Annotated in this window: 49 protein-coding genes and 1 pseudogene (1 of these 50 running past the window's edge); 25 read left to right on the forward strand and 25 right to left on the reverse strand. The window is 45.3% G+C overall.

The genetic code is table 11. The features are described from left to right. Positions 1-493 (forward strand): type 2 periplasmic-binding domain-containing protein (locus tag L9Q40_RS06455; RefSeq protein WP_498792775.1); only part of this gene is annotated, 493 nt, incomplete at its 5' end. A gap of 44 nt (positions 494-537) precedes the next feature. Here L9Q40_RS06455 and L9Q40_RS06460 read toward each other — a convergent pair. Further along, a complete protein-coding gene (locus L9Q40_RS06460) occupies positions 538-666 on the reverse strand; it encodes a hypothetical protein (RefSeq protein ID WP_498792777.1) in 129 nt (42 codons plus the stop codon). A gap of 53 nt (positions 667-719) precedes the next feature. Here L9Q40_RS06460 and L9Q40_RS06465 point away from each other — a divergent pair, with 53 nt between their 5' ends. The 4 genes from L9Q40_RS06465 (at position 720) to L9Q40_RS06480 (ending at position 4,713) form a co-directional block, all read left to right on the forward strand. Continuing rightward, positions 720-1,925, forward strand: coding sequence for an amino acid ABC transporter permease (locus L9Q40_RS06465; RefSeq protein WP_014231907.1), 1,206 nt, complete (start codon positions 720-722; stop codon positions 1,923-1,925). Position 1,926: 1 nt separating this feature from the next. Further along, complete coding sequence (locus L9Q40_RS06470) at positions 1,927-3,024, forward strand: amino acid ABC transporter permease (protein WP_498792779.1); 1,098 nt, start codon at positions 1,927-1,929, stop codon at positions 3,022-3,024. Positions 3,025-3,047: 23 nt separating this feature from the next. Then, positions 3,048-3,797 (forward strand): amino acid ABC transporter ATP-binding protein, encoded by a 750-nt coding sequence (locus tag L9Q40_RS06475; RefSeq protein ID WP_498792781.1) that lies wholly within the window; start codon positions 3,048-3,050, stop codon positions 3,795-3,797. Between the two features lie 253 nt (positions 3,798-4,050). Then, positions 4,051-4,713 carry a Bax inhibitor-1/YccA family protein gene (locus tag L9Q40_RS06480; protein WP_014231910.1) on the forward strand — a complete coding sequence of 221 codons (663 nt, stop codon included), beginning with the start codon at positions 4,051-4,053 and terminating at the stop codon, positions 4,711-4,713. 74 nt (positions 4,714-4,787) lie between these two features. Here L9Q40_RS06480 and L9Q40_RS06485 read toward each other — a convergent pair whose 3' ends face one another. Beyond that, a complete protein-coding gene (locus L9Q40_RS06485; protein WP_020333317.1) occupies positions 4,788-5,162 on the reverse strand; it encodes a hypothetical protein in 375 nt (124 codons plus the stop codon). A gap of 369 nt (positions 5,163-5,531) precedes the next feature. Here L9Q40_RS06485 and L9Q40_RS06490 point away from each other — a divergent pair, with 369 nt between their 5' ends. Continuing rightward, on the forward strand, positions 5,532-5,861 hold the full coding sequence (locus tag L9Q40_RS06490; protein ID WP_014231912.1) for a TusE/DsrC/DsvC family sulfur relay protein: 330 nt from the start codon (positions 5,532-5,534) through the stop codon (positions 5,859-5,861). Here L9Q40_RS06490 and yccX read toward each other — a convergent pair whose 3' ends face one another. Then, on the reverse strand, positions 5,862-6,134 hold the full coding sequence (gene yccX / locus L9Q40_RS06495; protein WP_498792831.1) for an acylphosphatase: 273 nt from the start codon (positions 6,132-6,134) through the stop codon (positions 5,862-5,864). A 276-nt stretch (positions 6,135-6,410) separates the two neighbouring features. On the opposite strand from yccX, the gene L9Q40_RS06500 reads away from it, so the two are divergent. Beyond that, the gene (locus L9Q40_RS06500; protein ID WP_498792783.1) at positions 6,411-7,604 is read left to right on the forward strand and encodes a class I SAM-dependent methyltransferase; all 1,194 of its coding nucleotides are present in this window, start codon (positions 6,411-6,413) and stop codon (positions 7,602-7,604) included. 31 nt (positions 7,605-7,635) lie between these two features. Continuing rightward, positions 7,636-7,851, forward strand: coding sequence for an SAM-dependent methyltransferase (locus L9Q40_RS06505; RefSeq protein ID WP_373272452.1), 216 nt, complete (start codon positions 7,636-7,638; stop codon positions 7,849-7,851). A 66-nt stretch (positions 7,852-7,917) separates the two neighbouring features. Here the strand turns inward: L9Q40_RS06505 and L9Q40_RS06510 are convergent, their stop codons facing one another. After that, a complete protein-coding gene (locus tag L9Q40_RS06510) occupies positions 7,918-13,842 on the reverse strand; it encodes a Calx-beta domain-containing protein (RefSeq protein ID WP_498792785.1) in 5,925 nt (1,974 codons plus the stop codon). A 401-nt stretch (positions 13,843-14,243) separates the two neighbouring features. Between L9Q40_RS06510 and L9Q40_RS06515 the strand changes: the two genes are divergently transcribed. The 4 genes from L9Q40_RS06515 to L9Q40_RS06530 all read left to right on the forward strand — a co-directional run bounded on the left by L9Q40_RS06515 (position 14,244) and on the right by L9Q40_RS06530 (position 18,823). Continuing rightward, positions 14,244-15,560: a TolC family outer membrane protein gene (locus L9Q40_RS06515; RefSeq protein ID WP_498792787.1), complete on the forward strand. Its 1,317-nt coding sequence runs from the start codon at positions 14,244-14,246 to the stop codon at positions 15,558-15,560. A 2-nt stretch (positions 15,561-15,562) separates the two neighbouring features. Then, on the forward strand, positions 15,563-16,183 hold the full coding sequence (locus L9Q40_RS06520; RefSeq protein WP_498792788.1) for an OmpA family protein: 621 nt from the start codon (positions 15,563-15,565) through the stop codon (positions 16,181-16,183). Positions 16,184-16,320: 137 nt separating this feature from the next. Continuing rightward, positions 16,321-16,674, forward strand: coding sequence for a DUF2750 domain-containing protein (locus tag L9Q40_RS06525; RefSeq protein ID WP_014231917.1), 354 nt, complete (start codon positions 16,321-16,323; stop codon positions 16,672-16,674). A gap of 187 nt (positions 16,675-16,861) precedes the next feature. Further along, positions 16,862-18,823 carry a tetratricopeptide repeat-containing diguanylate cyclase gene (locus L9Q40_RS06530; RefSeq protein ID WP_498792791.1) on the forward strand — a complete coding sequence of 654 codons (1,962 nt, stop codon included), beginning with the start codon at positions 16,862-16,864 and terminating at the stop codon, positions 18,821-18,823. Positions 18,824-18,854: 31 nt separating this feature from the next. Here L9Q40_RS06530 and queC read toward each other — a convergent pair whose 3' ends face one another. Both queC and queE read right to left on the reverse strand, forming a co-directional pair. Beyond that, the gene (gene queC / locus L9Q40_RS06535; RefSeq protein ID WP_014231919.1) at positions 18,855-19,550 is read right to left on the reverse strand and encodes a 7-cyano-7-deazaguanine synthase QueC; all 696 of its coding nucleotides are present in this window, start codon (positions 19,548-19,550) and stop codon (positions 18,855-18,857) included. A 14-nt stretch (positions 19,551-19,564) separates the two neighbouring features. Continuing rightward, a complete protein-coding gene (queE, locus tag L9Q40_RS06540; RefSeq protein ID WP_237316934.1) occupies positions 19,565-20,215 on the reverse strand; it encodes a 7-carboxy-7-deazaguanine synthase QueE in 651 nt (216 codons plus the stop codon). A gap of 198 nt (positions 20,216-20,413) precedes the next feature. On the opposite strand from queE, the gene L9Q40_RS06545 reads away from it, so the two are divergent. Then, positions 20,414-21,223, forward strand: a complete 810-nt coding sequence (locus L9Q40_RS06545) for a Cof-type HAD-IIB family hydrolase (RefSeq protein ID WP_498792794.1) — start codon at positions 20,414-20,416, stop codon at positions 21,221-21,223. A 119-nt stretch (positions 21,224-21,342) separates the two neighbouring features. Here L9Q40_RS06545 and L9Q40_RS06550 read toward each other — a convergent pair whose 3' ends face one another. After that, on the reverse strand, positions 21,343-21,825 hold the full coding sequence (locus L9Q40_RS06550) for a cytochrome C (protein WP_498792796.1): 483 nt from the start codon (positions 21,823-21,825) through the stop codon (positions 21,343-21,345). A gap of 238 nt (positions 21,826-22,063) precedes the next feature. On the opposite strand from L9Q40_RS06550, the gene L9Q40_RS06555 reads away from it, so the two are divergent. The 4 genes and pseudogenes from L9Q40_RS06555 to L9Q40_RS06570 form a co-directional block, all read left to right on the forward strand. Beyond that, entirely contained in the window at positions 22,064-22,435 is a 372-nt protein-coding gene (locus L9Q40_RS06555; RefSeq protein ID WP_498792798.1) for a maltose acetyltransferase domain-containing protein, read from the forward strand. An 80-nt stretch (positions 22,436-22,515) separates the two neighbouring features. Continuing rightward, complete coding sequence (istA, locus tag L9Q40_RS06560; protein WP_050935650.1) at positions 22,516-23,535, forward strand: IS21 family transposase; 1,020 nt, start codon at positions 22,516-22,518, stop codon at positions 23,533-23,535. Continuing rightward, positions 23,532-24,326, forward strand: a complete 795-nt coding sequence (gene istB / locus L9Q40_RS06565) for an IS21-like element helper ATPase IstB (protein WP_050935648.1) — start codon at positions 23,532-23,534, stop codon at positions 24,324-24,326. The genes istA and istB overlap by 4 nt, the downstream gene beginning before the upstream one ends. A 104-nt stretch (positions 24,327-24,430) precedes the next feature. Next, positions 24,431-24,607 (forward strand): annotated as a pseudogene (locus L9Q40_RS06570) (DapH/DapD/GlmU-related protein); the annotation flags it as partial. A gap of 136 nt (positions 24,608-24,743) precedes the next feature. Here L9Q40_RS06570 and L9Q40_RS06575 read toward each other — a convergent pair. The 5 genes from L9Q40_RS06575 to L9Q40_RS06595 form a co-directional block, all read right to left on the reverse strand. Next, positions 24,744-25,220 carry a GNAT family N-acetyltransferase gene (locus tag L9Q40_RS06575; RefSeq protein WP_243974025.1) on the reverse strand — a complete coding sequence of 159 codons (477 nt, stop codon included), beginning with the start codon at positions 25,218-25,220 and terminating at the stop codon, positions 24,744-24,746. 15 nt (positions 25,221-25,235) lie between these two features. Then, positions 25,236-25,721, reverse strand: coding sequence for a GNAT family N-acetyltransferase (locus L9Q40_RS06580; RefSeq protein ID WP_498792800.1), 486 nt, complete (start codon positions 25,719-25,721; stop codon positions 25,236-25,238). 541 nt (positions 25,722-26,262) lie between these two features. Then, positions 26,263-26,619 carry a DUF6404 family protein gene (locus L9Q40_RS06585; protein ID WP_014231926.1) on the reverse strand — a complete coding sequence of 119 codons (357 nt, stop codon included), beginning with the start codon at positions 26,617-26,619 and terminating at the stop codon, positions 26,263-26,265. A 218-nt stretch (positions 26,620-26,837) separates the two neighbouring features. Beyond that, positions 26,838-28,775 (reverse strand): putative bifunctional diguanylate cyclase/phosphodiesterase, encoded by a 1,938-nt coding sequence (locus L9Q40_RS06590; RefSeq protein ID WP_498792802.1) that lies wholly within the window; start codon positions 28,773-28,775, stop codon positions 26,838-26,840. A 297-nt stretch (positions 28,776-29,072) separates the two neighbouring features. After that, positions 29,073-30,203, reverse strand: coding sequence for an amidohydrolase (locus L9Q40_RS06595; protein WP_498792833.1), 1,131 nt, complete (start codon positions 30,201-30,203; stop codon positions 29,073-29,075). A gap of 276 nt (positions 30,204-30,479) precedes the next feature. On the opposite strand from L9Q40_RS06595, the gene L9Q40_RS06600 reads away from it, so the two are divergent. Continuing rightward, positions 30,480-31,436, forward strand: coding sequence for an FCD domain-containing protein (locus tag L9Q40_RS06600; protein WP_498792835.1), 957 nt, complete (start codon positions 30,480-30,482; stop codon positions 31,434-31,436). A 462-nt stretch (positions 31,437-31,898) separates the two neighbouring features. After that, the gene (locus L9Q40_RS06605; protein WP_498792804.1) at positions 31,899-34,055 is read left to right on the forward strand and encodes a TonB-dependent receptor; all 2,157 of its coding nucleotides are present in this window, start codon (positions 31,899-31,901) and stop codon (positions 34,053-34,055) included. 89 nt (positions 34,056-34,144) lie between these two features. Here the strand turns inward: L9Q40_RS06605 and L9Q40_RS06610 are convergent, their stop codons facing one another. The 9 genes from L9Q40_RS06610 to L9Q40_RS06650 form a co-directional block, all read right to left on the reverse strand. After that, positions 34,145-35,593: a bifunctional NUDIX hydrolase/phosphatase PAP2 family protein gene (locus L9Q40_RS06610; protein WP_498792805.1), complete on the reverse strand. Its 1,449-nt coding sequence runs from the start codon at positions 35,591-35,593 to the stop codon at positions 34,145-34,147. 403 nt (positions 35,594-35,996) lie between these two features. After that, positions 35,997-36,473, reverse strand: a complete 477-nt coding sequence (locus tag L9Q40_RS06615) for a GNAT family N-acetyltransferase (RefSeq protein WP_020336336.1) — start codon at positions 36,471-36,473, stop codon at positions 35,997-35,999. Between the two features lie 191 nt (positions 36,474-36,664). Continuing rightward, a complete protein-coding gene (locus tag L9Q40_RS06620; RefSeq protein ID WP_498792808.1) occupies positions 36,665-38,542 on the reverse strand; it encodes a propionyl-CoA synthetase in 1,878 nt (625 codons plus the stop codon). Between the two features lie 34 nt (positions 38,543-38,576). Next, complete coding sequence (gene prpF / locus L9Q40_RS06625) at positions 38,577-39,773, reverse strand: 2-methylaconitate cis-trans isomerase PrpF (RefSeq protein WP_498792810.1); 1,197 nt, start codon at positions 39,771-39,773, stop codon at positions 38,577-38,579. Between the two features lie 9 nt (positions 39,774-39,782). Further along, on the reverse strand, positions 39,783-42,374 hold the full coding sequence (gene acnD / locus L9Q40_RS06630; RefSeq protein WP_498792812.1) for a Fe/S-dependent 2-methylisocitrate dehydratase AcnD: 2,592 nt from the start codon (positions 42,372-42,374) through the stop codon (positions 39,783-39,785). A gap of 191 nt (positions 42,375-42,565) precedes the next feature. Then, entirely contained in the window at positions 42,566-43,708 is a 1,143-nt protein-coding gene (gene prpC, locus L9Q40_RS06635) for a bifunctional 2-methylcitrate synthase/citrate synthase (protein ID WP_498792814.1), read from the reverse strand. A 132-nt stretch (positions 43,709-43,840) separates the two neighbouring features. After that, entirely contained in the window at positions 43,841-44,737 is an 897-nt protein-coding gene (gene prpB / locus L9Q40_RS06640) for a methylisocitrate lyase (RefSeq protein WP_498792816.1), read from the reverse strand. A 12-nt stretch (positions 44,738-44,749) separates the two neighbouring features. Further along, positions 44,750-45,469, reverse strand: coding sequence for a GntR family transcriptional regulator (locus L9Q40_RS06645; protein ID WP_014231938.1), 720 nt, complete (start codon positions 45,467-45,469; stop codon positions 44,750-44,752). A 267-nt stretch (positions 45,470-45,736) separates the two neighbouring features. Continuing rightward, positions 45,737-46,135 (reverse strand): GFA family protein, encoded by a 399-nt coding sequence (locus tag L9Q40_RS06650; RefSeq protein ID WP_020336342.1) that lies wholly within the window; start codon positions 46,133-46,135, stop codon positions 45,737-45,739. Between the two features lie 235 nt (positions 46,136-46,370). Between L9Q40_RS06650 and L9Q40_RS06655 the strand changes: the two genes are divergently transcribed. The 4 genes from L9Q40_RS06655 to L9Q40_RS06670 all read left to right on the forward strand — a co-directional run bounded on the left by L9Q40_RS06655 (position 46,371) and on the right by L9Q40_RS06670 (position 50,544). After that, positions 46,371-47,342 carry a tripartite tricarboxylate transporter substrate binding protein gene (locus tag L9Q40_RS06655; protein ID WP_014231940.1) on the forward strand — a complete coding sequence of 324 codons (972 nt, stop codon included), beginning with the start codon at positions 46,371-46,373 and terminating at the stop codon, positions 47,340-47,342. A gap of 247 nt (positions 47,343-47,589) precedes the next feature. Beyond that, positions 47,590-48,084: a tripartite tricarboxylate transporter TctB family protein gene (locus tag L9Q40_RS06660; protein WP_020336343.1), complete on the forward strand. Its 495-nt coding sequence runs from the start codon at positions 47,590-47,592 to the stop codon at positions 48,082-48,084. Between the two features lie 19 nt (positions 48,085-48,103). Next, complete coding sequence (locus L9Q40_RS06665; protein WP_014231942.1) at positions 48,104-49,630, forward strand: tripartite tricarboxylate transporter permease; 1,527 nt, start codon at positions 48,104-48,106, stop codon at positions 49,628-49,630. Positions 49,631-49,773: 143 nt separating this feature from the next. Continuing rightward, positions 49,774-50,544: a sulfite exporter TauE/SafE family protein gene (locus L9Q40_RS06670; protein WP_330470294.1), complete on the forward strand. Its 771-nt coding sequence runs from the start codon at positions 49,774-49,776 to the stop codon at positions 50,542-50,544. A gap of 66 nt (positions 50,545-50,610) precedes the next feature. Here L9Q40_RS06670 and L9Q40_RS06675 read toward each other — a convergent pair whose 3' ends face one another. Both L9Q40_RS06675 and exaC read right to left on the reverse strand, forming a co-directional pair. Further along, positions 50,611-51,582 (reverse strand): TAXI family TRAP transporter solute-binding subunit, encoded by a 972-nt coding sequence (locus tag L9Q40_RS06675; protein ID WP_498792820.1) that lies wholly within the window; start codon positions 51,580-51,582, stop codon positions 50,611-50,613. A 211-nt stretch (positions 51,583-51,793) separates the two neighbouring features. Further along, on the reverse strand, positions 51,794-53,314 hold the full coding sequence (exaC, locus tag L9Q40_RS06680; RefSeq protein WP_014231945.1) for an acetaldehyde dehydrogenase ExaC: 1,521 nt from the start codon (positions 53,312-53,314) through the stop codon (positions 51,794-51,796). 257 nt (positions 53,315-53,571) lie between these two features. Between exaC and L9Q40_RS06685 the strand changes: the two genes are divergently transcribed. Further along, positions 53,572-55,329, forward strand: coding sequence for a sigma-54-dependent Fis family transcriptional regulator (locus tag L9Q40_RS06685; protein WP_498792822.1), 1,758 nt, complete (start codon positions 53,572-53,574; stop codon positions 55,327-55,329). A gap of 79 nt (positions 55,330-55,408) precedes the next feature. Here the strand turns inward: L9Q40_RS06685 and L9Q40_RS06690 are convergent, their stop codons facing one another. Further along, the gene (locus L9Q40_RS06690; RefSeq protein ID WP_014231947.1) at positions 55,409-55,546 is read right to left on the reverse strand and encodes a hypothetical protein; all 138 of its coding nucleotides are present in this window, start codon (positions 55,544-55,546) and stop codon (positions 55,409-55,411) included. Positions 55,547-56,035: 489 nt separating this feature from the next. Here L9Q40_RS06690 and L9Q40_RS06695 point away from each other — a divergent pair, with 489 nt between their 5' ends. Beyond that, complete coding sequence (locus tag L9Q40_RS06695) at positions 56,036-56,239, forward strand: hypothetical protein (protein ID WP_498792824.1); 204 nt, start codon at positions 56,036-56,038, stop codon at positions 56,237-56,239. A gap of 82 nt (positions 56,240-56,321) precedes the next feature. On the opposite strand, the gene gnd is transcribed toward L9Q40_RS06695, so the two are convergent. Then, positions 56,322-57,671, reverse strand: partial view of a decarboxylating NADP(+)-dependent phosphogluconate dehydrogenase gene (gene gnd / locus L9Q40_RS06700; RefSeq protein WP_014231949.1) — the 3' portion only. Its footprint extends 99 nt past the window's final position; only the last 1,350 of its 1,449 coding nucleotides appear in the window; its start codon lies beyond the right edge, outside the window — the gene reads right to left on this strand; the stop codon is at positions 56,322-56,324.

The raw sequence follows: 57,671 nt of genomic DNA on the forward strand, positions 1-57,671 counted from the left end.
TGATACAGCAGCTCAAACGTCGAAAGGTTTCGATTCTGGTCGATGTGACGTGTTAACAACGGACCAATCTGGTCTATACGCGCTGCGTTTAAACCTTCAAGACCCTTCATCAGCAGCAGTTCTTCCTGAAATCATTTCAAAAGAGCCTCTAGGTCCTGTTGTACGTCAGGGTGATGACCAGTGGTTTAATATTGCCAAGTGGACCCTATCTGCGATGATTAACGCGGAAGAGTACGGCATCACTTCTAAGAATGCGGATGAGATGTTGAAATCTGAAGATCCAAACGTCAAGCGTATCCTTGGTGTAGACGGTCCTCAGGGTAAAGGTCTGGGTATCCGTGACGACTGGGGCTACCAAATCGTTAAGCAAGTAGGTAACTATGGTGAGAGCTTCGAGCGCACTGTTGGTAAAGGTTCACCTCTTGATATTTCTCGTGGTGTGAACGCACTATGGAACGAAGGTGGCTTCATGTACGCATCACCTATCCGATAGAAACGATTATTTAGGGCGGTTAATCCGCCCTTTTTCGTTGTCTATTAATCTGGATGAGTAAGGAAACTCACCACTGGTGATAGCTGAGCCCAGTAATAAATAGGATTGATAGCGTTAAACCAACGCTTACGGTCTGTCATTGCCGGTGCACCAGATTTAACGGCCAGTAACAACCCCTTACTCCTGCAGAGTGATATCTATAACTAAGGTTTGAGGTTAACGCTGTATGGAACCGACTAAAGATGCATCGCTAAGTACGATGTCCAAACCAAGTGGAAATAAAAGCCTATTTTATAATCCCGCTTTTCGTTCCGCTCTTTTTCAGATCATTGCTGTAGCTGCATTGGTATTTTTCTTTTATACCATCATCAACAACGCGCTAAATAACTTAGATGCTCGAGGCATAGCTACGGGTTTTGATTTTCTAAATCAGGAAGCAGGCTTCGGTATTGGCCTTACGCTGATTGAATATAACGAAACCTATTCTTATGGCAGAACTTTTGTCATTGGTTTACTAAACACCGCGCTGGTTTCAGTGTTGGGTATTATCCTGGCAACTGTGATTGGTTTTACCATGGGTATTGCTCGTCTTTCTTCTAACTGGTTAGTTAGCCGCTTAGCAGCGGTATATATTGAGACATTTCGAAATATCCCTCTTCTTCTACAAATCTTCTTTTGGTATTTCGCCGTTTTGCAGGCATTGCCTTCAGCAAGACAAAGTATCAGCCTTGGCGAAGCTATCTTCTTAAACGTTCGAGGGCTCTACCTCCCTGCTCCAATATTGGAAAACGGCAGTAGTGTTGTTATCGCCGCGTTTATTATCGGGCTGGTTGCGACTATCTCCATCTCTATTTGGGCGAAGAACAAACAGCGCCTGACTGGCCAGCAAACTCCGATGGGACGAATTGCTTTAGGATTAGTCGTTGGCTTACCTTTGGTCGTTTATTTCCTTGTTGGTATGCCTATCTCTCTGGAATACCCAGCCCTAAAAGGCTTTAACTTCCAAGGCGGCATCAGCATTATTCCTGAGCTTGCGGCTCTGTTGGTCGCGCTGAGTGTTTATACCGCAACATTTATCGCAGAAATCGTGCGTTCTGGTATTAACGCTGTGAGCCATGGTCAAACTGAAGCGGCGATGTCTCTTGGCCTACCACGAACCAAAACGCTAAAACTTGTGGTCATTCCTCAAGCGCTGCGAATCATTATTCCTCCATTAACCAGTCAATATTTGAACTTAACCAAAAACTCGTCATTGGCAATGGCTATCGGCTATCCGGATCTTGTGTCTGTGTTTGCGGGCACGACCCTAAACCAGACAGGCCAAGCCATTGAGATCATCGCGATGACAATGGGCGTTTACTTAGCGTTAAGTTTGATTACTTCCGCGTTAATGAACCTGTACAACCGTAAAGTAGCACTGGTGGAGAGATAATATGAGTACACATCAATTTCAGCCTGATCTCCCACCGCCATCAAACACGGTCGGTGCGGTAGGTTGGATGCGTAAAAACCTGTTTAATGGACCAGTAAACTCTATTGTTACCATTATTCTCGCCTACTTAGCATTTAATGCTTTGTGGAACATCGTCGATTGGGCGTTCATCAACGCGGATTGGGTAGGAACAACACGTGATGCATGTAGCCGAGAAGGCGCGTGCTGGGTATTCATCAGCGTACGCTGGGATCAGTTCATGTACGGCTTCTATCCAGAGGCTGAACTGTGGCGCCCTCGCCTGTTTTATATCTCGCTAGCTATCCTGACTGCGCTTGTTGCTTATGAAAAAACACCAAAGCGTATGTGGATTTGGCTATTTTTAGTCAATGTTTATCCATTCCTGGTTGCCGGCCTACTGTACGGCGGTGTGTTTGGACTCGAGGTGGTCGACACTCATAAATGGGGTGGATTACTTGTTACCTTAATCATCGCGCTGGTGGGTATCGTTGTCTCGTTACCGATTGGTATTGTCTTAGCTCTGGGCCGTCGCTCTGATATGCCAATTATTCGCAGCATGTGTACTGTCTACATCGAAGTATGGCGTGGTGTGCCGCTAATCACTGTCTTGTTCATGGCGTCGGTAATGTTGCCACTGTTTATGTCGGAAGGTTCAGAGACAGATAAACTCATCCGTGCACTTATCGGTGTGGTGATGTTTGCCGCAGCCTATATGGCAGAGGTGATTCGAGGTGGTTTACAAGCGATTCCAAAAGGGCAATACGAAGCAGCAGATGCGCTTGGTTTAAGCTACTGGAAGAAAACAGGGTTAATTATTTTACCTCAGGCTCTGAAGATCACGATTCCTTCTATCGTGAATACCTTCATCGGTCTGTTTAAAGATACCAGTCTGGTACTGATCATCGGTATGTTTGACGTACTGGGCATTGGGCAAGCAGCAAACACCGACCCTGAGTGGCTCGGCTTTGCGACGGAAAGTTATGTATTTGTCGCGTTAGTGTTTTGGGTATTTTGTTTCGGCATGTCTCGTTATTCGATATGGCTTGAAAACAAACTTCATACCGGTCACAAACGATAACTCATTAAGATCAAGGACGTATTATGACGCAACAACAAAACTATATGATCCAGTTGAAGGACATGAACAAGTGGTACGGTGAGTTTCACGTACTGAAAAACATCAACTTAAACGTGAAAAAAGGTGAAAAGATCGTTATCTGTGGGCCTTCGGGTTCAGGAAAATCGACCATGATTCGCTGTATTAACCGATTGGAAGAGCATCAGGCAGGTGAAATCTTTGTTTCGGTAACCGAACTGACGGAAGACTTGAAAAACATCGAAGCGGTTCGTCGTGAAGTTGGCATGTGTTTTCAGCACTTCAACCTCTTCCCTCACCTAACCGTGTTGGAAAACTGCACGCTTGCGCCTATTTGGGTTAAAAAAATGCCGAAAGACGAAGCTGAAGCCATTGCGATGAAGTATCTTCAGCGCGTTAAGATCCCTGACCAAGCGGATAAGTACCCGGGTCAGCTCTCTGGTGGCCAGCAACAACGTGTGGCAATCGCTCGTTCTTTGTGTATGAATCCAAAAGTGATGTTGTTTGATGAACCAACATCTGCACTCGACCCAGAAATGGTGCGTGAGGTGCTGGATGTTATGGTTGAGCTGGCAGAAGAAGGCATGACCATGTTGTGTGTAACGCACGAGATGGGTTTTGCGAAAGAAGTGGCTGACCGAGTGATCTTTATGGATGCCGGTGAAATCATCGAAGAAAATAATCCGAAAGATTTCTTCGAGAACCCGCAATCTGATCGTACTCAAAACTTCCTATCGCAAATTTTACACCATTAATATTTTGCGCTAGAGACACTCTAAAAAGGCACTGATTTCAATAGGAACAGTGCCTTTTTCAATACGTCGTCAGTTATGGTAACGTTATCTACGTTCGCTATATCTGGCAGTAATATTGTGTTACAAGTTATCACATACATAACGTCTTATTTCTATTATTATTTTGTCATAGCGATACATGGTTAGGGCTTGATTTTTTGAACTTTCAACCCCATAAATGTACTTATAAGAAAGTCTCTTATCGAGGAAGAATATGAACAGTCCAATGTTTACCCGTACTTCAACACAAGAAAGTGCTCTACAAACGAACAAAGTATTGCGTAATACTTACGCCCTACTGTCGATGACGCTTCTATGGTCAGCTGTGGTTGCTGGCGTATCAATGGCGTTTAACCTACCACGTCCGGGCATCATCCTTATGTTGGTTGGTTTCTATGGTCTGCTTTTCCTAACAGAAAAGAACCGTAACAACAGCCTTGGATTGGTTTTCACCTTCCTGTTCACAGGTTTCTTGGGTTACACGATTGGCCCAATCCTAAACATGTACATCGGTGCAGGTATGGGTGACGTTGTACTGACCGCTCTAGGTGGTACGGCTATATCGTTTATGGCAGCCTCAGCATACGCGCTAACAACTAAGCGTGACCTATCTATGATGGGCGGCCTGATGTTGTCTCTGTTTGTGGTACTTGTGGTTGGTATGATTGCAAGCATCTTCATTCAGTCAACGATTCTACACTTGGCAATGAGCAGCTTGTTCATCGTGTTCTCAACCATGGCGATTCTGATGACGACTCAAGGCATCATCCGTGGCGGTGAAACGAACTACATCTCTGCGACAGTGACGCTATACGTATCAATCTACAACATCTTCATCAGCCTACTAAGCATTCTAGGCATCATGAACGACGACTAATCAGTCAGATTGAATAGAATTAAAAAAGCCCGAGGGTACACACCTCGGGCTTTTTGTTTGTTCATATATTGCTTTTACACTTGCTCTAGTTCGAGATCGACGACTTCATCCGCTTCAGGGTTCTGCCTAAAGCGCCTTACTTGAATAGTCTGCTCACCCATCATGATCTTTTTAGCGATTCGGTGCATACCATCAAACACTCTATAATCGCTGGTCAATATGACTGGATACGACAAATCCGCTTCGTTTATGCGCTTACAATGCAAGGCAATTTCACGACACGTTGGTAGTGGCCCGTTAACATTGAACCATGTCACTTCATCTGGACCATTGATTTGGTCGATTGGAATCTCTTCTATTGGCAATGATTCTGCTAGCTGCCAAATTCTTTCTATAAACCAAGTTGATTTCACGCTGTCATTAATTTCAACGTACCTTTGTTTCGACATGACTGACTCCCTGTCATCATTATTCAATTAAGCTCATCAAAGATAATACTCAATCAGAGTCAGTACAACGCTATAACTCACTCAATTAAAAAAGAAACCGCTAGTCTCCTCGTCTTCACAAATGTAAGAGTAGATGTAAAAACGATCAATTAACGCATGTTTATGCAAAGTCAGCTGTATTTACCCCGAGGATTTTCTAACACAGTGAATGAATAGCTAAATTTTTGAATAAACAAATAAAAAGCAACCTACGCCATAATTTGGTTGCTTTTACTGCGCTTGAACGCATGGTGTGATTATTTAGTTGAGAAGTTCCACACCTGTACGCTAATCTATAAACATCAAAGATTACTTAACGGATAGAACGTGATGTTCGTTTACAACGGCAAAGAAATTGAAACCGATGCTCAGGGTTACTTGTTGGACCATACTCAATGGGAAGAAGGTATGATTGAGTTATTGGCGGAAGAAGAAGGCATTGAGCTAACCGAAGCGCACTTAGAAGTCGTCCACTTTGTTCGCGACTTTTATGAAGAGTTCAATACCTCCCCAGCAGTAAGAATGTTGGTTAAGGCGATGGAAAAAGCGCACGGACCAGAAAAAGGCAACAGCAAATACCTGTTTAAGCTATTCAAAAAAGGCCCTGCAAAGCAGGCAACCAAACTGGCTGGACTCCCGAAACCAGCGAAATGCCTTTAATCATAAAATTTTGAAGCCGCGGTATGGTTTATATGAAGCGTTTTCATGCGATACGCTTTCGACAGTTGCCGTCCGTGGCCCCTCTTTCAACCACTCAGTAAACTCATCAATTTGCGGTTCAGTGCCGCAGGCAACCACTTCCACATCGCCATTGTTTAGGTTTTTAGCGTAGCCAGTCAAACCCAGCTTCAATCCCTGATGTGAGGTTTGATACCGAAACCCCACTCCTTGAACAAGACCTTTTACTACATACTTTTCACACTTCAGATTCATCGTTATTTCGCTTCTTATAATGGTTATTGCAGACCCATCGAGCCCTTCAATAAGCGTAGCGGGTTCTAAATCAATTATGGAAGAAAATCCGACAGGCGGGATTGATAAGTCTCTCATTCACCTAAATTTCAAATAAAGTTGGCTATAAATTTAGTAACACACCATCAAGTGACAGCGTAACCCAATGCAAAACCAACTGATTCCCAATGGTTATTGCTTTTACCAGCAACATCCCGGACAATACGCCCCTTTCAAAATTCAACAAGAGCTAAAGAAATGACAGCTGCTATCTATTTGGTTAAAGGTCGTGAGAAATCGGTTAAGCGTAAGCACCCATGGATCTTCTCTCGAGGCATCAATAAAGTTGAGGGCGAACCCGCGCTTGGCGAAACGGTTGATGTATTCACTCACGACGGTAAATGGTTAGCAAAAGCGGCATATTCACCGGAATCTCAAATCCGTGCTCGTATTTGGAGCTTTGAAAAAGAGGACATCAACAAAGCGTTTTTCGTCAAACGTTTTAAAGATGCGCAGCTTCTACGTGAAGACGTTATCGAGCGTGATGGACTAAGCGGCTACCGCTTAGTTGCGGCAGAGTCTGACGGCTTACCAGGCGTGACTATCGACCGTTACCAGAACTTCTTCGTCTGTCAGTTATTAAGTGCTGGCGCAGAGTACAACAAACAGGCAATCGTAGACGCGCTTGTTGAGTGCTTCCCAGGCTGTAACGTTTACGAACGTTCTGATGTGGCGGTACGTAAAAAAGAAGGCTTGAAAGAAACCACAGGCGTTTTACATGGTGAAGAGCCACCAAAATCTGTGGTAATCGAAGAGAACGGCGTCAAAATCAGTGTCGATATCGTTGGTGGCCATAAAACCGGTTTCTACCTGGACCAACGTGACAGTCGTCAACAAGCGATGAAATACATGAAGGATAAAGAAGTCCTAAACTGCTTCTCTTATACCGGCGGCTTTGGTCTTTATGCACTTAAAGGCGGAGCAAAGCGTGTTATCAACGCGGACGTTTCTCAACCAGCTCTGGACACGGCAAAATTTAACGCCGAACTGAACGAGTTCGACATTTCTAAGAAGCGTGCTGTTTTCCTAAACGCAGACGTGTTTAAGTTGCTACGCGAGTACCGCGATCAAGGCACTCAATTTGATGTGGTGATTATGGACCCACCAAAGTTTGCCGAGAGCAAAGCGCAACTGAATGGTGCATGTCGCGGTTATAAAGACATCAACATGCTAGCACTCCAAATCATAAAATCAGGGGGCACGTTATTAACTTATTCTTGTTCTGGGTTGATGGACTTAGCGTTATTTCAGAAGATTATTGCAGATGCGGCTATTGATGCAGGTCGGACGGTTAAGTTTGTTGAACGATTTGAACAGGCTGCTGACCACCCTGTTGATACTTCATACCCTGAAGGGTTTTACTTGAAAGGGTTCGCTTGCAAAGTTTTGTAGGCACAACGTTGCCAACATCAACATGCTAGCGATGCAAATCCTAAAGCCTGGTGGCACTCTGCTTACTTACTCTTGCTCTGGCTTAATGGACCAAGTCCTATTCCAAAAAATCATCGCGGATGCGGCAGTTGATGCGAATCGCCAAGTTAAGTTTGTTGAGCGTTTTGAACAAGCGGCAGACCACCCAACTGATACGGCCTACCCAGAAGGTTTCTATCTGAAAGGCTTTGCTTGTAAGGTGCTTTAGACCTCATCATATAAGTATCGAATTAAAAACGGAGCTTTCGCTCCGTTTTTTAAGGCTTAACTCCATCTACTCTCTGAACTGCTCGAGATTACTAATCAAGCTATTTGCGATATCTGCAGCAGATGCGCCATCAAAATTGACCTCTAATTGCTGCCCACCTTTGTTGATAGTCAGTGTAGAGTTTCCGTTTAGCTCAGTTACGGAGAGCGTAACATCATCAACTTGGCCATTGTAATCACCCGATTCGAAATCATCCAAAAGTGTGGAGATATCAGAGCCGGACATGTCATCAAACAGATCTCTGAACTCGAGTTTATCGCCTTCAGCAGCGTTAAAGTCCGTGACAGTATCGATAGCAGTGTCCATTTGAGTCCAAACAAAAACATCGCTGTCTGCTCCGCCAGTGAGAATATCAGAGCCAAGACCGCCAACAATGATATCGTCGCCTGCATATCCAGATAGCGTATCGTCTCCTACTCCACCAAGTAATATATCAGCATTTGCAGTACCAACGAGTACATCATCAGAATCACTACCGACACCTGTGGCATTACCCGTACTCGCCGTAATTGACACGTTAAGCGCACCGATATCGAAATCACCATTCGATGATTCAGTTCGATAAGAGATTCGCACACTATCCCCATCATCTAGGTTGTTAGACGGGACGAACACAATTTGGTTATCGACTATCAAAACCTGTCCTTGACTTGGGTCGACCACTGCGTCAGCAAGCATTAAGGTCTCACCATTACCGCCACTCGTATCATTGGATAATACGTCAACAAGAACTGGAGTTCCTTCAGGCGTAGACGCGATATCATCAATTGCCTGAACAGAGTTCGGTTCGAGCTCAAACGTGACGGTTTCTGCCACTTTATCCCCATCTAAATCGGTTAACACATAATCAAAATCAAACTGTGTTTCGGTTGTGATAGAAGAGGCAAAGAACGTATATTCACCGGTGTTGAGATCAAGAACCAAAGAGTTTTTCTCATCCATGACAAATGTTACGCGATTCTCAACATTGTCGACTATCGTGGTGACACCTGTACTGTTTGAGGAGTCATCTACGGTAATAGTCGTACCATCAAATGTAACTGTGATACCAGTAGAGCCTCCATAGTTAACCGAAGCCACATAACCACCATCCGCGCCAAATAATGACGAACTAGCACCGACCGCATCGGTGCCTAGCACACCAGTGATTGGAGCGACAATCGATTGGATCAGTACCGCTGGCAAGGTACTAATATCCTCTACAACAACAGGGTCTATTTGTTTTCCTACCTCTCTGGTGGCATCGTAAGCGACGGGTTCCAAGTATTCGGTAGATGTGCCGGTACCAACGCCATACGCCAGTGCTGTTACATCATGTTTTTCGAGCTGTGATTCCCACTCTTCTTGTTCCACTGAGTTAATTTGTCCAGTACTTGGGTTAGGCGCACCATCAGATAAGAAATAGCTGACATTATTGGCGTTTTCAATCACCTCAGCATTCCCCCAGATTGCATCATCCCCAGCCAAACGTACCGCATCATCGTAGTCAGTATTGCCGTCAGCAGTTAAACCGTTAATCAGTGCTATAGCTTGATCAATGTCCATCCATATCGAGGCCAAATCACTTGGTAACGAATTATCTGCCGATAAAATGCCGTTTTCTGTGAGTATATTGGCGTTACTATCAAAGAGCGTGATTTGCACTTTGGTTTCACCGAGTAGTTGATATTCAAGTAACAAGGCAATCGCAGCACTTTTCAGTACATCTAACCGTGAAGTCTCGACATTATTATAAGAACCCGTGACAGAATCTCGGTTCATTGAGCCGGATACGTCTAGCACAAGCTGTACATTTGTCCCGTTGGTTTGCGTTGCGTTGACATTTTCAACGACTGCTTCTGCATAAGGTGAGTCATCTTCAATGATGATGTTGAGGCTTTCAGTTGTGGTTGTTTGACCATCACTAACAGAAATACCCAGATCGAAGCTAATGATGTCTTCCTGATCATTTTGCGGATGATCCAGTGGTTTATGCAAAGTTACTGTGTAATCCCATGTACCTTGCCCGGAGTTTGATGGCTCAGTTAACACAACGGTAGCAACAACATCCGATGCTTCTGGCCCTGTTGAACCCGTAAGCGTTTGTGTACTGTTATCCCATACCCAACTCACCACTTCTCCTCCTGAGGTAAGCGTGCTTGGGGCAGAAAGAACAACGGAGACGTCGGCCGTATCTGGATCTGCAACAGTAAATGAACCGGTAAAGCTAGCTGAATTTGTCGTATCAGTGGCTGGAACCGTATTCGGTTTATTATCAGGGTTCGCGAACGAAAGCCCTTCTTCTGAAACAACCGCATCGATAATATTAGAAATTGAAGGCGGAGTGTCGTCGTCGTAAATAATACCAATTGCGCTGTCGCTGCCCTGTGCACCAGTATCGCCTTCCACCATTACGGTGAAGGTTTCATTACCTTCGTAATCATTGTCAGGTATTGTTGGCACCGTGACTTTTAGATCGGTCTGACCCGCAGGGATGGTGTACGTACCGTCACTGTTGGCATCCACTACGGTGACACCATCGGCCAAAGTGACCACAATGCTGCCAATATCATCCGACTCAGCGGTGTTACTGCCATCTGTCAAAATAGTTAAATCCACGGTGACATCAAGTTCGGCTGCTGCCGATAACCGAACTGTAAACGTGGCGTCATTGCCTTCGTCTACATTGACGCTGTCTTCGACGATATAAACATTTGGACGGTCATCATCCGGATCGGGATCCGGGCCGTTACCACCGTCATAAATAATGCCCTGCGCACTGTCGCTGCCGAGCACACCGGTATCGCCTTCCACCATCACGGTGAAGGTTTCATCGCCTTCGTAGACGTCATCATCCGTGGTTGGCACCGTCACTTTCAGCTCGGTCTGACCCGCTGGAATGGTGTACGTGCCGTCACTGTTGGCATTCACCACGGTAACCCCATCGGCTAAAGTCACCACAATGCTGCCAATGTCGTCGGACTCGGCGGTGTTGCTGCCGTCGGTGGAGGTGGTGAGTTTTACCGTCACATCGATATCAGCCGCCGCCGATAACTTCACGGTATATTCCGCGCCGGTGCCTTCATTGACGCCGACACTGTCTTCGACGATATAAACATTTGGACGGTCATCATCCGGATCGGGACCCGGGCCGTTACCACCGTCATAAATAATGCCCTGCGCACTGTCGCTGCCGAGCACACCGGTGTCACCTTCCACCATCACGGTGAAGGTTTCATCGCCTTCGTACACGTCATCATCCGTGGTTGGCACCGTCACTTTCAGCTCGGTCTGACCCGCTGGAATGGTGTACGTGCCGTCACTGTTGGCATTCACCACGGTAACCCCATCGGCTAAGGTCACCACAATGCTGCCAATGTCGTCGGACTCGGCGGTGTTACTGCCGTCGGTGGAGGTGGTGAGTTTTACCGTCACATCGATATCAGCCGCCGCCGATAACTTCACGGTATATTCCGCGCCGGTGCCTTCATTGACGCCGACACTGTCTTCGACGATATAAACATTTGGACGGTCATCATCTGGATCGGGATCCGGGCCGTTACCACCGTCATAAATAATGCCCTGCGCACTGTCGCTGCCGAGCACACCGGTGTCACCTTCCACCATCACGGTGAAGGTTTCATCGCCTTCGTAGACGTCATCATCCGTGGTTGGCACCGTCACTTTCAGCTCGGTCTGACCCGCTGGAATGGTGTACGTGCCGTCACTGTTGGCATTCACCACGGTAACCCCATCGGCTAAGGTCACCACAATGCTGCCAATGTCGTCGGACTCGGCGGTGTTGCTGCCGTCGGTGGAGGTGGTGAGTTTTACCGTCACATCAATATCGGCCGCCGCCGATAACTTCACGGTATATTCCGCGCCGGTGCCTTCATTGACGCCGACGCTGTCTTCGACGATATAGACATTTGGACGGTCATCATCCGGATCGGGATCCGGGCCGTTACCACCGTCATAAATAATGCCCTGCGCACTGTCGCTGCCGAGCACACCGGTGTCGCCTTCCACCATCACGGTGAAGGTTTCATCGCCTTCGTACACGTCATCATCCGTGGTTGGCACCGTCACTTTCAGCTCGGTCTGACCCGCTGGAATGGTGTACGTGCCGTCACTGTTGACATTCACCACGGTAACCCCATCGGCTAAGGTCACCACAATGCTGCCAATGTCGTCGGACTCGGCGGTGTTACTGCCGTCGGTGGAGGTGGTGAGTTTTACCGTCACATCGATATCGGCCGCCGCCGATAACTTCACGGTATATTCCGCGCCGGTGCCTTCATTGACGCCAACACTGTCTTCGACGATATAGACATTTGGACGGTCATCATCTGGATCAGGACCCGGGCCACTGCCATCGTCCACGATGGTTGCTTGTCCCGTATCTTCACCCTGAACTGCGTCTAAACCAGTGACGGTAACGCTGAAATCTTCCGGTCCCTCGTACACATCATCAGGCGTGGTTTCAACACGTACATCAAACTCAGTCATGCCCGCAGGCACGGTAACAATGCCATCCTCTGGTACACTCACCCAGCCTGAACCGGTGTTGTATTCCAAGGTGCCGAGATCATCCGCTTCAGTGTCTCCTGGATTTAATGCCAGTTGCACCTGTACGGTGTCTTCCGACGCATTGCTTAACGTGACGGTAAAAGTGGCCGTACTGCCTTCATCAACGTTGCCCACATCGGAAATCGACACAATTGGACGGTCATCATCTGTAAGGGTTCCATCGTCCACGATGGTTGCTTGTCCCGTATCTTCACCCTGAACTGCGTCTAAACCAGTGACGGTAACGCTGAAATCTTCCGGTCCCTCGTACACATCATCAGGCGTGGTTTCAACACGTACATCAAACTCAGTCATGCCCGCAGGCACGGTAACAATGCCATCCTCTGGTACACTCACCCAGCCTGAACCGGTGTTGTATTCCAAGGTGCCGAGATCATCCGCTTCAGTGTCTCCTGGATTTAATGCCAGTTGCACCTGTACGGTGTCTTCCGACGCATTGCTTAACGTGACGGTAAAAGTGGCCGTACTGCCTTCATCAACGTTGCCCACATCGGAAATCGAAACAATTGGACGGTCATCTAAAACAGTCGCAGTGCCCGAAACTGGCGTTGATTGGTTTTTGGTAGTACCGGTCAAGGTAAAGGTTTCTGGGCCTTCATAAACATCATTACTTAGCGTATCCAAGCTCACGGTGAATGACTGCTCTCCGATTGGGAGAGAAATGGTAAACGTGCCGTCGTCATTGACCTCAACTTCCCGAGTCGTTCCATCTGACAAAGTGACCAGTACCGTTGAATTAACGTAGTCAGTGCCCTCTTCTCCAGCAGAACCACCGACTGCGGATCCATCGCCCAATGATAATTCAATGTCAGTTATTTCTTCGGTTGGCTGATCTAAAGTGACTTCAAAATTGACCTGCTCACCTTCGTTAACGGTAGGGCTAGAAATACCTTGAGCGACCACCTGCGCCGGGATTGGAATATCGGTTGGTTGTGGCGTTTGAGGTTGGAAAATATCAAACAGAGTCTGAAGCTGTGTACTAGAGAATCCAGTTCCGCTTATTCCAACTGTCTCAAAGTTAGTGCTGGCTAATGACTCAGCGCCAGTTCGGCTAATCGCCCCGGTGTTTTGAGGACTAGAACCACTCACTTCACCAGCTGCGGTATCAAATTCTTCTCCGAGTTGAGTCGGGTCCTGCCCTTGTGCTACAGCTTCTATCAGATCGGTAATGTCATCCGTTACATTTATCGAGCTACCTTGCGGGGTAACTTGCTCAACAACCAGCTCAGAAGTATCTGAAAGCTCTTCGATTATCAATTCACCAGGCTTTGGGGACTCTCCTTCTGCAAGGGTCCTTACATTTCCATCAAGCCCGATCACCACTATGTTGCCCATTAAAGCGCTCAAAGTTACTCGATCCATACCTACCTCGCCCCAATTCAAACTATTCCAAAAGTTTGTCACCTTTTAATTTACGACTATAGTTTAGTCAAAATCAGCATATTTTCGTTATAACTTTAATGCTTATGGTGCTTTCGTGATCTATTTCGTAGTTTGAAAGTCGAGGTTTTTAAAAGCGGGCAACTACAAAGCCAACCTATTGATAAATAATGCATTTTATTTACCTTGGCATAGTGACTAGTCAAGCAAAACCAAACCCATGTGCTAAAGTTTATACAAGTGCATCCGTGGATTTTTTAAGTAAAAGCCTCGGTTTAACAGAAGGTTGATCTATTCCCAACTCAAACCCTGTTAATTGTGGCGACCTGTCTCATAACTGAGATATAACAACAAAAAGCAACACGATTTTTAGGAGAACTACCGTGAAATGGAACCGACTCACATACGCCTGTTGTTGCAGCTTAATCGTGTCTATACCCGTTTTCGGTCAAACGCTAGAGCAAGCAGTGACATTGACGTTACAAAATAACCCAGATATAAAAAGTGCATTCAACGAGTTTACGAGTAAGCGCTACATAAATGACGCATCTACGGGCGCTTATCTTCCATCCATTGACTTAGATGCTGGGATTGGTTACGAAGGCCTAGACCCGTCAGATGAGGTATCTCGAGGAGATACAGATTACACCAGGAAAGAAGCGTCGATCACGTTGACTCAATTGATATGGGACGGTAGTGCTACGCTGAATGATATTGATAGAACGGCTGCTGATGCAGAGTCGGTACGATTCCAACTATTAGCTGATGCGTCAGACAAAGCGTTAGAGGTCACAAAAGTATATTTAGATTCCGTGAAAGCTTACGAGGTGTTGAAACTCTCAGAGGACAACCTCGCGGTTCACAAAGACATCTATTCAGACATTTCAAAGCGTGTAAAATCTGGCATCGGTTCAACAGCAGATTTAACTCAGGTTGAAGCTCGTATTGCGAAAGCTCACGGTAACCTCGCTGCCGCACAAAACAACCTCTACGACACCCATACGATGTTTACCCGCCTAGTTGGCCAAACACCACAAGGGCTAATTTTTCCACGAGCAGACGAAAACTTTCTCCCTTACACTGTGGGAGAGGCAATAGATACAGCGTATGAATTCCATCCTGTTATTCAAGTTGCTCTCGCGGATGTCGACTCAGCCAAGTTCCAGTACAAGCAATCAAAAGGCGTATTCTACCCAACGATTTCGATAGAAGCATCGCAAGCTTGGAGAGATGACGCTGATGGTCTTAAAGGACGAAGTGACGAAACCTTAGCTATGCTTCGACTTCGTTATAACTTGTTTAATGGTGGTAGTGATTCCGCAAACGCAGATAGTTTCGCCTACCAACTTAATAAGGCTAAGGATTTACGTGAAAGTGCGTACAAAAATGTGGAAGAAGGCTTAAAACTGTCTTGGACAGCGCTGGATTTAACACTCCAACAAAAAGAGTTCTTGTCGGATCACGTCGATTCTGCGTCTGAAACCGTGATTGCTTACGAAAAGCAATACAAAATCGGTCAACGAACTCTGCTCGATGTATTGAACACACAAAACGAGCTGTTTGAAGCGCGCAAAGACTACCTAGACGCGAAATATGCTGAGCAGTTCGCAAAGTATAGAGTGATGAACGCAACTGGCCAACTTCTCAGTGCATTGAGAGTTAGCGTACCACAAGAATGGCTAGATAAAGTGGAGTACTAATTATGAAATACATAACTATTATTGCACTGTCGTTCGTCGTGGCTGCATGTAGTTCTTCTCCTGATGAAAACGGTGACGAATATGAATACATGGATACACCTATCGCTGAGCAAAGCGCCGACCACCTTGATGATGATAGCGATGGTGTGATCAACGAAAGAGATCTATGCCCTGGCACACCAGAAGGGGCCGATATCGACAACGATGGCTGTGGCATGTACGAAAGCACCTCAAAGAAAATGCAGCTTCGTGTGTTGTTCGCCAATGATTCAGATAAGGTCAACCCAGTGTTTGCGCAACAAATTCTCCAGCTGTCTAACTTCTTGAAAGAATACCCTGAAACCTCTATTGAAATTCAGGGGTACGCAAGCCGAACTGGTACCGCAGAGCATAATCTGGACCTTTCCAAACGACGTGCTAATAACGTGAGAAGTGAGCTACTCCGAAACGGAATTAGTCCGGGAAGAGTCACTATTGTCGGGTATGGCGATACCGTTCTGGCAACTAGTGGCACCGATGCAGTGAGCCATGCTCAAAATCGACGTGTGACAGCAACGGTGATCGGGTATAAAGGCGAAGTAAAAAAAGAGTGGACAGTCTTTACGACGCTACCAAAGAATTAACCTGAATATAGCCACCATTAAATTAAACAAAGGAGCTTCGGCTCCTTTCCTTTTAGCAACGATGCAAACCGTATTATGCTTTAGGAATCCGCCCTTTAATGTTAACCTAGCTACGTCATAACAATGAGAGTTTTGAAATGAGCAAACTTACATCAGATATCCAAGAAAACCTTGACCTTTTCGTGTCCGAAACTAAAGAAAACCAGTTAGTTTGGGGTCTGCGTAACGAAGAAGGTTGGCTATCCTGCGATTCGACTGAATTCGAAAATAGTGAAGTTATGCCTTTCTGGTCATCGAAAGAAGATGCAGAAGCACATAACGTTGAAGAGTGGGCTGATTTCGATGTCCTGGAAATTCCTTTGGATATTTTTGTAGAAGACTGGCTTCTTACTCTTGCTGAAGATGGTGTTCTTGTTGGCACTAACTGGAACGCGCAGTTAGAAGGCAAAGAAATGGAACCACAAGATCTAGCAAAACTTTATGTAGACTAATTGATGAGACCTCAGCCCACAAAGCTGGGGTCTTTTAATTTGGTATTTTTATAACTTTCACTCCAAACATCGACAAAGCGCATAGTTTTTGTCACTCTTTTCGCCTTTACATACTTCACCGATTCATACAACTCAGTAGATAATGAGTAATCTATCCATACAAAAGTAATATCGATAACATCATAATATGCGCACGCTGTATCTCCTGCTCTGCCTCCTGCTTTTTTGTAGTCCGGCCTATAGTCACCCTCACTACAATCAACAAAATCAGAACGTTACTCAATGGCATTCAGTTTATCAGGCCACATTAAAAACCAATGCCAAGTCAGCGCTCAGCCTGCTTCAAAGCCGCTATCACACCGCAAAATATGACAGTGAAAAGCTGTATGTAAGTGGTTTGATTTATGAATACATGTCTAACATGAAACAGCCCTATTATGGGAATAGCCAAGGGCGAAACAATGCGTTTGCCACGCTCGAAGCCGAATACATTCTCGCTTTAAATGAGCGAAGACAAGGCAGCTATGATGCGTCGGTAAAGAGCTTTATCTCGCTAAGAAATAAGATGAAACAAAGTGCTAGCATCGAGGGTGAAGCCCTGATGAATTACCAACTTTGTTACACCTTGAATCAACAAGGGCGTTACCACAAAGCGAATTTTTTCTGCTCATCGTTAGAAAGCCATTTTGATAATAAGCATCAGGAGAACTTCCCGAAGGATCTCTCGCTTCGCGTCATCGCCAATAACTACAATTTTCGTGGCGATTATGAAAAATCGATAAGCGTATACCGTCGACTTCTTGCAAATATGCCCTATCAGAGCGACCCGTCTGGAGTCTATAACGATGTTGGCAATTTGTTGGCAGAGCTTGGGCAATTTGAGCAATCAGAACAATATCTAATACAGGCCCTGCTTGCTCGTCAACAAGATGGCACACCAGTCGAAGTAGCACAGGTCGAGCACAGCCTTGCTGCCATGTATGCCAAAGCCAAAGACTTTGATAAAGCCATTACACACTATAAAAACTCACTCACTATCTTAGAGCATTTTGAGTATCCATACGGTCAAGGTTTAGTTTATCTTGGCCTTTCATCAGCTGAAGCCGAATCTGGCAATGTGGAAGAGGCGCTCAAGTATGTTAATCAAGCCTTGGGGCTTGGTGAACGGTACGGAAACAACCATCTTCAAACCGAAGCGCACTTAGCCGCAGGTTTTGCATACCTGAAACGTTTGGATGCCAAGACTGCGATTGAGCACGCTAATTCCGCGCTAAGATTATCGACGGACAATTCACGGCCATTACTGCAAGCCAAGGCGCAACTGCTGCTTTCTAAGGCTTATCAGGCCCTGAATAACTTTCAAGCCGCTTTGTCACATTACGAAGCGTATTCAACATTAGAGTTAGCAAATCGTGATTCAAAAAACATGAAAGCGATGGAAGCTCTGGACCTCACCAAAAATGAGTATGAGTACGATCTTAATCTTGCTCGCTTAAACATTGAGCGCAATCTAAAACAAACTGAATTTGAGAAACTTACAGAACAAAAAACCATCTATAACTTTATTGTTTTCTGTTTGGTGGTTTTACTCATACTGACACTTGTCGTGCAGCGACAGGCTAGGAAAAAGGCGCGTTTAGATAGTTTGACCAGCGCTTTGAATCGTTCCACCAGTATTGAAACAATAAAGAGACAGGCAACAAAAACAGACGGAGAATTACGCTATGTCCTCGCGTTGGTCGATTTAGATAACTTTAAGTCAATTAACGATGCTTACGGACATCCGGCAGGAGACTTGGTACTCAAGCAGGTTTGTCAGAAAATCAGCGCGAAGTTGAACAAAGATGACTTTATTGGGCGCTTAAGTGGTGAAGAGTTTGTTCTACTACTTAAGAATGTTGATGAAATAGATGTCCCATTCCGAATTCAGAGTCTACACAAAACGATTTCAGAACTAAGCATCAAAACAGAAAAGAATGAAGAAGTCGTTGTAACAGCAAGCTTGGCCTATCTCGCGACATCAAATCCATTAACTCATTTTGATGAACTTTATTCGATTTTAGACCAAGCGTTATCTCAGGCAAAAAGCAGCGGCAGCAATGTGTTTGTCGATGCTCACGACCAGCCTGTCAACCTGAGTAAGGGATAATACCAGTCTCACTGGAGTTATCCCTTATGTATCAAGCTTCGGAATTTTGTTTTTCAACCAATGACTGCATAACCGCGTCTTTGTTATTCAGGTAGTCCTCTAAACCTGCTTTACGCAGATCGCAGGATGGACAATCACCACAACCATCGCCGATGATGCCGTTGTAACAAGTAAGCGTATTTTCGCGAACCAGTTGCAGCGCATCATACTGGTCAGCTAGCGCCCAGGTTTCCGCTTTGTTCAGCCACATCAATGGAGTTTTAATCGTCAACTCACGATCCATACCTTTTACCAAAGCGGCATTCATTGCTTTCACGAAGTCGTCACGACAGTCAGGGTAGCCACTAAAGTCGGTTTCACAAACGCCAGTGATAACTGTCTCTGCACCAATCTGATAGGCATAAATGCCCGCTAGTGTTAAAAACAGAATGTTGCGTCCAGGAACGAACGAGTTCGGCAGGCCATTTTCTTGCAGTTCATGCGAGACAGGAATGTCATCACGAGTCAGAGAGCTAATAGCCAGTTCGTTTAACAAGCCCACATCCATCACTTTATGCGCTGCAACACCCAAATCTTTCGCTACCTGTTGAGCTACCTCGATCTCGAGTTTGTGACGCTGACCATAGTCAAAAGTGATCGCGTGTACTTCATCAAATTCTTTCAGTGCCTGAACAAGACAGGTAGTCGAATCCTGCCCTCCACTAAAAACAACGACGGCTTTTTTCATGTTACTCTCCGAGCTTAAGCAATACTTAGGTATTTATGAGTTTGAATCGACAAGCGCCAATTGCGAGCAACACAGGTATCAATACACAATTGCGTCGCGCGAGGCTTCTGGCTAATCGGCTGCAGAGCAATGATCGTCTGCGGCGTAATTTCAGCAGACGCTAATAGCTCATCAAGATGGTCGATGTCTTTCTGAGTTCCTACCGGATGCTTAATTTCATTCGCTCTTTCCAATGCGCTTTTCAGCACGGGTAATTTGCCTTTCATTGCCACTTTTGGTGACACTGTCACCCAGGTTTTCTCTGTCGTAACGACTTCTGACGTACCACTGGTCTCAATCTGGCACTGGCAACCCATGTCTTCAAACGCTTGTGCTAACGGGCGTAAATCGTAAATACACGGCTCACCACCAGTAATAACGATATGCTTTGCGTTGAAACCTTGCTTCTTATATTGCTCTACGATGTCTTCTGCCGTTGCAACACACCACGTCGGAGAATCTTCCGTCTTAATCAGAATATCACCAATCGAACGTTGGTCCTCTTCTGCCGCCTCCCAGGTCTGTTTCGTGTCACACCATGAACACCCAACCGGGCATTCTTGAAGACGAACAAAAACAGCGGGAACGCCAGTAAAGACCCCTTCTCCTTGGATGGTTTCAAACATCTCATTTAGCTTATACAACGTAGAACTCACTCACTCATAATACTTCGAGGCGAAGACCTTAATGGAGAGCTGTGTCTAGGTCAATTCAAACCAAAAATTAATTGTTAAAATAGACCATTTTGTAGTTTCATAGGCAGGACGTGTTTCTATGGTTGTTAAAGAAGCAAGCCACAAACTTCAGTTTTTAAGGTAAGTAAAATGTATAAATTGATCGCCCTGGACATGGACGGCACACTGTTAAACAGCGAAAAAGTAATCTCAGAAGAAAATAAACGCGCGATCGCTAAAGCGAGAGAAGCTGGCGTGACGGTTGTACTGGCCTCTGGCCGTCCAATCGATGGCATGCAAGATAAGTTAGATGAGCTGGACATTCGTTCAGACAAAGATTTCGTTCTCTACTACAACGGTTCAATGGTCAAAAACATTGGCACAAATGAAATCATCCACCAGCAAATCATTGACGGTAAAGCAGCGAAGTTGGTCGCTCAAAAAGCAAAAGAACTCGGCGCTTATGTGCATGCGTTTAGTCAGGTTCACGGGTTGATCACGAACGAAAACAACCCTTACACCGATATTGAAGCAAAAATTAACGGCCTTAATGTCACCGAAATGTGCTTTGAATCTCTGGAAGATGACCACCCAATTATCAAAGCGATGATGGTTGCAGAGCCAAGCAAGCTAACCGAAGTCATTGCTGCATTGCCTTCGGAAATGCGTGACAAATTTACCGTCGTTCAGAGCGCGGCATACTTCCTAGAATTTCTTAACCCATTAAGCAATAAAGGCATTGGTATTGCTGCGATTGCTGAGCACTTATCTATTAAACCGGAAGAAGTGATTTGTATGGGTGACGCAGAAAACGATCATCATATGTTGGAATTTGCGGGCTTAGGCATCGCGATGGAAAACGCCATGGAAGAAACCAAAAAGATCGCCGACTACATTACGGCAAGTAACGATGACCATGGTGTGGCAAGAGCTATCGAAAAGTTTGTTCTGAACGCTTAATAAACTCAGCTTTAACATTTCAGTCCAAGTAACAAACGGCACTCAATCTAAGGGTGCCGTTTTTTAATCTTGTTATACCGAGCTTCGGATAACTGTACGCGATAATTTATCGAGCGGCTTTACTCTGGTGGCTGTGGCCATTGAATATATGGTGGATTCGGTTCCTCTTCAGGAGGCACAAACGATGGAACCGTATTTTTTACACTGCCTAAACTCTTAACGTATTGGTAGACAGCGCGTAAGTCATCTTCTGTCATGGTGTTTAAAATCCACCAAGGCATCGGAGGCCTGGTTTTGAGCTCTTTTGCTGTGGCTACCCATTCTGATTCACTCAAATTACCAATGTACTCTCGCAAGTTTATAGGGTAAGTGGTTCCCCATGGCCCTCGAAAACCGAGCTGTTCGCCAAGTAGCCATTGAGACTCGGGTATTGCTCCACCACTCGGTGCATAACCAGCGGTATGACAATCGTTACAACCACCTATTGTTACCAAGTACTTTCCTTTCGCCTTGTTATCATCCCCCATATCACTTGACGTAGCCACAGGAGAGATAAAGATAGTCATCAATAGAATTACGCAATGTATCCTTCGAATTGCCATAATAGCCATACCTATACTGTTTTATACAGGCTAATTATAGTTCTATCGATAAGAAGCGCGATTATTAACTGTTGAACACGCTAATTATTCTCTTTCTGAAATAAACTTACTCGCCTCTTCTTGATTATTACCCCTTTTAAATGAGCGAAATGCTACATATTTACAGCCATTTAGTTCATGTCTGAGTTCTGAAGCCTTCTCTATACTGTCTTAAATAATTTATCACGAGGCTATGTGAATGACGGACTACGAAAAAATGGTGGCTGGGGAGCCGTACTTAATTAACGACCCTGAACTAGTAGAAATACGCTATCAAACCAGAGATAAAACGGATCACTTCAACCAGCTAAGTTCTCGTCAGACGGAAGAAAAAACACAGGTTATCAAAAGTATTTTTAAGCACGTGGGAGAAAACGTGCATATAGAGAAAGGCGTAAGAATTGACTACGGCATCAACACAACGCTTGGGAACAACGTTTTTATTAACTATAACTTTGTGCTGTTAGATTGTTGTCCAACGACGATTGGTGACAACGTTTTTATTGCACCCAATGTGCAAATTTATACGGCCATTCACCCGCTAGACCCTCGCGTGTCAGCGCCGATGTAAAAATGACCCACTAACGCCGATTTAAAATTGACCCACCTGAGTCAAACTATCCGTTCGTAACATGGACAAAGCGGCGGATTATGATCAATCAGGAGCAACTAGTGGAAATACACGTTTTACATCAGCAAGGGTGCAGCATCCGCCGTATCGCAAAGGAGCTGGGGATCTCAAGGAATACCGTTCGTACTTATCTGCGAGATAGAAGCAAAGCACCCGTGTACCCCGAGCGTCAATCCCGACCAACTAAACTTCAGCCCTACCATGACTACTTGTGTACGCGGATTGAAGCCGCAAAGCCTTATTGGATACCCGCAACCGTCTTACTACGTGAGTTAAAATCACTTGGTTATGAAGGCGGTATAACGATGCTTAAGGAGTACATCAAACAGTACAAACCAAGTACGCCTGTCGACCCTGTCGTTCGGTTCGAGACATTGCCAGGTGAGCAGATGCAAGTGGACTTTACGACCATCACCCATTACGGAGTCCGTGTTAAAGCCTTCGTGGCAACGCTTGGTTATAGCAGAGCGACGTTCGTTCGCTTTAGTGAACGAGAGCGCCAAGAAGACTGGATAGAAGGTCTTGAAGAAGCGTTTGAATACTTCGGTGGCGTCCCCAAAGAAGTTCTGTTCGATAATGCGAAAGCCATCATGATAGAGCGTGATGCATACGGTGAAGGTGAGCACCGCTGGAACCCTGCACTGCTCACCGCAGCCAAGAAGTACAATTTTAAACCGAGAGCCTGTCGTCCATATCGCGCAAAGACCAAAGGAAAAGTGGAGCGATTTAACTCCTACTTGAAGAATAGTTTCGTCACTCCTCTTGCGGCGACACTCAAGCAACACGGACTTAAAATCACCGTCGATGTTCTTAATGGACATATCGGCGCATGGCTAGAAACCGTCGCTCACCAACGAACTCATGGTACGACAGGTGCAAAGCCTCAGGTTCTCTTAGATGAAGAGCGCTTTACACTTCAGTCGCTACCATCGCCGACACGCCCAGTCACACCACTAACAATAAGCGATAGTGTGATGCCACTTGAGAGCTTCCAGCACCCACTCTCGACGTATGATGCGTTGTTGGAGGTACGACCATGAACCTTCAAATGAGTCGTATCGAGGCTGCCTGTGCAACGCTGAAGTTACAAGCTATCGGTCAGGAGTGGCCGAGACTGGCAGAAGCAGCCAACAGTCGTGAACTGAGTCTAGCCGATTACTTAGAGTCACTTCTGAACGCTGAACTGGAAGCGCGAGCAGAACGCACAAGAGCCACACTGACTAAGTTCGCCAGCTTCCCAATGGAAAAAACGTTCGATGACTATGACTTCAAGTTCGCAACGGGTGCCCCAAGAAAACAGCTCAAGGAGTTAACAGGGTTAGCCTTCATTGAGCGAAAGGAAAACGTGGTATTACTCGGCCCAAGTGGCGTTGGTAAGAGCCACCTTGCAGTGAGCCTTGGCCAAATAGCGGTTCAAAAGGGCCTAAAGACACGGTTCATCACCGCAGCAGACTTGATGCTTCAGCTATCTACAGCAAAAGCTCAGGGTAAGCTTGAAAGCTACTTGAGACGAAGTGTACTCGCACCTAAGCTACTTATCGTCGATGAAATCGGCTACTTACCGTTCGGCAGAGAAGAGGCCAACTTGTTCTTTAACGTCATCGCCAAACGTTATGAGCAAGGCAGCATTATCGTGACCAGTAATTTGCCGTTCTCTCAATGGTCAAATGCGTTCGCCGATGATACAACGTTGACGGCGGCATTACTCGATAGACTTCTTCATCACTCGCACATTGTACAAATCAGCGGTGAAAGCTATCGATTAAGAGGAAAGAAAGCGGCTGGAACCATACCAGCGGTTCTAGAAAGTCTATCTGAAGGCAAAAGTTAATTGTATGGGTGGGTCAATTTTACTTCGGCGATAACGTCGATAAGTGGGTCAATTTTAAACTGGCGTTGACACGCGAACGTAAAAAACATATTGGACAAGCGAAACCCATAACCATAGAAGATGACGTTTGGATTGGTGGAGGCTGCATTATTCTGCCTGGAGTCACAATAGGAAAAGGCAGCACAATTGGTGCTGGAAGCGTTGTAAACAAGTCTATCCCAGCCAACAGTGTGGCCGTAGGTAATCCGTGTAAAGTGGTTCGCTCGCTCGAATTTGTATAATCAGGCTAACTGGTTTAAACAATGATATAGGAAGCCTCGGATTTGCCATACGAGGCTTTACTTCATCTATACGCTCATCAGCCTTGCGACTCTTTTAAATTCCTTCAGCCGCTTTCAGGTCTGCCTGAACGCTGACTTAAATGGTGAGTTGAAACTGGCCATTTTGATTATTGAAACCCAGCTTCTTAAACAACGCCTGAGAACGAAAGTTACCATCATCTATATCTGCATATAACTTTGTAATTCCCAGCGATTTGGCGTGTAAAAACAATACACTGAGTGCTTCAGACATATAGCCTTGCCGCCAGTAATCCGAATTAAGTAAACAACCTACCTCACATGCTTTACCACAATCACTAAAAGTGTGTAAGCCGCAAGTGCCAATTACTTTATTGGTTCTTTTATCGGCAATTGCCCATTCTAACGATTCACCTGACTTCTCTAACCGGGCGACGCTCTCCAACATTTGCTGAATCATGTCTTGCGATGTAAAAACAGCATCGGAAGCAAACTCCATTGTTTGAGAATCACCATAGATTTCAAACAGATCGTCTGCATCGCGCGCTGTGATCGTCCTTAACGTCACCCTACTTCCCAATAACTCAGGATTCATGTTTAGCCCTGATTGTTATGGTCTGAGCCATTTGTACATAACTAAACTGTCCACATACCCCAAACGACCATGTCTGTAGGCTTTAGGTATCGTACCAATTATACTGAAGCCAAGTTTTTGCCACAGGTTAACCGCGACTTCATTCGTCGAGACAACGCTATTGAATTGCATCGCTTCAAAACCAAGTTCTTCGGCTAGCTGTTGCGAATGCTCACACATCTTGCGCGCGATACCTTTCCCTCTCGCTTCGCTTGCAACCATATAACCACAATTACAAATATGATTACTTGGCCCCATTGCATTAGGCTTCAGGTAGTAGGAACCTAAAATCACGTCGTTTTCTACATAAACGTACGACTTCAACGGAACTTCACACCAGATGTGGTAAGCCTCTTCCTTCGTCATTTCTGGGTCAAACGCGTAGGTTTCCTGATCGCGAATAACGGCTGAAAAGGTTGGCCAAAATAACTCAAAATCAGCCTTAGTTGTTTCCCTGAACATTCAAATTCCTCTCGAACATAATACTTAGCGAAGACGTACGCAACGCAAACTCTAACCTTTATATACCTTTCTGTAGAGTGAACAACCGGCTAGCAATAAACACGGAGTATACCAAGACATTGAGGTTACACTATATTTATTCGCCAACATGTAAATCAGGTTGACAATTACAGTCACCTCACAGGATATATAGGCAATAAAAAAGGTTTTTATCCATTCAGCACATTTGTAAGTGCCTGATTGCAGCCAGGTCATTTCGTCAAGAATAAACGTCCATGAAACGAGAAATGAAACCCACAAGCATGAGGTTCTCGCACTTTCCAGCTCAAACCAATCTATAGACAAATTCAATAAAAAACTACTAACGAGAATAATGTTGAGAACCGACATCTCGGATACCATGCAGATAAATTCTGCAACAATAACAGACCATTATTTCTAGAAGCATACTTTTGGTACTACTGTTTTCGAGCAAGCTAACACCACTTAGAATTGAAGATACCAAGCGTTCGAAATCATCTTAAACGCCTGGCATAGTGCGTTACTCGTAGTTTCGCTTACACCAGTTTTCCCAGTTATTTTCACCCAAACTCTTTCTAGCCTTGATAATTCTAAATATGGTGATAAATCCCATTAAAATACCAAACAAGGCGAAGCCAATAAGATAGAACCTCCAATGTTCAGGCTGTTTATGCCAAGAGAATGCCCACATGAACGCTCCCCATAGTGGCCCCAAAAGTAAGCTATCCATTAAAAACACTTTTACTAGCGACTGGAATACTAGTGGCTTTTTCGAGAGGTCTTTGTATTTTGGCCAAACAAATATTGTTGGTTTAGTTAAGTCCACGGGAACACCTTTTTCAATCAAGTGCAACCGGATGAATTCTGCCTTTTCCATAAAAACCCCACTAACTATATGTCATTGGAATTTTAAGGCCATCAAGTCATTCGCCTGAAAGGATAATCTAGATGTTACGACAGACTTCAAAATTTGATTATTTCATTGCTGCGTTAAGGGTGAGCAATGCAGGGATAAAAATGTGGGTTTTCCTGAACCACGGGACCCAATAACAGCAATTCTCTTCATGGTACTCATCTAGCCTTCACCCAGACCTATCAACTCGTGTAAGGTGAACTCGTCCACGAAAGGAAAGATTCGCTAGCTTGCTTTTGGGGATCTTGGCAATACGAGAGCATTTCTTGATACGATACGGGCTTGCTGTACAGATAGCCTTGGTAAAAATCAATGTCGTTTTGTGCTATCGAATTTAGCTGCTCTTGTGATTCAATACCCTCTGCGATCACCTTAGTACCGATCGTATGAGCCATCTTAGTCACCGCAGAGACTATGCTTTGTTCTTTTTCATGCAGACAAATGTTATCAATGTAAGATTTGTCGATTTTTATATAATCTATTTTTAAATTTCTAAGCACGGAAATAGAAGAGAATCCCGTGCCAAAGTCATCAACTGAAATCATCACACCGATCTCTTTTGCACTCAAAATACTTTGAGTTAGCTTCTCAATATTCGTAATCATTGCGGTTTCTGTGATTTCCAAATGAACATTGTTTGGATTTACAGAATACTGAGAAATGAACAGGTTTAAACTATCCAAGAAGGTTTCATCTTCGAACTGAATAACCGAAACATTGATTGATATGGAAATGTACGGATGCATCTTGTTGACAGCAGCTAACGCTTCAATAGCCATTTTTAACACTAACCGCCCAAGATCTATTATCAATCCATACTCTTCAGCCACCTTTATAAATTCGTCAGGCGAGACTCGTTGCCCTTTTAAATCCCACCTAACTAATGCTTCAAAAGAGTGTATTTTATCATCTCTGACGCTTGCTATTGGCTGATATTGCATATAAAAACTATTGTCGTTAATCGCTTTTTTTATAGCTTCACATAGATACTCTTTTCGTTCATAACTCTCTTGTATATTCTTGCCAAAACAACTAACACGTAAGTTATTTCTTTTGCCATGACTAACAGCCAAATACGCATTTCTGATCGCAGTATTGATTGGGACGCTATCATCACAAATGTAATAGCCAATATGATAGTCCGGTTTAACACGAATACTTCCTGACTGAAAATACACGGTTATCTGTTTCTTTAAATCACTAATGAATTTTTCTAACTCTACTTTAGATAAAACGTAAGTGTGGATAATAAATTCATCACTCCCATACCGGGCAGAAATTGAACCGTGAAGTTTATCATTATTTAATAATATCTCACCAACTTCCGAAATAATAAAGTCACCATACTCATGACCATAGTTATCGTTAATAAGATGCAGATTTTCTATATCAACATGTATAAAGCTATTGAGTAGTGCAGGATTGTTTTTATTAATGCGTTTTATAGCAATCGCTGGGGCGAAATTATTTCGGTTATATAACCCGGAAAGCATATCACGACGTTCTAATGTAAGTATTCTACTGGTCCTAGAGTCAACCTCATTTTCAAGGCTCGATACTAAGCTTTCAATTTTAGTTTGATTATCGATTGATGCGTAAACAAAATTGGCACTTCTTATGGCTGTCAAACATAGTGCAATTCCATAAACGATCCCCATTACCCCAAAGTTTCTTAGCGTAACATCGTTTCCAGTAAGTAATATAAAGCTGTATGGAAAGATGGTAATCGCTACGTACACCAGAGCGGAACGCCGATCAACAGAGAGTAATGTGACGCTACCGCCCGACATCCCACAAAAAATGACTAATGTGAACATGACTTCTTCTAACGTCATTGTTTGATGAAATATATAAGGGTATGCTGCCCATGCAATTGCTGAGACTGTGACACCAATAAAATGAAAGTCTAATTTATATTGGTTGTCGTTAGAAATACCATAATGAACCCAATAACGTACACCGGTAATTACATAGATCAATAGCAACCAATAAATTTTCTCATTAGTAGCATGAGGCCCATATACATTAGTCATTACTAAAATTGACGCAATGCAAACATTGATCGCCAGTAAGGTGACAATATTAGAGGAAAAGACTAATAAATGGCTGCGTTTGTTCATATAAAACACTAAGCAATTGGTTGCACTATTCTATTTAAACTAGCTTGTCTAACCAAATAAGTCTATATATTTACTCGATTTAATTGCACAAATAATATTTGTTAAGAAAATTACCATATTGAGAATGATACCTTTCTAAGTTTACAGTAATCTTAACACTCTCAGGTAAAAGCTCGCCGACTCAAAAGACGGACAGAAGCGTGTCTGAGTTTCCTAACACGCTTAATTACCGATATTCACACTAGATGCATGGACAAAGTCACTTCGTTTGATCATCAACACGTTCGAGTGCAGTACCTAGAACCCATTAATCCTTTCTATCAGGCTGAAGAAAATCGCTCGTCCGACAGGGGTCAGCTCATCAGGAAAATCATAATCAGGGTTATGCAGCTGCGGACTCTCCCGACCTGAACCTAATACAAACATGGCTCCTTGTTTCGCGACTTGGGTAAACTGACCGAAATCTTCTGACCAACGCATTGGCTCATCAAGCAAAGTATAAGCCGTTCCAGTATCGCGGCAAGCCTGCACGACGAGCTCACAACCCTGCTGCGAGTTCACGCTGGCCTGAAATACATCCTGCCATTCCAGTGACCAATTTAATCCATAGCTGTCTGCATTTTGCTCGGCCAGTGCGCTTGCTGCTTCGACTAAGGCTTGCATCGTCTGATTACTTTCACTGCGCAGTGTCGCCATCACGACCGCTTCCCCAGGAGCCGTGCCAAACGCGACTTCCCCTAATTTTGCGTGAATCACTGTTACCCAGCAGCGCTCGCTAAGAGATTCGGGCAGAGTATTCAGTTGCGAGATAATATTACACATCGCCATAGCTGGACTTACACCATTTTCCGGGTGTGCCGCGTGTGAAGTTTTGCCCTGCAAACGAATGATCATTCCCCGCGAGGCGCAGTTAAACGGGCCGGATTTTACGGCGACGTGTCCGAGAGGCAGACCGGGGTAGTTGTGCAGAGCAAACGCATAGTCGGGCATCATATCGGTAAACTTCGGGTCATTCACCATGTTGATCGCCCCTTCTCCCGTTTCTTCCGCAGGTTGAAAAGCAAGAATCACTCTCCCACTGGCAGGACGGTTTTGACTAAGTATCTCCCCCAACGAGGATACAATCGCCATATGCCCATCGTGTCCACATTTATGAGAAACACCGTGGTGAACAGAGCGATGATCGAAGGTATTCGTCTCATCAATCGGTAGCGCATCCAGTTCGCAACGAATCAGCGTCGTCGGTCCCGGTTTATTGCCTTGGTAAATAAAAGCCAAACCACTTCCACCAAGGCCGGTGACGACTTTATCCGGTGCAAAATGGCGGAATTGTTCCATAATGCGCTGCGCGGTTTCGGTTTCCTGATTGGATAACTCCGGAAATTGATGCAGAGTGTGGCGAAACTGGGTCCAGCAAATATCAGCCATAAAACAATGTCCTCCGTGACCATGGCATAAGATTGAGTAAAACCAGAGAGTAGCGTAACTCAACCTACTATATCATTCCGCACATTTCACCTGTCGTTACGTGTAACGTTGAGTATTCCCATGCCAAAGGTCGGAATAACGATAATGTTCAGTTCACTATTCTCGTCGTCTCACTGCTTTGAAGCTTTGTATTTATGCTGCGAAAGCACAATTTATAGCAATCAAATGCGTTTGTGTTTACCATGAAGACAAATGTACCAACCGCGTTTTCACTCTATGGGCACGACAGCAATCACACGACTCCAACAAGACTTATTATTCAAAGTTATCGCAAAACTAAAGGCAGACAATGCGCTGGCTGGTTGTAGTTTGAATGAATCGTCTTTAGCGTTGCAGTTCGACGTATCAAGAACACCAATCCGCGCCGTGCTTAAATATATGGCCGATCAAGGCATCACTAAAGCGGTTCCTAACAAAGGTTTTGTGCTACTCATCGACGCTGAAAATATTGCGGAGATGGGAAAAAACACCAATCAGCAATCCCGTGAAGAGAAACTTTATCTTCGAGTACTTATGGATCTGTTTTTTGGTGAGCTGGAGTGCCCTATATCAGAGAAAGAGCTTCAAGTGCGTTATGACGCCAACCGAGGTGAGATACAAAATGTTCTGCGACTGCTGGAAAGTGACGCGATCCTCCACCGAAGTCCAGGCTACAAGTGGCAACTTGAAGGTGTGCTGAATACACTCGACAGGCATACAGAAAGCTATCGATGCCGCCTTATATTCGAACCCGCAGGTCTGCTCGAACCAAGCTGGAAGCTGGGTCGCGATAAACTTGAAGCTCTACTGGACCGTCACCTAAAAGCCATCGCCGAACCACAAACCATAACGGCAAGCCAGCTATTTAATTTAAGCGCTGAATTTCACGAAGTACTCGCCGCTTGCTCGGGTAATCGTTTTTTGTTGGGCATCATGCAGCAACACAACCGTCTGCGCAAAGCCACCGATCTGGTATCCATGCATATTCAATCCTCTGTGACTACCTCTTGCCAACGACGCGTCGAGATCATTGAACTGTTGTTAAAGGGAAATAACGCTCAAGCCGCAACAAAGCTCGCTCAATTGCTGGAAAATGACATTCGCGTTATGAAACGAACCTATCAAGATGTGATGAATGTACCTCGTGCGCAGCGAGAGAGCCTATTAAACAACATTGCCCACAAACTCAATTAGCTGGACTTCAAGTTCAACACTTGGGCCCCACTCGCTCCAACCTTCCATTTTTCCACTAGCTAAACATTCCGTAGAGCCTGACTAACTGTGTACAGGCTCTTTCACCTATCCCATATTTTCGCTTGTTCATTCTTATTTTGATCAACGCTTTGCACTGAAAACACTCAACCAACGCTAGCGTAAACAAAAGTTGCACTTGCATATTGTATTTTTGCATCAAAAATACAATAATAATGATTCTTATTTAGAATAAAGAGTTGTCGCAGTAAAATTACGCGGTTTGACGACGTTCAATTGACCGCTAATACCACATCGAATCTGCCCGACTTGTAACAATCTAAGTTGCTTTGTCTTTCATTCACCAGTGACAGACGAAGGCTTATTTAATTAGAAAAAAATCAAAGGTCAGCGTACCCATTAGAGGATTTAAGAGTCCTTTTGTTGATAAACATAGAGAAGAAAATGAACAATAAAAAAGGAAGTTTAAAGATTTCCACTGTTGCACTTGCCGTAACCGCTGCAAGTACAGTGTTGGCAGCCCAAGCAGAAGAATACGTCACTGATGAAAAAGTGGTTATTGTTTCAAGCCGCACCCCTAAAGCGATCAGTGATATTCCGGGCACAGTTTGGTATATCGACTCCGAACAGATCGAACAAGAATATCGTGGAGGGAAATCGCTTGGTGAGATCCTGGCGTCAACCATTCCATCGTTAGATGTAAGCAGCGGTGCAAGAACCAATTACGGCCAAAACCTTCGTGGACGTAAGATGCTCGTCATGATTGACGGTGTCTCTTTACAATCATCCCGACAAATCAGTCGATATTTAGATTCCATTGATCCATTTAATATTAATCGCATTGAAGTTCTTTCGGGGGCAACCTCTTTGTATGGTGCTGGCGCTTCAGGTGGCGTGATTAACATCATAACGAAAAAAGCCCAGAGCGAAGACATTGAGTTTGAATCCTTTGTTGGTGGATCTTCAGGCTTTAACTCCGGCGAAGATTTTGATTATAAAATAGGTCAAGCCATCTCTGGTGGCAGTGAAAAGGTTCAAGCTCGCGCTTCTGTTATGTACAGTGAAACACAAGGCTACTTTGATGCTAATGGCGACATTGTGACTCCGGACATTTCACAGGGCTCGTTACAGTTTAATAAAACCGTTGATTTTCTAACAACCGCTGGCGTTAATATTTCTGAGACAAAGAAACTGAATCTTTTGGCACAATACTATGACAGCCAACAAGATTCGCCTTATGGTCTGTACATTGTCGGTGGCGATTTTGTTGATGTGCGAAAAGGCTTTGATTCAGACCGCGAACATGGAACCGAGCGTATGATGTTCAGTGCTTCTTACGTCGACGAGCAGTTTCTCGGACATCAGCTGATTGCAGAAGCTTCGTACCGTAAAGAAGACCAAACTTACACACCTTATTATCAGTCTTCTGGTCAACAAATTACCGATGTCGTTTCATTAAAAGCGGCGCTGGCGAAAAGCTTTGACCGACTAAACATCGTTTATGGCATCGACGCTTATCAGGATAAACTCGACAGCAATCAAGCGCTCTACGATCCAACCATCGCTAACAATTCGGGCAATCTGATCAACAAAACTTACGCGAAAGTTGGCCGATATCCTGGTATCGAAGTCAGCTCCATTGCTGGATTTGTGCAAACTGATTATGCAATCACTGATGACTGGACCGTTGAAGGCGGTATTCGTTACCAATACATATCAAACGAGATTGACGATTTTATTGGCTACAGCCAACAGAAGAAAATAGCAGCAGGCAATGGTACTTCCGCTGATGCCGTTCCGGGCGGTGAAACCGACTACAGTGTTAGCCTATTTAACTTGGGTACGGTTTATCATTTAGATAGCGATTCGCAAATTTGGGCGAACTTCTCTCAAGGCTTCGACCTAGCAGACCCGGCTAAGTACTATGGACAAGGAGACTACACCCTTGTTGGCGATCACTGGCAGCTTAACGATAGCATCAACGTAAATAAATCTAAGATGTCGGGCATTAAAACCAACAGCTTTGAACTTGGTTACCGTCTGGATACTGGTGATCTGAATGTACAAACCGCCGCTTATTACTCACAGTCTGATAAGTCAGTGACATATAACAAGACAACCATGCTTATCGATGAAATTGACGACAAGAAGCGTGTCTACGGTCTGGAAGCGATGGCGTCTTACTGGATGAATGACAATATTCAGCTCGGAGCATCGGGTCATTATGTCATCTCAGAAGTCAAAGGCGACGACGGCTGGCAAGACTTTACCGCGGGTGAAGCGAGTACCTCAAAAGCGAACGCGTGGGCGGGTTGGATTGACTCGGAGCTATCAGTAAAAGTCCAAAGCCAAACCATGTTTGACTACAAAGATGACGATAAAAATGAACTCAATGGCTACACCGTGTTTGATCTCGTCGGTAACTATCAACTTCCCGTTGGTAGCCTAGGCTTTGGTATTCAAAACCTGTTCGATAAAGATTACACCACAATCTGGGGCCAGCGAGCTCAAATTGTGTATTCGTCTCATTACGAATCAGCAGCCTACGATTACAAAGGCCGTGGAAGAACGTTTGTTCTGAACTATCAAGTGAAGTACTAATCCGTTCAACTTGAAAAACCATTCAAATAGAACAACGAAAAAGCCTCACAAAGATGTGAGGCTTAATTGTATCTGGTTGCAAGTGAGTCCTATTCGACGTCCAATACTCTGCTTTTCAAACGCTTGGCTTGAGTCAATTTTCTTACCAGAAGCGTGAATAACAGCATCAACATTGGGTATTGCAGCGTGATAAATACCAGAGACCAAAAGCCGCTGTACGATACGCTCGTTGCTAAATACAGGTACAACTGCTGTGCTAATATCAAAGCCAAAATAACAAAAATGGCCTGTCTGGTACTTAACTGCACTTGGGATTTATCAAACGTCAAAACGATCACTGAGGCCGCCATCAGAATAGCGAGCCAATTGCCAAATACAGGTAACGGCCAAACAACACAAATCACCGCCGTAAATACCGTCATAGCCAACCACACTCCTTTCGAGGTGAGCAGCTGATCAACGTGTATCTCCGGGTTTACTTCCAAACGCAGAATATGCCAAGCGACCAAAATACCCAACAGCGCCCCCAGCAACATATCCAAGATAAAAGCCGTACCAAGGAAGAATTTAGCCAGCACAACCAGCAGCGTCATACCAATAATCAGCCCCGTTGAGCCATTAACACCAAAGTTACCGTTTTTGTGGAATAGAAAAGTGAGCACACAGCACCACACTGCGATAGGCAAGCTTGGAAAACTGAAACCGAAGCTGTGTGTAAGCTCGACCACTGGCATATAAACATGCGGTCTTGGTAATGAAAATCCCTGCTGCGCGACAAGTATCATCACTGACGTTACTGAAATTGCGAAAAATAGTCGAAAAACAAACCGGCTACCAAATCGCATCATCACGAACGGGAACAGAAACAGTAAAATGGTTGGTGCCGTGAGCTCTAAAATCATTTCGGCAGCCTGAGAAGCCGTCTGAAAACTGGTTGCTGACAATGAGCCGACCCAGTTTTGTAACGCCATCATCCAATCCAGTTCGATCTGACGAAACGATGGAGCAGACTCGATCAGATGATTAATGTAATGCACTGGTTGATGCGTCGCATCGTTGAAATAACCAACGACCGTTTGCCACTGTGCGGGATAACGATAAGTAGAAACGGGAAGCTGTTCCGGTGTTAGCAACATTGCTGACGCAATTTCGACACCATAATGTGGCGCAAACCAAATTGGTAGCTCATTTCCCCCCATCGAATTGATCATTGAGTAAGAAATGATCTCCGAATCTGACACACAGTCAAAGAAAACGGCCGTCTCAGTGCGGCCTAACTCTTTGCCCACCGTAACGACTAATCCGGTTTCTTCCCAAGTTTCCCTTTGAGCAGCGGCTCTTGGTTGTTCGCCTTCAATTATTGTGCCTCCGGGCAAAGAAATTCGATTGGTTAGGATCTCGTGAATCAATACCAATTTATCATCTGCTCGCACAACACATAGTGCGCCTTTAACTGACTCTGAAGACGACGCTGCAATAGCGGGGGAACTACCCAGTAATACGCAGTAAAGAGTGAGGAAAAATAACTGTCTCAACACAAAATGTAACCTTTAATAATAACCGACGTGTGAAGGCAGCAATACTGATAGATTTTGAAAAACTTAGTGATGCCTTATGCGTATGATACATAAGACCGGGGAAGTTAGAGATAAAAAATTAATCTAACGCTGACATTACCCGGACATAATGCGTAATTGCGATGGCAATTCTGACAGTTATATGGGTTCATGTCAGGAAAATTTCTGCTCCATGTTTAAATTCTCAGTTCTGCAACTGAGATTAGGCGCATTTGTTTAAAATGAATAATTTCTAGCAATGTTTTGGAAATGAACCATCTTCCATGGAATGCAACTAAATGCGCTTACATATTGTTCTCCGAAATAAGGCCGTTCGGATTTAATCAGAGTCACTGGCCCTTATCAGGCATGATCAGCGGTGTTCTTAAGCAATGGGTTTTCTTAAGCAATGAATGTGGTGACCAAATCCCTGCTTTTCATAGAGCGCTAATGCTTGTTGATTAAAGTTCCATACTTCGACAAACATCTGCTTCGCGCCATAATTAATAAAAGTGGATTCAATTCTATCAAGCAGTGCTTTTGCGACCCCTTGCTTTCTGAACTCAGGCAACACGTACAGTTCATCAACACTACCCATCATCACAGGTTTACTGACGACAGAAATTAACTCACAGAAGTGCCCAGAAACAAACCCTATAATTTCATCGTCCTTTGCAGCGACATAAACCAGACATTCTGGGTTATCTATATAGCGTCCGATGCTTTTCTCTTCTTCAATTTCTTCTGCCGTTTTAAACAGTTCCGGTGATTGAACATGATGCTCATCATGCAAGTCGAACATAAGGTCATTGAGAATAGAGATGTCGTCAAAACACGCCGATTTAATTACAAATGCACTCATAAAAAAGCTTACTAAAATTTGAACCTTTGTAGTTTGTGACCAAAGTAGAGGGATAGCAAGTCACTAGGATCAATAAAGTCGATATTTGGTTATTCTTACTGCGACCATATTGAAATTACCACCCGCCGGAAAGAAAAAAGCCCCTGCAGGGATTGCAGGGGCAAAACATTAAACGTGGAATAGATTAAACGCTATCGACGAAGAACACGTTCGATTTCACTCAGACTGGTTGGATCGTCAATGGTTGATGGAACCGTGTACTTCTCACCATCAGCAATTTGGCGAATGGTTCGACGTAAGATTTTCCCTGAACGCGTTTTCGGTAAGCGATCAACGACCAGCGCATGCTTAAAGCAGGCAACCGCACCGATCTCACTACGTACTTTTCCGACCAACTCGCCTTCCAGGTCCAGCTCATCAACTTTAACGCCGTCTTTCAGTACTACAAAACCAAGTGGAAGCTGCCCTTTCAGATCATCGTGAATGCCAACTACAGCACATTCTGCGATGGCCGGGTGACCACCAACGATCTCCTCCATCTCACCAGTAGAGAGGCGGTGACCAGCGACGTTAATCACATCATCAATACGCCCCATGATGAATAGGTAGCCGTCTTCGTCGAGATAACCACCGTCACCCGACACATAGTAGCCTGGGAACTGGCTCAGATAACCTGTCTCAAAACGATCATGGTTACGCCATACGGTTGGTAAACAGCTTGGCGGTAACGGACGTTTTAGCGCAACAAAACCTTGCTGATTGGCTTTCACTGGCTCACCAAGTTCATCAAGAATTTCAACTTGATAACCAGGAATTGGCTTAGTCGAAGATCCGGCTTTAACTGGCATCATTTCAATACCTGTTGGATTACCCGCGATAGCCCAACCCGTTTCCGTTTGCCACCAGTGATCGATTACCGGTTTGTCGGCTTTGCTTTGCACCCATTCAAGAGTTGGAGGGTCCAAACGCTCACCAGCCATAAAGATGGTTTTTAAGTTAGACAAATCGTAATGTTTTAAAAACTCACCTTCAGGGTCTTCTTTCTTAATCGCGCGGAATGCGGTAGGTGCAGAGAACAACGCATCAACTTTGTACTCATCACAAACTCGCCAGAATGCACCCGGATTAGGCGTTCTAACCGGTTTGCCTTCAAACAGTATCGTTGTACAGCCATGAATGAGTGGCGCATAAACAATGTATGAGTGCCCTACTACCCAGCCAACATCAGATGCAGCCCAGAACACGCCACCCTGTGGAATATTGTAAATGGCACTCATTGAGTACTTCAGCGCTACCGCATGGCCACCGTTGTCACGAACCACGCCTTTCGGTTTACCCGTCGTACCTGATGTGTAAAGGATGTAGAGCGGATCTGTCGCCAGTACTGGTACACAAGCGTGTGGAAGTGCTTGGCTGTACTCTTGCTGCCAATCCAGCTCTCTCTCTTGGTTTAGCTCGGCTTCACATTCCGGACGTTGGAAAACAAACACCTTCTCTGGTTTCCAACGGCTATCCATGATGGCTTTATCAACCATTGGCTTGTATGGAATGATTTTGCTGATTTCGATACCACACGATGCCGTCATGATAACTTTAGGCTCGGCATCTTCAATACGCACTGCCAGCTCATTTGGTGCAAAGCCACCAAACACCACTGAGTGAATCGCGCCTAAACGTGCACACGCAAGCATCGCCATTGCTGCTTCTGGGATCATCGGCATGTAAATAACGACTCGGTCGCCTTTTTCAACACCTTGAGCAGACAACATACCGGCAACTTTCGCGACCTGATCGCGCAGCTCAGTGTAGGTATAGGTCTTTTTATTCCCTGTCACTGGTGAATCATAAATCAGAGCGGCGGTATCACCTCTACCTTGTTCACAATGGTAATCCAGTGCTAACCAAGACGTGTTCATCACGCCATCTGGGAACCAACGCTCAATACCGTTTTCATCAGTATTCAAGATGGTCTTTGGAGATTCGAACCAGTCGATATTCTCCGCTTGAGCGCGCCAAAAACTCTCCGGTTCGTTTTTCGCCCATAAATATTCTTTTTCGTATGAAGACATATTGCTTCCTCCAGTATGTCCTGACATTGCTTCTCTATTCAAAGACATTGGAGGGTACACGCACAAATCCCTCCATCAGTATTCTCGCACTTCGGCTCATGATGGCTTTTTGCACCACCCAGCCCTGTTCAGTTTGCTTCGCTTGTGCCCCAACTTTTAACGTTCCTGATGGGTGGCCAAAAGTCACCGACTCTTTTTCACCGCCACCAGCTGCCAGGTTAACCAGCGTTCCCGGCACACATGCTGCAGACGCGATAGCAACGGCTGCTGTTCCCATCATTGCATGGTGAAGCTTGCCCATCGACAACGCGCGGACAAGCACATCGATATCCGAATCATTCACCGCTTTGCCACTTGAAGACAGGTAGCTTTTCGGTTTGGATACAAAAGCGATTTTCGGTGTGTGCTGACGCGTCTGAGCTTCTTCCAGATCAGAAATCAGACCCATTTTTAACGCGCCATGAGCTCGGATCGATTCAAACATTGCCAATGCAGCGTCATCGTTATTGATATCATCTTGTAGCTCAGTACCCTGATACCCAATCGACTCAGCATCAATGAAAATGGTCGGAATACCCGCGTTGATAAACGTGGCATTGAAGGTGCCCACATCAGGCACCACCAAATCATCGACTAAGTTACCCGTTGGGAACATACTGCCTTCACCGTTCGCCGGGTCAACAAAGTCCACTTGAATCTCTGCCGCTGGGAATGTCACGCCATCGAGTTCAAACTCGCCGGTTTCTTGCACGAAACCATTGACGATTGGCACGTGGATCAAGATGGTTTTGCTGATGTTCACCTGCCAAACGCGCACAGTTACGATTCCATTTTCAGGAATGCGATCTTGTGGAATCAAGCCAGCATGAATGGCGAAGGGACCGACTGCCGCAGACAAATTGCCGCAGTTACCACTCCAGTCTACGAATGGCTTATCGATCGACACTTGGCCAAACAAATAGTCAACGTCATGATCGTCTTGGCTACTGCGCGAAACAATTACCGTTTTACTAGTACTGGAGGTTGCGCCACCCATACCGTCGATTTGCTTCGCATAAGGATCCGGGCTGCCGATTACGCGTAACAATAGCTTGTCACGCGCGGCTCCAGCCACTTGCGCTTCTTGAGGCAAATCTTCGAGGTTGAAAAAGACCCCTTTACTCGTGCCGCCACGCATATACGTCGCCGGCACTTTGATTTGGCTCCTTTGATTCGGAGTATTGTTTTCCATAACCACTCCTTATTGCGCCAAGAAATCTTGCGCGAAACGCTGCAGTACGCCACCCGCGTTATACACGTGAACTTCATCAGCGGTGTCTAAGCGACAGGTAACAGGAACGTCGACTTTTTCGCCGTTGCTGCGTGTGATAACCAAGGCTAAATCAGCGCCCGGCTTAATCTCGCCAACTACGTCGTAAAGTTCCGTACCATCCAGTTCTAGCGTATTACGGTTAACACCTGGTTTGAATTGCAGTGGCAGTACGCCCATACCAACCAAGTTAGTGCGGTGGATACGCTCAAAGCCTTCAGCAACGATTGCTTCTACCCCCGCCAATCGAACGCCTTTTGCAGCCCAGTCACGAGATGAACCCTGACCGTAATCTGCGCCAGCTACCACGATCAGTGGTTGCTTACGGTTCATGTAAGTTTCAATTGCTTCCCACATGCGAACAACCTGACCTTCTGGCTCAATTCGAGCTAGAGAACCCTGTACCACTTCGCCGTTTTCTTTCACCATTTCGTTGAACAGTTTCGGGTTAGCAAAGGTCGCACGTTGCGCCGTTAAGTGGTCGCCACGGTGGGTTGCGTAAGAGTTAAAGTCCTCTTCAGGAACGCCCATTTTCGCTAGGTATTCACCTGCCGCACTGCTCGCCATGATCGCATTCGATGGCGATAGGTGGTCGGTCGTGATGTTGTCACCCAGAACTGCTAAAGGACGCATGCCAGACAGCGTTCTTTCACCTGCTAATGCACCCTCCCAGTAAGGTGGACGGCGGATGTAAGTACTCATCGGACGCCAGTCGTATAGCGGATTCGAGTTTTGCGCCGCGTCATCCAGTTTGAACATCTGGATGTAAACTTGGTTAAACTGCTCTGGTTTAACGTGTTTACCAACTACCGCATCAATCTCTTCGTCGCTTGGCCACAAATCATTTAAGTAAATTGGTTTGCCGTTTTGGTCAGTACCCAGTGCATCACGCTCGATATCAAAACGAATCGTACCCGCTAGCGCATAAGCGACAACCAATGGTGGTGAAGCCAAGAAAGCTTGCTTCGCATAAGGATGGATTCGGCCATCAAAGTTACGGTTACCAGACAGTACCGCTGTCGCGTACAAATCGCGATCGATGATCTCTTGCTGAATTTTTGGATCCAACGCACCGCTCATACCGTTACAGGTGGTACATGCGTAGCCGACGATACCAAAGCCAAGCTTTTCTAGCTCTGGTAGTAAGCCTGCTTCTTCCAGATAAAGACGCGCAACTTTAGAACCCGGAGCAAATGATGACTTCACCCAAGGTTTACGTACAAGGCCAAGTTCGTTGGCTTTCTTCGCGACAAGGCCAGCAGCAACAACGTTTCGTGGGTTACTGGTGTTAGTACACGATGTGATCGCAGCAATGATCACCGCGCCATCTGGCAACTCGCCTTCTTTCTCTTCCCAAGCACCAGAAATGCCACGTTGTGCCAGCTCAGAAGTAGGCAAACGGCGGTGAGGGTTTGAAGGGCCTGCCATGTTACGGCTTACTGATGACAAATCAAACTCAAGTACACGCTCGTAAACCGCAATATCAAGATCATCTGCCCAAAGGCCGGTTTGTTTCGCGTATTTCTCAACTAAGTCGACTTGCTGTTCATCACGACCAGTCAGTTTCAGGTAGTTGATGGTCTGCTCGTCAATGTAGAACATACCTGCTGTTGCGCCGTATTCTGGCGTCATGTTGGAGATGGTTGCGCGGTCACCGATAGTCAGGTCTCTTGCACCTTCGCCAAAGAATTCAAGGTAAGAAGAAACAACTCGCTCATTACGTAGGAACTCAGTGATCGCCAAAACGATATCCGTTGCGGTAATGCCCGGTTGACGTTTACCCGTCAGTTTTACACCAACAATATCCGGCAGACGCATCATCGATGGTCGGCCAAGCATTACAGTTTCTGCTTCCAGACCACCCACACCAATCGCGATAACACCAAGCGCATCAACGTGAGGCGTATGACTGTCAGTACCTACACAGGTATCCGGGTAAGCAATGCCCTGCTTCGCCTGCACCACTGGAGACATTTTTTCCAGGTTGATTTGGTGCATGATGCCGTTACCAGCTGGGATTACGCTGACGTTTTCAAATGCGGTTTTACACCACTCGATAAAGTGGAATCGGTCTTCATTTCGGCGCTCTTCAATCGCACGGTTTTTCTCAAATGCGTCTGGCTCAAACCCTGCGTGTTCTACCGCAAGTGAGTGGTCAACAATAAGCTGTGTTTCAACCACTGGGTTAACTTTTGCAGGGTCACCGCCCTGATCGGCGATCGCATCGCGAAGACCAGCCAAGTCTACCAGAGCCGTCTGGCCTAAGATGTCGTGACATACGACACGTGCTGGATACCAGGGAAAATCGAGATCACGCTTACGCTCAATAAGCTGTTTTAGGCTGTCGGTTAAAACGTTTGGATCGCAGCGTCGTACAAGCTGCTCGGCAAGAACGCGTGAGGTATAAGGGAGCGTTTCATAGGCTCCAGGAGAAATAGTATTTACGGCTTCGCGGGCATCAAAGTAATCAAGTTGAGTCCCCGGAAGCGACTTACGATATTGGGTATTAATATTTGTGCTCATGGTTTGCTTCCATTCAATCTGTACATCTTGGCCTTCTCCCCATCACTCTAGAAACGTTACTCTAGAAAAGTTGTTTGGAGACTTGATTGGAGAACTGTTTTTGAGATGTAGTAGTCGTTCTAGTCACCTTTATGATGAGAAATACTCCTTCCCCCATGTGGAGAGAATCGCATAGAGGAAGGAGTAACGCGCTAGCGTTTTTCGATAGGCACCCATTCCTGATGGTCTGGACCTGTGTAATCTGCGCTTGGGCGAATAATGCGGTTGTTCGCGCGTTGCTCATACACGTGTGCAGCCCAACCCGATAAACGGCTCATCACGAATATCGGAGTGAACAGTTTGGTCGGAATGTCCATAAAGTGGTAAGCCGATGCATGGAAGAAGTCCGCATTACAGAACAGACCTTTCTCACGCTTCATCACTGATTCAACACGCTCAGATACCGCATATAGGTGTGTGTCACCTACTTGCTTCGACAGCTCTTCTGACCAGCGCTTGATCAAGGCGTTGCGAGGATCGCTTTCACGATAAATCGCATGACCAAAGCCCATGATCTTGTCTTTGTTAGCAAGCATTTGCATGATGTTCGCTTCTGCTTCATCTGGCGTCTGCCAATCTTCGATCATTTCCATCGCCGCTTCGTTTGCGCCACCGTGAAGTGGACCACGAAGCGTACCGATTGCCGCAGTAATACAAGAGTGGATGTCTGACAATGTTGATGCACAAACGCGTGCAGCAAATGTTGACGCATTAAACTCATGCTCTGCGTAAAGGATCAATGAGCAGTGCATGACCTGCTTGTGCAGTTCCGTTGGCTCTTTACCAGTCAACAGTTTCAGGAAGTAACCACCGATGCTGTCTTGAGTCTGATCTTCAGTGTCGATACGTACACCGTCATGACTAAAGCGGTACCAGTAACAGATCATTGCAGGGAATAGCGCGAGCATACGCTCCGTTGATTGCAGCTGCTCTTCAAAGCTCATTTCCTGCTCTAAGTTACCCAGCATAGAACAACCTGTACGCATTACGTCCATTGGGTGCGCAGTCGCAGGAATCAGTTCAAGAGCTTGTTTTAGCTCAGTTGGCAAACCACGAAGACTTAACAGGTGCGTCTTGTAAGCATCGAGTTCTTGTTGATTTGGTAAGTGACCACGTAACAGCAGGTGCGCCACTTCTTCAAATTGAGCATTATTGGCAAGGTCAGTAATATCGTAGCCGCGATAAGTAAGACCTGTTCCCGTTTTACCGACAGTACATAAAGCTGTGCTTCCAGCGCTTTGACCACGTAGGCCTGCGCCACCTAACTCTGCTTTCTTTGCTTCAGTTTGAGGCATTGTTTGAACTCCTTTTCTATCTGGCTTTGCTCTCTTTGGAGCGTTTTTATTCACCAGACAATTTTCACGTTATTGGATTTGATAAATTCCGATTATCTTTTCTTGGGCTTCCGTTTATTCTCTACTTCCCCGCTATTTTCCTTCTGAGAATAGCTGGTCAAGTTTGTCTTCGTATTCGTGGTAATTCAGGTGCTGGTATAGCTCTTTACGTGTCTGCATAGAATCAACCAGCGCTTCCTGATTGCCTACTTCTAGCAGGTGCTTGTAAACCGTTTCTGCGGCTTTGTTCATGGCACGGAACGCACTGAGTGGGTAAAGCACCATGTCCACTTTCGCTTTTGCCAACTCATCACATCCGTAGAGTGGCGTTGCACCGAACTCGGTAATGTTCGCCAGAATCGGAACATGCTTGCCCGTTGCTTGTTCAAGCGCATTTGAGAACTGTAGGTATTGATCCAGTTTGTTCATCGCTTCTGGGAAAATCATGTCCGCGCCCGCTTCCACGCAAGCAATCGCTCGTTCAATCGCGCTGTCCATGCCTTCAACCGCAAGGGCATCGGTACGTGCAATAATCACGAAACTTTCGTCGTTACGCGCATCAACCGCCGCTTTCACACGGTCTACCATTTCTTGCTGGCTAACAATCGCTTTGTTTGGACGGTGACCACAACGTTTCTGCGCTACCTGATCTTCCATGTGTACTGCAGCCGCGCCCGCTTTTTCCATTTGTTTGATCGTGCGAGCGATATTGAATGCACCACCAAAACCCGTGTCGATATCCACCAATAATGGCAAATCACAAGCGTTTGTAATGCGGTTAACGTCCACCAACACGTCATTGAGTGTGGTGATGCCTAAGTCTGGCAAACCGTATGAAGCATTTGCAATGCCACCACCAGACAAGTAAATCGCTTGATGCCCCAGGTTTTTCGCCATCATGGCGCAGTATGGGTTAACGGTACCGACAATTTGTAGCGGATTGTTTTGTTCAATGGCGAGTCTGAACTTCGCCCCCGGTGTTAAGCTCATGACGAATTCCTTCTAGTCTTTATCTAAACTTTCAGTTTCTGTATGAATAATCTGCGATTGGATGAGTTTTCGACTCCCAGAGATGTGTCGTCTCATTAACATTTCTGCAAGTTCTTCATCGCGATTACGAATGGCTTCCAAAATATATTTGTGTTCGTTAAGTGCTTCGTTTGGACGAGATTGCGAACGTGGTGACTGATAACGATACATGCGCAGTAAGTGGTACAACTCATCACACAACAAAGTAATCAACTTGCTATTTCGGCTTGCCTGAATAATGCGATAGTGGAAATCAAAGTCACCATGCTGGTGGAAGTAAGAAGAGCCTTCTACCTGGTCAATATGCTTCGAATGTGTCGACAATAGCATTTCTAAGCTCAATAGCTCTTCTTGGGTAATATGGCGAGCCGCAAGCCTTGCTGCCATCCCTTCTAGCGCTTCTCGTACCGAGTAAAGCTCAATCAGCTTTTCTGGTGAAAAGGTCGTGACTCTCGCTCCAACATGCGGGATACGTTCAATCAGACCCAAACCTTCCAAACGCATCAGCGCTTCACGTAAAGGCCCTCGGCTGACTTGATATTTCCTGGCAAGCTCTGGCTCTGAGATTTTACTCCCCGGCGCAACATCACCGTTTACGATAACTTCTATCAAAGACTCCGTCAGTGTTTCAGACTTGGTGTGTTCTTTCTCAGAAGCTATCACTTTATAACGAGCTTTTAACTCAGAGTTCATATTCAGGCACTCACATCAATGACACCGAAATGTCTACAATTCCTTAACCTAAATATAAAATAAACGATCAAAGTGTCGACAATCAAGTAAATTGTCGACAATTTAGACTAAGGTCTTATTAAAAAATCGGATATAAACGAAATATAAGCGGGATGATAGGTAAAATTGTCATACGAAAATCTTAATTGTCGACAATTACTCCACTGTTATCTGTCTGATTATTAATAACAATCATGTGGGTAGATAAACAGTTATTGAGTTACAGCGTCATTCTTTGGGCTCAAATTGCTCAAAGACTTGTTGTCCGGTCATCGTTTTGGAATCCGGATGGAGTTCGTAATACCCCGGTTTTTCGTCGGTAAAGATTTCCAAGGTCAGCTTAAAATTGGGGTTGTCGAACAATCCCGCAGATAAGATGTACTCATTGCTGGACAGCAAATGGTAGAACAGGTTCGAGCCACACTCGCCACAGAAACCTCTTACTGCCCACTCAGAAGACTGATAACGCTTTGGTTCCGAGCCTTTAAATGTGACGTCTGAGCCACAGTGCACCGCATGAAATGCACCGCTCGTCCATTTTCGGCACATGGAACAATGACATAAGCTGACTTCATTATTTGGTTCTGCAATAACTTCAATTGCACCACATAAACATGTCCCTCTCATCATTTCACTCCTTTGCTATTTTGGTGCGTTTATTATGGTTGGTTTCTGTTCACTTCGCGTGTTCTGGCGTGAACTTTATGAACAAAATCCCCACTATGCCCAATATTCTCTTTATCTACCTTTTGCAGACATGTCGTTAACACTTAATTAACCTTTCAACAAAGTTCAGATTCAATGCTGAAACAACAATAAGACTCATCAACAGAATAGAGTCACTCACATAAGGAACGTGAACATGTTAAAGGTAATCAAACCAACGCTCGCCGCATCTATCATCGCAGCTTCATTTTCATTTAACGCTTTTGCTGCCGATATAGAAAAAGTGCATTTCCTCATTCCTGGTGGTGCCGGTGGCGGCTGGGATATGACAGCACGCGGTACGGGTGATGTTTTAATCAAATCAGACATCGTTGAAACCGTATCATTTCAAAACCTATCTGGTGGCGGCGGCGGTAAAGCCATTGCTCACTTGATTGAAACGGCGGATCGCCAAGAAGACACGCTAATGGTGAACTCAACACCAATCGTAGTACGATCTCTTAGCGGTATTTTCCCACAATCCTTCCGTGACCTAACCCCTGTTGCTGCAACTGTTGCAGACTACGGTGCTATTGTTGCGTCTGCAGACTCGCCATATAACTCTTGGGAAGATGCAGTAAAAGCGTTTGAAGAAAACCCACGTAAAGTGAAGATCGCTGGCGGCTCAGCTCGTGGTTCAATGGACCACCTGGTTATTGCGGCCGCATTTAAAGGCGAAGGTTTTGACGCACGTAAAGTCCGTTACATCGGTTACGATGCCGGCGGCAAAGCGATGGCAGCGCTACTTTCTGGCGAAACTCAACTCCTTTCAACTGGCTTAGGCGAAGTACTTGAAATGTCTAAATCTGGACAAGTTAAAGTGCTGGCTATTACTGCTCCTAAGCGATTAGATGCAGCGCCAAACATTCCAACTCTGACTGAATACGGCAATGAAACTGTCTTTGCTAACTGGCGTGGTTTCTTCGCTGCACCAGGAACCAGCCAAGAGAAAATCGACGAATGGAATTCTGCATTCACCAAGATGTACAAAACGGATGAATGGCAAGTCGTTCGTGACCGTAATGGCTGGATCGACAACTATAAAGCGGATAAAGATTTCTTCGCGTTCCTTGAAGATCAAGAGAAGCAAATGGGTGATCTAATGCGCGAATTAGGTTTCCTTCAGTAGCAGTAAACGGGGCTATTTCTCCAATACCAAGCCTGTAATGAAAACTGATTTGGTATTAGCCCCACCTGTATTTGCACTCTAAGTTTCACCGTGTATGGGCATTGTCGACAATTATTTCGGCATACACACTCCTTTGTTTATAGATTGATAAGCGGATCGGCTAGCAGCGAAATGCTTAATTGTTAATGAATCACCTTGCTCATTAACGCCCATATACGGTCTTTTCTACCTTCGTTAGGAGTTGAAGATGTCTCGTTCAACCAATTTTTTTACCAAAGAAAACTTGCTCTGCCGCGATCGCGTCGGTGCGATGATCTTTTTACTTTTCTGTCTGGGCTACGGTTTCCAAACTTCTCAAATCGCATTGTTTCCTGGAGATGAATATGAACCGTTCACCGCTCGCACATTGCCGACAATTCTGACGTACATCGGTATCGGTTTAGCACTTTTACTGTTAGTCACTGGCCAGCCGGATAAGAAAAGTGGTGCTGTGTTGACGTTCAACTGGAAGCTGCTGATCTCATTTTTAGTGTTAATGGCACTATATGGCGTTGGCCTAACTTATCTGGGATTTGTGTTGGCGACCGGATTCTTCCTTCTGGCAGGCTTTTACTTACTAGGTGAAAGACGTAAGCCGATTTTGTTTGGCGCTTCTTTCCCGTTTGTTATCGCCTTCTATTTATTGCTGACTCAAGGTTTAGATATCTACCTTGAGCCTGGTTTGATTTTTACCATCTGGTAACCAAAGAAAGGAAAGAGTTATGTTAGATGGAATTTTACAAGGTTTATCCACTGCGGTAATGCCAATGAACATCATGATGGTGATTGTTGGCTGTTTCGTTGGTACGTTTATCGGGATGCTACCGGGTCTTGGGCCTATTTCAGCTATCGCGTTGATGATCCCAATCACTTACGGTCTCGAACCTTCTTCTGGTTTGATTTTGATGGCAGGCGTTTACTACGGTGCAGTATTTGGTGGCTCTACGTCTTCAATTCTGATTAACGCACCGGGCTGTTCTTCAACGGTGGTAACGGCATTTGACGGTTACCCTATGGCGCAAAAAGGTCAGGCGGGTAAAGCGTTAGCACTTGCTGCTTACTCTTCTTTCACTGGCGGTACACTATCGGCGATCATGTTGTTGGTTGCGGCTCCTGCACTAGCAAGTGTGTCGCTAAGTTTCCAATCCTCAGACTACTTCGCCTTGATGCTTCTTGGCTTGTCTGCGGTAGCGGCATTCGCTGGTAAAGGTCAGGTAATTAAAGCCTGGATGATGACTATTCTGGGCTTGATGCTGTCTACAGTCGGTATCGATAAAGGCGTGGGCGTAGAACGCTTTACGTTCGGGCTGACTGACTTGATGGATGGCTTTAGCTTCTTGTTACTTGCCATGGCGACCTTTGCACTGGGCGAAACGTTGATGGGTATTCTAAAACCTTCTGCAGATACGAGTAACGAAGAGCAAGACAAACTAAGTAACATCGGCTCGATGAAAGTTACCAAAGAAGAAATTAAAGAAGTGGCACCTGTTTCTATTCGCTCTTCGATTCTAGGTTTCTTTACTGGCGTACTTCCGGGCGCAGGCGCAACGATTGCCGCATTCCTAAGCTACGGTTTGGAACGTAATCTGGCACCAAAAGACAAGAAGGAAGAGTTTGGTAAAGGCAGCATCCGTGGTCTGGTAGCACCAGAATCGGCGAACAACGCAGCATCAAGCGGCTCATTTGTACCACTGTTGACATTGGGTATTCCAGGCTCAGGTACCACCGCAATCATGCTAGGCGCTTTGATCGCCTATGGCATTCAGCCAGGTCCTCGCCTGTTTGTTGAACACCCGGATGTATTCTGGTCAGTGATTATCTCTATGTACTTTGGAAACATCGTACTGGTTATTCTGAACTTGCCACTGATTCCGTACATCTCGAAACTACTGGCGGTACCAAGAACAGTTCTACTTCCGATGATTTTGTTCTTCTCAATCACCGGCGTATACCTGGTTTCGTTCAATACCATGGATGTGTTTGTGATGCTACTTGTGGCGATGGCTGCTATCGCACTCCGATTAGCGAACTTCCCTCTCGCACCGTTACTGCTTGGTTTCATCCTTGGCGGTTTAATGGAAGAGAACTTACGTCGAGCATTAATGATATCGGATGGTGAGTTGAGTTTCTTGTGGGAGCGTCCTATTACTCTAACCTTTACGGTATTGGCAGTACTGGTACTAGGCAGCCCACTGTTTGTAAAACTGTTCCAGAAACTACGAGCTCAACCAGTAAAAGTTGAACAATAAAGTTTATACCCATGATTGACTCCTAAAAGCCACCAGCTCGGTGGCTTTTTTCTTTGACCTTTCGCTACTATCTTTCTTGCATCAAGTTCAGTAGGGTTAACGCCTTAAAAATAAAACATAAAAACAAAAATCAAGGAAGACTTATGCTGCTGGAACTGACGTTGTTATTCGCTGCCGGAGTGATTGGAGGAATCATGAATTCTATTGCCGGAGGTGGCAGTTTTGTCACTTTTCCTGCGCTGATGGCAGTGGGTGTTCCTCCCGTTATCGCAAATGCCACTAACACCTATGCCTCTTGTGCTGGCTACATCAGTGGTGCAATAGGATTTAGAGAAGAGATCCTCAAGAATAAGCAAGAGTTGCTGTTTACCATCAGCTTAAGCCTTATAGGCGGTGGCATTGGTGCCTACCTGTTACTGAATATTCCTGAGTCCGTGTTTTTGGAAGCGATTCCCTGGCTGCTGTTGTTTGCCACCTTACTGTTTATCTTTGGCTCACGTTTAACTAGGGCAATAAAAGCCTTAACCAAAGATCATAAACACGCCGGTATTTTAGGTGCAATCGCATTAGGCATTCTTTTAGTTGGAGTCGCTGCGTACGGTGGATTTTTTAATGCGGGATTAGGTGTGATCGTACTGAGTTACCTGGTGATCGCAGGTCATCAGGACATCAATTTAATGAACGGATTGAAGCTGCTTGTATCGACCTCTGTTTCACTGGTCGCTATCGTTGTTTTTGTCGCGAATGGCTCTATCGACTGGAGCAAAGGAAGTGTCGTCATGGCAGGTACGTTAGTGGGCGGCTATCTCGCAGCCCGCGTGTCACGTCAACTGAATCCAAATCACGTTCGCAATTTTGTGGCACTTTTTTCAACGGCCATCACCGTCTACTTTTTCATTGATATCTACGCATAATCTAACCCCCTCAAACAAAAAAGCGCCATCAAATCGATGGCGCTCTGTGTATTGTAAGTTTGGACTTTATTTAATCAATCCAACTTCTTTGTAGTACTTCAATGCACCTGGATGAAGTGGTGCTGAAAGACCATCCTTCACCATTTCTTCTTTCTTCAGGTTAGCGAATGCAGGATGAAGACGGCGGAAGTCATCAAAGTTTTCAAACACCGCTTTCACAACGTTGTAGACCACATCTTCTGGTACTGCTGTTGAAGAGACAAACGTAGCACCCACACCAAATGTGTGAGCATCTTTTTCAGTTCCACGGTACATACCACCTGGAACCGTTGCGACACGATAGAAACTATTATCGGCAATCAGCTTAGCAACGTGTTCGCCTTCAATCTCTACGATATTGCTATCACATGAAGTGGTCGCCTCTTTTATCGCACCACTTGGGTGACCAACGGTATAAACCATCGCATCAATCTTGTTATCACAAAGTGCTTTAGACTGCTCAGAGGCTTTCAGCTCAGAAACCAGTTTGAAGTCATCATTTGTCCAGCCGTACTCTTTCATCAGAACTTCCATCGTACCGCGCTGTCCTGAACCAGGGTTACCAATATTCACACGTTTGCCTTTCAAATCATCAAACGAATTAATATTGGCATCTTTACGTGCAACGACAGTGAATGGTTCAGGGTGAACAGAGAATACCGCGCGTAGTTCTTTGAAAGGGCCTGCATCCGAAAATTGGCTGGTACCGTTGTAAGCATGATATTGCCAGTCTGACTGAGCGATACCCAAATCTAATTCACCGGAACGGATCGTATTAATGTTGTAAATAGAACCACCGGTACTTTCAACAGAACAACGAATTCCATGGTCAGCACGTGACTTGTTCACAAGACGACAGATTGCACCACCCGTTGGATAGTAAACCCCAGTGACCCCACCCGTACCAATCGTTACGAAGGTGTCTTCAGCAGCGACAGAGAAGCTCGCACTCAGTGCCGCAAGAGATGCGGTTATTGCAACTTGCTTAAACTTTAACATTGAACATCCTTTTTCCTTTTGTTTGTGACGGTTCAAGTATAGCAAGCGTTAATCGATTGATTATGCATGAGTTCACAGCATATAAAATTCGTTTACATGTTTGTATACAACAAATTTATTAATTGATAACAAAAAGCCCCGAATGTACGGGGCTTGAGTTAATACTGCTTTTTCTTAGTTACTGGGGCATTTTCTGATTAGAAGAAGTTAATTAGAAGAACCCTAGTGGATCGACGCTGTAGCTGATCAGTAAGTTCTTGGTGTTTTGGTAATGACCCAACATCATCTTGTGCGTTTCACGTCCAATACCCGACTTCTTGTAACCACCGAACGCTGCGTGAGCTGGGTACGCATGGTAACAGTTGATCCAAACGCGGCCCGCTTCAATGTTACGACCCATACGGTAAGCTAGGTTTTGATCACGCGTCCAAACACCTGCACCTAAGCCGTACTCAGTATCGTTAGCAATCGCAAGTGCTTCAGCTTCGTCTTTGAAAGTCGTAATCGCGATAACAGGTCCAAAAATCTCTTCCTGGAAAACGCGCATCTTGTTGTGACCTTCCAATAGCGTTGGTTGAATGTAGTAGCCTTGCTCCAGATCACCCTCTTGTTTCGCAGCATCACCGCCAAAGACAACTCGCGCGCCCTCTTGACGGCCAATTTCTAGGTAGCTCAGAATCTTATCGAACTGTTCTTGTGAGGCTTGTGCGCCAACTTGAGTCTCTGTATCTAACGGGTTGCCTTGCTTGATTAACTTCGCTCGTTCGGCCACTTTAGCGACAAACTTGTCATAGATCGACTCATGAACCAACACACGTGATGGACAGGTACATACTTCGCCTTGGTTAAAGAAGCCCAACAGTGTCCCTTCGATACATTTGTCGACAAACTCATCTTCATGATCAAACACATCTGGGAAGTAGATGTTTGGTGATTTACCACCCAACTCAACGGTAGAAGGAATCAGGTTATCGGCTGCACATTTTAGAATGTGGTTGCCGACTTGCGTTGAACCTGTAAATGCCAGTTTAGCGATGCGATTACTGGTTGCCAGTGCCTGACCCGCCTCTGAGCCATAACCATTTACCACGTTCACTACGCCTGGTGGAAGTAAATCAGCGATTTTTTCCATCAGAACCAAAATCGACGTTGGCGTTTGCTCTGCAGGTTTGAGTACCACACAGCAGCCTGCTGCTAACGCTGGCGCAAGTTTCCATGCCGCCATCAAGATTGGGAAATTCCAAGGAATGATCTGACCGACCACACCGATCGGTTCTGGAAAGTGGTACGCTGCCGTTGTCTCATCAATTTCAGCGGCGCTGCCTTCCTGAGCTCGAATACAACCTGCAAAGTAACGGAAATGGTCGACAACAAGTGGGATGTCTGCTGCCAGTGTTTCACGGATCGGTTTACCGTTTTCCCATGTCTCTACCAACGCTAGCTCTTCAATGTGCTGTTCAAGACGATCTGCAATTTTTAAAAGAAGATTAGAACGCTCTGCAGCGCTTGTTTTCGCCCACTTTTCTCTGATGTTGTGTGCTGCATCCAATGCTAAATTGATATCTGCTTCACCTGAGCGAGCCACTTTACAATACGGCTTTCCGTTAATTGGAGAAATATTGTCGAAGTACTCTCCTCCTGTCGGTTTCACCCACTCTCCACCGATGAAGTTGTCGTAATGTGATTTGAAGTTCACGATGGCATTTTCACTACCTGGTTGTGCGTAAATCATAACTCTTCCTTTTGTTTCTCGTTCAGTTAGTGTTTGAAACACTTTGTTTTTCTGACAGTGTCATAGTCACTGTTAACGAAGAGTAATACGCAAGTCACAGGCCAAGTAAGACACACTTGTTGTTAATTAAATGTAACACTATGATTACCAAGCGATAACAAATTAAGTGAGTGTTGTTTGAATAGATGTATGGTGTGAACACCAGTGTTCAAGTGTTCCAAAATGGCACATGCTCACTGTGACAAAATGGTACAGTCATGGAAATTCAACCTATTACGGATAACAATTGGCTTTCGACTTCTTGGCTTAGAAGTGAACAAGCGGGTCTAAAACAGCGCCGACTCCCTGAAGATGTCCGTGTCAACTCGGCGACACTTAAGGACAGACGTCACCAATTGAATTTTCTGCTCGATGCAGTTAAGCAATTTGCGCTGCCTCTGTTTAACCAAATTTTCGCACACAGTAATAGTCGACTGATTCTTACGGATGCAGATGGCGTGATCATTGGTAGCTGGGGAAAACCTAGATTTAGAGAGAAGCTGACCGAAATTGCCCTTAGCTCAGGTGCCTGTTGGCAGGAAAAGCTGAAAGGCACCAATGCCATCGGCACTGCTTTGATTGAGGCTAAACCAGTCTCGGTAATTGGCGATCAACACTTTATTCAGCACCATCGTTTCATCAGTTGCTCTGCAAATCCTATATTCGATCACCTAGGTAGGCTCCTTGGGGTCTTAGACATTACCAGCGAACAGGAAAAGCATGATCTGTCCACTCAAGTGTTAGTGCAGAATATGGTTCAGCTGGTCGAAAACCAGATGCTAAATCAGATTCCAAGTGGTCATATTCGGGTCGATTTAGCCTGCGACAAAAATCTCTTAAACAGCGGCTGGCAAGGCATAATTATCGCCGACGAAGCAGGTGAAATTTTGGCACACAACCAAGTCGCCTCTCAGTTACTCGATCGCAGCACAGTAGTGGGTCAATCATTAGAGGAAATTCTGTCTCACCAGAACTCAGACCAACCTATCGTATTCAAAACTGCACCACTCTCAAAAACAAAAATCCAGTCCCGCTCCTTAAGTGCCTCCAGTGATCTTCATTTTGGTGACGCTAAAGTTGAACACTGTTGGCAACAAGCAAACCGCGTTATCGATAAAGACATCAGTTTATTGATACTGGGTGAAACTGGCGTCGGTAAAAACGAGTTTGTGAAAGCGCTGCATAAAAATAGCCAGCGAAAAAGCGGCCCTCTGGTAGCAGTCAACTGTGGTGCACTGCCTAAAGATCTCATTGAATCCGAGTTGTTTGGCTATGTTGCGGGAGCCTTTACCGGGGCAAACAGCAAAGGCTATCAGGGTAAGATCCGTCAAGCGCACAAAGGGACACTATTTCTCGATGAAATTGCTGACTTACCAATCGCTGCACAAAGCCGCCTTCTACATGTACTTCAGGACAAAACCGTACTTCCTGTTGGGTCCAATCAAAGCGTTCAGGTGGATACTCAGATTATTGCAGCAACACATAAAGATCTTGAAGCCTTGGTTGAACAGGGCGAGTTCCGACAAGATTTATATTATCGACTGAATGGGCTGATCATCGAGTTACCTAGATTGGAAGAGCGACAAGACAAGCAAAAGCTGATTGAAAGTCTTCACCGCCGACATGCGGAACCAAATCAACACTTATGCCCTCACCTATTATCTCTGCTGCTCTCATATTCGTGGCCGGGTAATTTGCGAGAGCTCGATAGCCTGATAAAAGTTTCTGCACTAATGGCACAAGGTGAGGCGGTGTTAGAGCTTGCTCATGTCCCAACTCACTTATCTAAGAAACTTAGCCAGATGCAACAACAGGCAATCGCAGAACCCACTACGGATATACGTACTACAGTCGAAGACAAACTGGTGAAAACCTACCAGGCAAATCAAGGGAACATCAGTAAGACATCTCGTATGCTCGGTGTGAGCCGGAATACGATTTATCGGAAACTGAAGAGCATGGGAATGATTAAATAATCAATCATCGTTAATGATGGCTATGAAGGCGTTTTGAAGAGCACCCGCAATGGGTGCTCTTTCTTTTTTATCGTTGGCGTTAGAGTCCGCCAGCTTGTTGTGCCTGTTTAACCAATGCCTGACGTTGAGTTTCCTTTTCAGATACCACTTTATTGTTCTTTTGAGTGTCCTGCTCTAATTTGGCAGGGTTGAAAACAAAGTACTTGTTAAGAGTCATCTTGAGAACCTCAATGAGTTGTGATTGTTGCCTTTAAGCCTCTACAAATAGAACCGTGAAAACGGCTTTCTCTGGCGGCTTGTGGCTGATGTTGAAGATAGTGTGTATTTAAAAGTGACACATCCTCCATTTACGAGGATATTCCGGGCGTAGTTCAAGGGCTTACCTAATACGACTGTCAGAGTAATAGCACTAATAACAGATAGCGTGATAACGGTTCTTATTACTTGTTTGGCAGCAACTTATTGTCTCAAAAAGAAAAAATATGCCTCAACGCCCAGACGTAAAGGATGAGTTTTGCTCTGGATTGAAAGTACACTTGCCCTGCATATCTCTTCATTTCAATGAAAATTTTGTCTACAGGTTCAACATTCAACCTTTTTTGAGAAATATTTAGCTGTTTTTTTAGGCGCTAAAGCAAAGAAATGGAGACAATCACAATGAAGTGAGAGCTCTCTTGACTCTACCCACTAAAATTTGGGAGGCGTTATGAAAAGTAACAAGCTAGGTCATGTGATGTCATTTAGCAGAATGTTTTCTTTTATTGCGTTTTTGACCGCCACACTCGCTTGGATTCTGAGCATGTATGCGTTATTTACGGTCTCCGCTGCAGCTCTGGTTGTCAGCGTAATCCTGTACTTAAAAGATAAATTTCTCCACCCTAAAAGTCACACTAAAGGAAAGAGTGCCTGAAGACTCTCGCCTTGGTTTTTCCAACACAAAATGGATGCCACTTGGGCATCCATTTAGATAGTGTCAGTGTACTTAAAACGTATTAAACGTCGTAAGTTGTAGACGCTGTGTCACCGCCTGTACCAGTCCAGTTAGTGTGGAAGAATTCGCCACGTTCACGGTCGATACGCTCGTAAGTGTGAGCACCGAAGTAGTCACGTTGAGCTTGAAGCAGGTTAGCAGGTAGACGAGCTGTTGTGTAACCGTCTAGGAAAGTTAGCGCAGAAGTCGTACATGGCATTGGGATGCCTGCTTCTAGAGACTTAGCTGCAACTTTACGCCACGCTACCAGGCTGTTTTGTAGGATGCCTTTGAAGTAATCATCAGAGCCTAGGAACGCTAGATCTGGGTTCGCTTCGTATGCATCACGGATGTTGCCTAGGAACGCAGAACGGATGATACAACCACCACGCCACATAAGAGCAACGTTACCGTAGTTTAGGTCCCAGCCGTTTTCGTTAGACGCTTCGCGCATTAGCATAAAGCCTTGAGCGTAAGAGATGATCTTAGACGCCAGAAGCGCTTGACGTAGTGCGTCAACCCACTCTTGCTTGTCGCCTTCAACTGGAGTGATTGTCTTGCCGAATAGTTTTTCAGCTTCAACACGTTGGTCTTTCAGTGCAGACAGGCAACGAGAGAATACAGACTCAGAGATAAGCGTTAGAGGAATACCTAGGTCTAGTGCGTTGATACCCGTCCATTTACCTGTACCTTTTTGGCCAGCCGTGTCCAGGATCTTCTCAACTAGCGCTTCACCGTCTTCATCTTTGTAGCCAAGGATGTCAGCTGTGATTTCTACCAGGTAACTGTCTAGCTCAGTTTTGTTCCAGTCAGCAAATACAGCTTGCATCTCGTCTGCAGACATACCAAGACCGTCTTTCATGAACTGGTAAGCTTCAGTGATCAGCTGCATGTCGCCGTATTCGATACCGTTGTGAACCATCTTAACGAAGTGACCTGCACCATCGTTACCAACCCAGTCACAGCAAGGCTCGCCAGCGTCAGTTTTCGCAGAGATACCTTGGAAGATAGGCTTAACCGCTTCCCAAGCTTCTGGTGCGCCACCAGGCATGATAGATGGACCAAAACGTGCGCCTTCTTCGCCACCAGATACACCAGTACCGATGAAGTGGATGCCTTTTTCACGTAGTGCTGCAACGCGACGGTTTGTATCTGGGTAGTTAGTGTTACCACCGTCGATGATGATGTCGCCTTTGTCTAGCAGAGGAACTAGCGCGTCGATGAACTTATCTACAACGTCACCTGCACGAACCATCAGCATTACTTTACGTGGTGCTTCTAGCTTTTCTACTAGCTCTTCAAGAGAGTATGCGCCAACGATGTTAGTGCCTTTTGCTGGGCCTTCCAGAAACTCGTCTACTTTAGCTGCAGT

The sequence above is a fragment of the Allocatenococcus thiocycli genome (assembly GCF_921292965.1).
Lineage (GTDB): Bacteria > Pseudomonadota > Gammaproteobacteria > Enterobacterales > Vibrionaceae > Vibrio > Vibrio natriegens.

Coding starts and splice junctions, on each gene's coding strand:
- L9Q40_RS06465 (WP_014231907.1), top strand. CDS start 720: ATGGAACCGACTAAAGATGCATCGCTAAGTACGATGTCCAAACCAAGT.
- L9Q40_RS06470 (WP_498792779.1), top strand. CDS start 1,927: ATGAGTACACATCAATTTCAGCCTGATCTCCCACCGCCATCAAACACG.
- L9Q40_RS06475 (WP_498792781.1), top strand. CDS start 3,048: ATGACGCAACAACAAAACTATATGATCCAGTTGAAGGACATGAACAAG.
- L9Q40_RS06480 (WP_014231910.1), top strand. CDS start 4,051: ATGAACAGTCCAATGTTTACCCGTACTTCAACACAAGAAAGTGCTCTA.
- L9Q40_RS06485 (WP_020333317.1), bottom strand. CDS start 5,162: ATGTCGAAACAAAGGTACGTTGAAATTAATGACAGCGTGAAATCAACT.
- L9Q40_RS06490 (WP_014231912.1), top strand. CDS start 5,532: ATGTTCGTTTACAACGGCAAAGAAATTGAAACCGATGCTCAGGGTTAC.
- yccX (WP_498792831.1), bottom strand. CDS start 6,134: ATGAATCTGAAGTGTGAAAAGTATGTAGTAAAAGGTCTTGTTCAAGGA.
- L9Q40_RS06500 (WP_498792783.1), top strand. CDS start 6,411: ATGACAGCTGCTATCTATTTGGTTAAAGGTCGTGAGAAATCGGTTAAG.
- L9Q40_RS06505 (WP_373272452.1), top strand. CDS start 7,636: ATGCAAATCCTAAAGCCTGGTGGCACTCTGCTTACTTACTCTTGCTCT.
- L9Q40_RS06510 (WP_498792785.1), bottom strand. CDS start 13,842: ATGGATCGAGTAACTTTGAGCGCTTTAATGGGCAACATAGTGGTGATC.
- L9Q40_RS06520 (WP_498792788.1), top strand. CDS start 15,563: ATGAAATACATAACTATTATTGCACTGTCGTTCGTCGTGGCTGCATGT.
- L9Q40_RS06525 (WP_014231917.1), top strand. CDS start 16,321: ATGAGCAAACTTACATCAGATATCCAAGAAAACCTTGACCTTTTCGTG.
- L9Q40_RS06530 (WP_498792791.1), top strand. CDS start 16,862: ATGCGCACGCTGTATCTCCTGCTCTGCCTCCTGCTTTTTTGTAGTCCG.
- queC (WP_014231919.1), bottom strand. CDS start 19,550: ATGAAAAAAGCCGTCGTTGTTTTTAGTGGAGGGCAGGATTCGACTACC.
- queE (WP_237316934.1), bottom strand. CDS start 20,215: ATGTTTGAAACCATCCAAGGAGAAGGGGTCTTTACTGGCGTTCCCGCT.
- L9Q40_RS06545 (WP_498792794.1), top strand. CDS start 20,414: ATGTATAAATTGATCGCCCTGGACATGGACGGCACACTGTTAAACAGC.
- L9Q40_RS06550 (WP_498792796.1), bottom strand. CDS start 21,825: ATGGCAATTCGAAGGATACATTGCGTAATTCTATTGATGACTATCTTT.
- L9Q40_RS06555 (WP_498792798.1), top strand. CDS start 22,064: ATGACGGACTACGAAAAAATGGTGGCTGGGGAGCCGTACTTAATTAAC.
- istA (WP_050935650.1), top strand. CDS start 22,516: ATGATCAATCAGGAGCAACTAGTGGAAATACACGTTTTACATCAGCAA.
- istB (WP_050935648.1), top strand. CDS start 23,532: ATGAACCTTCAAATGAGTCGTATCGAGGCTGCCTGTGCAACGCTGAAG.
- L9Q40_RS06575 (WP_243974025.1), bottom strand. CDS start 25,220: ATGAATCCTGAGTTATTGGGAAGTAGGGTGACGTTAAGGACGATCACA.
- L9Q40_RS06580 (WP_498792800.1), bottom strand. CDS start 25,721: ATGTTCAGGGAAACAACTAAGGCTGATTTTGAGTTATTTTGGCCAACC.
- L9Q40_RS06585 (WP_014231926.1), bottom strand. CDS start 26,619: ATGGAAAAGGCAGAATTCATCCGGTTGCACTTGATTGAAAAAGGTGTT.
- L9Q40_RS06590 (WP_498792802.1), bottom strand. CDS start 28,775: ATGAACAAACGCAGCCATTTATTAGTCTTTTCCTCTAATATTGTCACC.
- L9Q40_RS06595 (WP_498792833.1), bottom strand. CDS start 30,203: ATGGCTGATATTTGCTGGACCCAGTTTCGCCACACTCTGCATCAATTT.
- L9Q40_RS06600 (WP_498792835.1), top strand. CDS start 30,480: ATGGGCACGACAGCAATCACACGACTCCAACAAGACTTATTATTCAAA.
- L9Q40_RS06605 (WP_498792804.1), top strand. CDS start 31,899: ATGAACAATAAAAAAGGAAGTTTAAAGATTTCCACTGTTGCACTTGCC.
- L9Q40_RS06615 (WP_020336336.1), bottom strand. CDS start 36,473: ATGAGTGCATTTGTAATTAAATCGGCGTGTTTTGACGACATCTCTATT.
- L9Q40_RS06620 (WP_498792808.1), bottom strand. CDS start 38,542: ATGTCTTCATACGAAAAAGAATATTTATGGGCGAAAAACGAACCGGAG.
- prpF (WP_498792810.1), bottom strand. CDS start 39,773: ATGGAAAACAATACTCCGAATCAAAGGAGCCAAATCAAAGTGCCGGCG.
- acnD (WP_498792812.1), bottom strand. CDS start 42,374: ATGAGCACAAATATTAATACCCAATATCGTAAGTCGCTTCCGGGGACT.
- prpC (WP_498792814.1), bottom strand. CDS start 43,708: ATGCCTCAAACTGAAGCAAAGAAAGCAGAGTTAGGTGGCGCAGGCCTA.
- prpB (WP_498792816.1), bottom strand. CDS start 44,737: ATGAGCTTAACACCGGGGGCGAAGTTCAGACTCGCCATTGAACAAAAC.
- L9Q40_RS06645 (WP_014231938.1), bottom strand. CDS start 45,469: ATGAACTCTGAGTTAAAAGCTCGTTATAAAGTGATAGCTTCTGAGAAA.
- L9Q40_RS06650 (WP_020336342.1), bottom strand. CDS start 46,135: ATGAGAGGGACATGTTTATGTGGTGCAATTGAAGTTATTGCAGAACCA.
- L9Q40_RS06655 (WP_014231940.1), top strand. CDS start 46,371: ATGTTAAAGGTAATCAAACCAACGCTCGCCGCATCTATCATCGCAGCT.
- L9Q40_RS06660 (WP_020336343.1), top strand. CDS start 47,590: ATGTCTCGTTCAACCAATTTTTTTACCAAAGAAAACTTGCTCTGCCGC.
- L9Q40_RS06665 (WP_014231942.1), top strand. CDS start 48,104: ATGTTAGATGGAATTTTACAAGGTTTATCCACTGCGGTAATGCCAATG.
- L9Q40_RS06670 (WP_330470294.1), top strand. CDS start 49,774: ATGCTGCTGGAACTGACGTTGTTATTCGCTGCCGGAGTGATTGGAGGA.
- L9Q40_RS06675 (WP_498792820.1), bottom strand. CDS start 51,582: ATGTTAAAGTTTAAGCAAGTTGCAATAACCGCATCTCTTGCGGCACTG.
- exaC (WP_014231945.1), bottom strand. CDS start 53,314: ATGATTTACGCACAACCAGGTAGTGAAAATGCCATCGTGAACTTCAAA.
- L9Q40_RS06685 (WP_498792822.1), top strand. CDS start 53,572: ATGGAAATTCAACCTATTACGGATAACAATTGGCTTTCGACTTCTTGG.
- L9Q40_RS06690 (WP_014231947.1), bottom strand. CDS start 55,546: ATGACTCTTAACAAGTACTTTGTTTTCAACCCTGCCAAATTAGAGCAG.
- L9Q40_RS06695 (WP_498792824.1), top strand. CDS start 56,036: ATGAAAAGTAACAAGCTAGGTCATGTGATGTCATTTAGCAGAATGTTT.